This window comes from Psychroflexus aurantiacus (assembly GCF_010820555.1).
Classification (GTDB): domain Bacteria; phylum Bacteroidota; class Bacteroidia; order Flavobacteriales; family Flavobacteriaceae; genus Psychroflexus; species Psychroflexus aurantiacus.
Map to the genome: position 1 here is coordinate 283556 of NZ_JAAIKD010000001.1, position 57671 is coordinate 341226.

54 protein-coding genes (2 of these 54 running past the window's edge) are annotated in these 57671 nt (G+C 41.4%); 22 read left to right on the top strand and 32 right to left on the bottom strand.

All coding sequences use genetic code 11. From position 1 onward, the window contains the following. The 5 genes from G3567_RS01215 to tnpA form a co-directional block, all read left to right on the top strand. Positions 1-814 carry the 3' portion of a hypothetical protein gene (locus tag G3567_RS01215; protein ID WP_164003350.1) on the top strand. It extends 233 nt beyond the left edge of the window, so only the last 814 of its 1047 coding nucleotides appear in the window; the start codon falls outside the window, past its left edge; it ends in the stop codon at positions 812-814. A gap of 1 nt (position 815) precedes the next feature. Then, complete coding sequence (locus G3567_RS01220; protein WP_164003352.1) at positions 816-2231, top strand: MBOAT family O-acyltransferase; 1416 nt, start codon at positions 816-818, stop codon at positions 2229-2231. A gap of 95 nt (positions 2232-2326) precedes the next feature. After that, entirely contained in the window at positions 2327-2662 is a 336-nt protein-coding gene (locus tag G3567_RS01225) for a hypothetical protein (RefSeq protein WP_164003354.1), read from the top strand. Between the two features lie 111 nt (positions 2663-2773). Continuing rightward, positions 2774-2908, top strand: coding sequence for a hypothetical protein (locus G3567_RS13530; RefSeq protein WP_262887104.1), 135 nt, complete (start codon positions 2774-2776; stop codon positions 2906-2908). 294 nt (positions 2909-3202) lie between these two features. After that, positions 3203-3664, top strand: coding sequence for an IS200/IS605 family transposase (tnpA, locus tag G3567_RS01230; protein WP_164003356.1), 462 nt, complete (start codon positions 3203-3205; stop codon positions 3662-3664). 448 nt (positions 3665-4112) lie between these two features. On the opposite strand, the gene G3567_RS01235 is transcribed toward tnpA, so the two are convergent. The 3 genes from G3567_RS01235 to G3567_RS01245 are packed head-to-tail and all read right to left on the bottom strand — an operon-like array spanning position 4113 to position 5313. Further along, positions 4113-4322 carry a helix-turn-helix domain-containing protein gene (locus G3567_RS01235; RefSeq protein WP_164003358.1) on the bottom strand — a complete coding sequence of 70 codons (210 nt, stop codon included), beginning with the start codon at positions 4320-4322 and terminating at the stop codon, positions 4113-4115. A 2-nt stretch (positions 4323-4324) separates the two neighbouring features. Continuing rightward, positions 4325-4825, bottom strand: coding sequence for a hypothetical protein (locus G3567_RS01240; protein WP_164003360.1), 501 nt, complete (start codon positions 4823-4825; stop codon positions 4325-4327). A gap of 11 nt (positions 4826-4836) precedes the next feature. Then, entirely contained in the window at positions 4837-5313 is a 477-nt protein-coding gene (locus G3567_RS01245; RefSeq protein WP_164003362.1) for a DUF2975 domain-containing protein, read from the bottom strand. Between the two features lie 248 nt (positions 5314-5561). Between G3567_RS01245 and G3567_RS01250 the strand changes: the two genes are divergently transcribed. Then, the gene (locus G3567_RS01250) at positions 5562-5981 is read left to right on the top strand and encodes a CBS domain-containing protein (protein WP_164003363.1); all 420 of its coding nucleotides are present in this window, start codon (positions 5562-5564) and stop codon (positions 5979-5981) included. A 290-nt stretch (positions 5982-6271) separates the two neighbouring features. On the opposite strand, the gene dnaE is transcribed toward G3567_RS01250, so the two are convergent. From dnaE to G3567_RS01325, 15 genes are all read right to left on the bottom strand, one after another. Then, the gene (dnaE, locus tag G3567_RS01255) at positions 6272-10636 is read right to left on the bottom strand and encodes a DNA polymerase III subunit alpha (protein WP_164003365.1); all 4365 of its coding nucleotides are present in this window, start codon (positions 10634-10636) and stop codon (positions 6272-6274) included. A 281-nt stretch (positions 10637-10917) separates the two neighbouring features. After that, entirely contained in the window at positions 10918-12000 is a 1083-nt protein-coding gene (locus tag G3567_RS01260) for a bifunctional 3-deoxy-7-phosphoheptulonate synthase/chorismate mutase type II (protein WP_164003367.1), read from the bottom strand. Further along, entirely contained in the window at positions 11990-12859 is an 870-nt protein-coding gene (locus tag G3567_RS01265; protein ID WP_164003369.1) for a prephenate dehydrogenase, read from the bottom strand. The genes G3567_RS01260 and G3567_RS01265 overlap by 11 nt, the downstream gene beginning before the upstream one ends. Continuing rightward, positions 12856-14016 carry a pyridoxal phosphate-dependent aminotransferase gene (locus G3567_RS01270; protein ID WP_164003371.1) on the bottom strand — a complete coding sequence of 387 codons (1161 nt, stop codon included), beginning with the start codon at positions 14014-14016 and terminating at the stop codon, positions 12856-12858. The genes G3567_RS01265 and G3567_RS01270 overlap by 4 nt, the downstream gene beginning before the upstream one ends. Further along, positions 14013-14837 (bottom strand): prephenate dehydratase, encoded by an 825-nt coding sequence (locus tag G3567_RS01275; RefSeq protein ID WP_164003373.1) that lies wholly within the window; start codon positions 14835-14837, stop codon positions 14013-14015. Before G3567_RS01275 ends, G3567_RS01270 begins: the two co-directional genes overlap by 4 nt. Positions 14838-15035: 198 nt before the next feature. Then, positions 15036-16382, bottom strand: a complete 1347-nt coding sequence (locus G3567_RS01280) for a M24 family metallopeptidase (RefSeq protein ID WP_164003375.1) — start codon at positions 16380-16382, stop codon at positions 15036-15038. Between the two features lie 102 nt (positions 16383-16484). After that, entirely contained in the window at positions 16485-17717 is a 1233-nt protein-coding gene (clpX, locus tag G3567_RS01285) for an ATP-dependent Clp protease ATP-binding subunit ClpX (RefSeq protein ID WP_164003377.1), read from the bottom strand. Between the two features lie 3 nt (positions 17718-17720). Continuing rightward, complete coding sequence (locus tag G3567_RS01290) at positions 17721-18395, bottom strand: ATP-dependent Clp protease proteolytic subunit (RefSeq protein WP_164003378.1); 675 nt, start codon at positions 18393-18395, stop codon at positions 17721-17723. A 101-nt stretch (positions 18396-18496) separates the two neighbouring features. After that, positions 18497-19819, bottom strand: coding sequence for a trigger factor (gene tig / locus G3567_RS01295; protein WP_164003381.1), 1323 nt, complete (start codon positions 19817-19819; stop codon positions 18497-18499). A gap of 108 nt (positions 19820-19927) precedes the next feature. Continuing rightward, positions 19928-20503: a CPBP family intramembrane glutamic endopeptidase gene (locus G3567_RS01300; RefSeq protein ID WP_164003382.1), complete on the bottom strand. Its 576-nt coding sequence runs from the start codon at positions 20501-20503 to the stop codon at positions 19928-19930. 16 nt (positions 20504-20519) lie between these two features. Next, positions 20520-20867, bottom strand: coding sequence for a phage holin family protein (locus G3567_RS01305; protein WP_164003384.1), 348 nt, complete (start codon positions 20865-20867; stop codon positions 20520-20522). An 88-nt stretch (positions 20868-20955) separates the two neighbouring features. After that, complete coding sequence (locus tag G3567_RS01310) at positions 20956-22515, bottom strand: SGNH/GDSL hydrolase family protein (protein ID WP_164003385.1); 1560 nt, start codon at positions 22513-22515, stop codon at positions 20956-20958. 9 nt (positions 22516-22524) lie between these two features. Continuing rightward, positions 22525-23781, bottom strand: a complete 1257-nt coding sequence (locus tag G3567_RS01315; RefSeq protein ID WP_164003387.1) for an OmpP1/FadL family transporter — start codon at positions 23779-23781, stop codon at positions 22525-22527. Between the two features lie 302 nt (positions 23782-24083). Next, positions 24084-25751 carry a G-D-S-L family lipolytic protein gene (locus G3567_RS01320; protein WP_317164151.1) on the bottom strand — a complete coding sequence of 556 codons (1668 nt, stop codon included), beginning with the start codon at positions 25749-25751 and terminating at the stop codon, positions 24084-24086. A 15-nt stretch (positions 25752-25766) separates the two neighbouring features. Then, complete coding sequence (locus tag G3567_RS01325) at positions 25767-28565, bottom strand: TonB-dependent receptor (RefSeq protein ID WP_164003389.1); 2799 nt, start codon at positions 28563-28565, stop codon at positions 25767-25769. Between the two features lie 517 nt (positions 28566-29082). Between G3567_RS01325 and G3567_RS01330 the strand changes: the two genes are divergently transcribed. Continuing rightward, positions 29083-31440 carry a penicillin acylase family protein gene (locus G3567_RS01330; RefSeq protein ID WP_164003391.1) on the top strand — a complete coding sequence of 786 codons (2358 nt, stop codon included), beginning with the start codon at positions 29083-29085 and terminating at the stop codon, positions 31438-31440. A gap of 144 nt (positions 31441-31584) precedes the next feature. Here the strand turns inward: G3567_RS01330 and G3567_RS01335 are convergent, their stop codons facing one another. Together G3567_RS01335 and G3567_RS01340 are read right to left on the bottom strand one after the other, a co-directional pair. Further along, positions 31585-32352, bottom strand: a complete 768-nt coding sequence (locus G3567_RS01335; RefSeq protein WP_164003393.1) for an alpha/beta fold hydrolase — start codon at positions 32350-32352, stop codon at positions 31585-31587. A 71-nt stretch (positions 32353-32423) separates the two neighbouring features. Next, on the bottom strand, positions 32424-33137 hold the full coding sequence (locus G3567_RS01340) for a pyridoxine 5'-phosphate synthase (RefSeq protein WP_164003395.1): 714 nt from the start codon (positions 33135-33137) through the stop codon (positions 32424-32426). Between the two features lie 78 nt (positions 33138-33215). Between G3567_RS01340 and G3567_RS01345 the strand changes: the two genes are divergently transcribed. The 8 genes from G3567_RS01345 (at position 33216) to murI (ending at position 41132) form a co-directional block, all read left to right on the top strand. Beyond that, positions 33216-33872, top strand: coding sequence for a CBS domain-containing protein (locus tag G3567_RS01345; RefSeq protein WP_164003397.1), 657 nt, complete (start codon positions 33216-33218; stop codon positions 33870-33872). A gap of 6 nt (positions 33873-33878) precedes the next feature. After that, positions 33879-34766: an NAD kinase gene (locus G3567_RS01350; protein WP_164003399.1), complete on the top strand. Its 888-nt coding sequence runs from the start codon at positions 33879-33881 to the stop codon at positions 34764-34766. A 96-nt stretch (positions 34767-34862) separates the two neighbouring features. Further along, on the top strand, positions 34863-35573 hold the full coding sequence (gene porG, locus G3567_RS01355; protein ID WP_164003400.1) for a type IX secretion system protein PorG: 711 nt from the start codon (positions 34863-34865) through the stop codon (positions 35571-35573). Between the two features lie 3 nt (positions 35574-35576). Continuing rightward, complete coding sequence (locus tag G3567_RS01360; protein ID WP_164003402.1) at positions 35577-36314, top strand: isoprenyl transferase; 738 nt, start codon at positions 35577-35579, stop codon at positions 36312-36314. Continuing rightward, positions 36250-38910, top strand: a complete 2661-nt coding sequence (locus tag G3567_RS01365; protein WP_164003404.1) for a BamA/OMP85 family outer membrane protein — start codon at positions 36250-36252, stop codon at positions 38908-38910. The genes G3567_RS01360 and G3567_RS01365 overlap by 65 nt, the downstream gene beginning before the upstream one ends. A gap of 30 nt (positions 38911-38940) precedes the next feature. Further along, the gene (locus G3567_RS01370; RefSeq protein ID WP_164003405.1) at positions 38941-39744 is read left to right on the top strand and encodes an OmpH family outer membrane protein; all 804 of its coding nucleotides are present in this window, start codon (positions 38941-38943) and stop codon (positions 39742-39744) included. Positions 39745-39772: 28 nt separating this feature from the next. Further along, positions 39773-40282: an OmpH family outer membrane protein gene (locus tag G3567_RS01375; protein WP_164003407.1), complete on the top strand. Its 510-nt coding sequence runs from the start codon at positions 39773-39775 to the stop codon at positions 40280-40282. A gap of 61 nt (positions 40283-40343) precedes the next feature. Beyond that, positions 40344-41132: a glutamate racemase gene (gene murI, locus G3567_RS01380; protein ID WP_164003409.1), complete on the top strand. Its 789-nt coding sequence runs from the start codon at positions 40344-40346 to the stop codon at positions 41130-41132. Here the strand turns inward: murI and G3567_RS01385 are convergent. Continuing rightward, positions 41129-42124 (bottom strand): PorP/SprF family type IX secretion system membrane protein, encoded by a 996-nt coding sequence (locus G3567_RS01385; RefSeq protein ID WP_164003766.1) that lies wholly within the window; start codon positions 42122-42124, stop codon positions 41129-41131. The genes murI and G3567_RS01385 overlap by 4 nt on opposite strands. A 223-nt stretch (positions 42125-42347) precedes the next feature. Here G3567_RS01385 and G3567_RS01390 point away from each other — a divergent pair, with 223 nt between their 5' ends. Beyond that, positions 42348-43259: a NifU family protein gene (locus G3567_RS01390; protein ID WP_164003411.1), complete on the top strand. Its 912-nt coding sequence runs from the start codon at positions 42348-42350 to the stop codon at positions 43257-43259. Between the two features lie 75 nt (positions 43260-43334). Here G3567_RS01390 and lpxB read toward each other — a convergent pair whose 3' ends face one another. After that, on the bottom strand, positions 43335-44489 hold the full coding sequence (gene lpxB, locus G3567_RS01395) for a lipid-A-disaccharide synthase (protein ID WP_164003413.1): 1155 nt from the start codon (positions 44487-44489) through the stop codon (positions 43335-43337). Positions 44490-44623: 134 nt separating this feature from the next. Between lpxB and G3567_RS01400 the strand changes: the two genes are divergently transcribed. The 5 genes from G3567_RS01400 (at position 44624) to G3567_RS01420 (ending at position 48696) form a co-directional block, all read left to right on the top strand. Continuing rightward, positions 44624-45490, top strand: coding sequence for a YicC/YloC family endoribonuclease (locus tag G3567_RS01400; RefSeq protein ID WP_164003415.1), 867 nt, complete (start codon positions 44624-44626; stop codon positions 45488-45490). Between the two features lie 2 nt (positions 45491-45492). Next, complete coding sequence (gene gmk, locus G3567_RS01405; protein ID WP_164003417.1) at positions 45493-46071, top strand: guanylate kinase; 579 nt, start codon at positions 45493-45495, stop codon at positions 46069-46071. Further along, positions 46068-46649, top strand: coding sequence for a nicotinate (nicotinamide) nucleotide adenylyltransferase (gene nadD / locus G3567_RS01410; RefSeq protein WP_164003418.1), 582 nt, complete (start codon positions 46068-46070; stop codon positions 46647-46649). The genes gmk and nadD overlap by 4 nt, the downstream gene beginning before the upstream one ends. 127 nt (positions 46650-46776) lie before the next feature. Next, positions 46777-47784, top strand: a complete 1008-nt coding sequence (locus G3567_RS01415; RefSeq protein ID WP_164003419.1) for an NAD(P)H-dependent glycerol-3-phosphate dehydrogenase — start codon at positions 46777-46779, stop codon at positions 47782-47784. 12 nt (positions 47785-47796) lie between these two features. Then, positions 47797-48696 (top strand): EamA family transporter, encoded by a 900-nt coding sequence (locus G3567_RS01420; RefSeq protein ID WP_164003420.1) that lies wholly within the window; start codon positions 47797-47799, stop codon positions 48694-48696. Between the two features lie 9 nt (positions 48697-48705). Here the strand turns inward: G3567_RS01420 and G3567_RS01425 are convergent, their stop codons facing one another. From G3567_RS01425 to G3567_RS01435, 3 genes are all read right to left on the bottom strand, one after another. After that, on the bottom strand, positions 48706-49107 hold the full coding sequence (locus G3567_RS01425; protein WP_164003421.1) for a hypothetical protein: 402 nt from the start codon (positions 49105-49107) through the stop codon (positions 48706-48708). A gap of 6 nt (positions 49108-49113) precedes the next feature. Next, positions 49114-50136 carry a phenylalanine--tRNA ligase subunit alpha gene (gene pheS, locus G3567_RS01430; RefSeq protein ID WP_164003422.1) on the bottom strand — a complete coding sequence of 341 codons (1023 nt, stop codon included), beginning with the start codon at positions 50134-50136 and terminating at the stop codon, positions 49114-49116. An 81-nt stretch (positions 50137-50217) separates the two neighbouring features. Continuing rightward, complete coding sequence (locus G3567_RS01435; protein WP_164003423.1) at positions 50218-50571, bottom strand: hypothetical protein; 354 nt, start codon at positions 50569-50571, stop codon at positions 50218-50220. A gap of 45 nt (positions 50572-50616) precedes the next feature. Here G3567_RS01435 and G3567_RS01440 point away from each other — a divergent pair, with 45 nt between their 5' ends. Further along, positions 50617-51138 carry a CvpA family protein gene (locus tag G3567_RS01440; RefSeq protein WP_164003424.1) on the top strand — a complete coding sequence of 174 codons (522 nt, stop codon included), beginning with the start codon at positions 50617-50619 and terminating at the stop codon, positions 51136-51138. 50 nt (positions 51139-51188) lie between these two features. Here G3567_RS01440 and G3567_RS01445 read toward each other — a convergent pair whose 3' ends face one another. From G3567_RS01445 to G3567_RS01475, 7 genes are all read right to left on the bottom strand, one after another. Further along, positions 51189-51815, bottom strand: a complete 627-nt coding sequence (locus G3567_RS01445; protein WP_164003426.1) for a carbonic anhydrase family protein — start codon at positions 51813-51815, stop codon at positions 51189-51191. Between the two features lie 2 nt (positions 51816-51817). Further along, entirely contained in the window at positions 51818-53392 is a 1575-nt protein-coding gene (locus G3567_RS01450) for a SulP family inorganic anion transporter (protein WP_164003428.1), read from the bottom strand. Positions 53393-53461: 69 nt separating this feature from the next. Next, the gene (locus tag G3567_RS01455) at positions 53462-53755 is read right to left on the bottom strand and encodes a hypothetical protein (protein WP_164003429.1); all 294 of its coding nucleotides are present in this window, start codon (positions 53753-53755) and stop codon (positions 53462-53464) included. A 49-nt stretch (positions 53756-53804) separates the two neighbouring features. Further along, the gene (locus G3567_RS01460) at positions 53805-54554 is read right to left on the bottom strand and encodes a tetratricopeptide repeat protein (RefSeq protein WP_164003431.1); all 750 of its coding nucleotides are present in this window, start codon (positions 54552-54554) and stop codon (positions 53805-53807) included. Positions 54555-54645: 91 nt separating this feature from the next. Then, a complete protein-coding gene (locus G3567_RS01465; protein WP_205521156.1) occupies positions 54646-56403 on the bottom strand; it encodes a BatD family protein in 1758 nt (585 codons plus the stop codon). A gap of 1 nt (position 56404) precedes the next feature. Next, positions 56405-57277, bottom strand: a complete 873-nt coding sequence (locus G3567_RS01470; protein ID WP_235923424.1) for a tetratricopeptide repeat protein — start codon at positions 57275-57277, stop codon at positions 56405-56407. After that, positions 57252-57671, bottom strand: the 3' end of a protein-coding gene (locus G3567_RS01475) for a VWA domain-containing protein (protein ID WP_164003435.1). The gene runs 627 nt beyond the window's last position; the window shows 420 of its 1047 coding nt (coding positions 628-1047); its start codon lies beyond the right edge, outside the window; it ends in the stop codon at positions 57252-57254. Before G3567_RS01475 ends, G3567_RS01470 begins: the two co-directional genes overlap by 26 nt.

Consider the following 57671-nt stretch of genomic DNA (forward strand, 5'->3'; position numbering starts at 1 on the left):
AATTATACCCATACAACTGGCGAATGCAGGGAGTACACCCCTGCCAACCTTTCACGATATTGTTGAAAACACAGATTTTAAAGGAATAGTGCTTGTTGGGGTAACGCCGCCTTTATTTTTTTCAACAACGGTTGAGCAGGCACCACCGTGGACACGAGCTTCATCCCGTTCAGAGTTTTATGCAAACCAAACTTATGCCCAGGACTTAAATTATATCCTCTCCATACCCCTGCAAAACAACTTTGCTTTTGTCAGCAACGATGATGAGAGCTGGTTTGATGACATCAACCTTAAAGCTATTTTGAACACTATAGAGCTACCAGATCGAATAGGTAAGCCAAAAGAACCCCCGTTTAGAAGATTTCAGGATATCGATAGCCATAGAAATGTGCGCATGAAAGAAAGAATGCTTACCGACACCGCCTTTGCCAATTCCATTAAGGCGGTTTGGAAAAGCATGCTTACCTCTGAACCTAAACCCCCTCCGCCCGATAAAAAAGGAACCATAGATTATTTTTTAACCGACCTGAAGAAATTCCAGGCCAGAGGCGGCCAGGTTATTTTGTTGAGAAGTCCTTCTCATGGATTTTTTAAAGATCTGGAAAGCATGGGCATGCCTCGCGAAGAATTTTGGGACCGGTTAGTGTCCGAAGCACAGGTTCCGGCCTATCATTATGAGGACTATGAGGGCTTAAATGCTTTCGAAACCATAGAATGGTCGCATTTATCCGCTCCTGATGCTGATGAATTTACAGAAAACTTGGTCCGGATTCTTTTAAAAGACGGGCACATCACTAACCTTAAAACCAACTAACATGCTGTTTAATTCACTGAGTTTTATCGTGTTTTTGGTAATTGTTCTGGCTTTATATTATTCCAAACTATTCCGCTGGACCAACAAGAAAAGAATGCTGCTGCTGGCCAGTTATGTGTTTTACGGCTTATGGAATCCGCCCTTGGTGTTACTGCTTTGGATTTCAACCCTGGTCGACTGGACCGCTGGAAATAAACTGGCTGTAGAAAGCAATCCGCGTAAACGCAAATTGTGGCTGCTCCTCAGTTTAGCAGTCAATCTCGGTTTTCTGGCGTTCTTTAAATACCGGGATTTTCTTTTAGATAGTTTTACCAGCGTAGTCCATACCTATGGTTATGGCTATGAGGCACAACCCATGGATATCATTTTGCCCATGGGGATTTCGTTTTACACCTTTCAAACCATGTCTTACACCATAGACATCTATAACAAAAAAATAAATCCTGCCCGAAGCTTCCTGGATTTTGCTTTATACGTTACCTTTTTCCCTCAGCTCGTAGCCGGACCGATTGTAAGGGCTCAGGATTTAATCACCCAGTTTTATGAAGAAAAAAAGGCCACTGTAAAGCAGTTTTTATGGGGTACGTTTTTACTGAGCATCGGATTGTTTCAGAAAATTGTTCTGGCCGATACCTTGCTGGCCGATACTTCAGATAAGGTCTTCGGATCTCAAGCTATTCTTCATAGCCTGGATGCCTGGACCGGAACCCTGGCCTTTTCCGGACAAATATTTTTTGATTTTGCGGGCTATTCCACCTGTGCCATAGGGATTGCACTGATGCTGGGGATTATTTTACCGGACAACTTCAGGTATCCTTATGCGTCGATTGGATTTTCAGACTTCTGGAGGCGCTGGCACATCACCTTATCCACCTGGCTCAGGGATTACCTATACATTCCTTTAGGCGGCAATCGCCATGGAATTACCAGAATGTATGCGGCCCTGATGATTACCATGTTGCTGGGCGGTTTATGGCACGGCGCTGCCTGGACCTTTGTAGTCTGGGGTGGTTTACATGGCCTGTATCTGATTATAGAACGTATACTGCGGTCTAAAATTCACATTAAACTCACCGCCTTCAACGGAATTCTCCTGGCCTTAATCACCTATATCCTGGTCAATTTTACCTGGGTGTTTTTTAGAGCAAGAGAATTTTCTGTGGCCAAAAACATGTTGTCATCCATGCTCTTTGTGAATGAGGAAGGCGAAAAAATTATAGAAACCTTTGATGTGCTTAAAGTCTTTGTATTGATCAGCTTATTGTTCATTTCACACTGGCTGATGCGCAGGACCTCCCTCAAAGAAGTTTCCTTAAACCTGTCCCCTGTCACTTTAGGCATAGTCTGGGCGATCATGCTATTTTTGATTGTGATCTGTCAAGGCAACAGTGAACAGTTTATTTATTTTCAGTTTTAAGAGCTTTTAGGTTGAAGACTTAAAAGAGAATGCGAAAAAACCATGTTATGAAGAACCTATAAATTGCTAAATTGTAACATTAAATATGTTGAATCATGAAAAACAATCACAAAAACTGGACAAAAGAAGAGCTGAAAATCTACATCCTGCTGGCATGTGCCAAGGCAGATGACGAGATATCCCCTGAGGAAATCGAGGTGATAAAGTTAAAAACTCCCCCTGAACTTTTTGACAAAATCTATGATGAATTCAAAGAGGATAAAAAGAAAAAGCACTTGAAAAAAATTGAAAGCGCCATCAGATTTCACCGTTATGGATCTATCGAACTTATGGAGCTAAGGAATGACATTTACAAAGTCTACATGGCAGATAACCTATTTTGTAAAAAAGAAAAATACCTGGATAATATTCTGAATAACATCATTTACTGAGGTTTTAATACGCTCCCCGTATTCTCCAGAATTAATTGAAAATCCTGTCAGTATCCATTGTATTTTAAACATTAACCTGCTTAAAACCAGCATGAACTCTTTCATAAATCTTTGCCTATTGAAAAAGAAACCATAAACCAAGAGCTTCATCATACATCCAAAACCTTTAAGGAGGAATATTTACACGTATTGAAAGAATTTAGCATTGAATTTGATGAACGCTATGTTTTTAAATCTGTACTGTAATATATGTTGTACCTAAAGGCACAAAAAACATATTTACACTATAAAACGCTACCAGGATAACGTCCCTAACGGGACAAAACAACATAAAACTAATGCTAAAATTCTTCCTCAACCTCCGAAAAAAACTCATCGAAAAAAACAAAGTTCGCAACTACTTCCTTTACGCCACTGGCAAAATTTTTCTGGTGGGGATTGGGATTCTTAAAAACAGTCCCGTTAGGGACAGGATATGGGTAGCTAAAAATAATCAAGAAACACAACGTGCCTTTAGGCACGAGATATAAATACGCAATTATGGCGAACACCTTTACACAAATACATATCCAAAGCATTTTTGCGGTACAGGACAGAAAAAGCCTCATTAAAAATGAATGGAGGGATGAATTGTACAAATATATCACAGGCATTATCCAAAACCACAATCATAAGGTATTGCAGATAAACGGAATGCCAGATCATATTCACATTCTCTTTGGGATGCGCCCCACACAATCGCTTTCCGATTTAATGAAGCAAGTAAAACAAGATTCATCAAAATGGATAAATAACAAAAAACTTGTGATTGGTAAATTTTCATGGCAGTCTGGTTTTGGTGCATTTTCATATTCCAAATCGGAATTGCCAAAAGTGATCAATTACATCAAAAACCAAGAGCTTCATCATACATCCAAAACCTTTCAAGAGGAATATTTACAAATATTGAAAGAATTTAGCATTGAATTTGATGAACGCTATATTTTAAAATCTGTCCTGTAAGGTATGTTGTACCCAAAGGCACAAAAAACATATTTACACAATAAAATGCTACCAGGATAACGTCCCTAACGGGACAAGACAACATAAAACTAATGCTAAAATTCTTCCGCAACCTCCGAAAAAAGCTCATCGAACAAAACAAAGTTCGCAACTACTTCCTTTACGCCACTGGTGAAATCATCCTGGTGGGGATTGGGGTTTTTTAAATACTGCTCCCTTAAGGACAGGATATGGGTAGCTAAAAAGAATCAAGAAACACAACGTGCCTTTAGGTACGAGATATGAACAGGCAATTTTAGCAAACACCTTTCACAAATACATATCCAAAGCATTTTTGCAATGCAGGACAGACAAAGCCTCATTAAAAAGGAATGGGATATGATTTTAAAATCTATTTAGTTCGGTTAAAGGTAAAGTGAGGGGTTTTTAAATCAATTCAAGAAAATATTTAACCCTCAGCTTCATAACGTATCAGGTCTCCGGGCTGACATTCCAAGACCTCGCAAATACGTTCCAGTGTGGAAAAGCGAATCGCTTTAGCTTTCCCTGTTTTCAGAATAGACAGATTGGCTTTTGTGATTCCGATAGCATTCGCCAGATCGACCGACTGCATGTCGCGCTCCTCAAGCATCTGATCCAAATTAATTTTGATAGGCATATCTAAATCGTTAAGTCGTGTTCCTGTTTCGCCTGTATGGATAAATGAAGCATTTTACTTAAACGTATAAGACTAAGTCCAACAACTACTAAGAGCAGATAAATCACAGAATTGCTCTGAAAAAAATGAGGTATTACCTCAAAATGATAGGTTAAAAAGATTTTTTTAATCATTAGACAAATTCCTGTCACAACCAAAAACTGACCGCTGCACTTAAGGTGTCTGGCAAGACTAAAAGACTTGAACTCGCCATTCACAACAAACACCCTGGCAACTTTTCGTAAATGATAGGCAACGAAAACAAAGGCGACTGAGAAAATAATTTCATTGATGCCTCCAATAAAAAGCGCTGTTGAAAATTCATTTTTAGGTTTGTAAATAGAGTTAGAAAGGCTAATGTCAAAGCCGTTTATCAATAACACAATAAGTGTTGCTATAGCATTCATGACAACCAAAAAAAACAAAATATCAAAAATGAGTTTAAAGCTTGATTTTTTAAACATTGGAATAAAATTTAAATAGTGAGTTTATGATCGATTTCCAGTTCTCTGCCGCGATCGATAATTTTGGCCAGTAATAGAAGAATCAGACCTAAAGCCAGATGACTCACAAAGGCATATTCTAAGTCAAACACATAACTGAGTTCAAGTCTGTTTTGCTCAAAGGCTTTCAGCATAAATTTCAGAATAGGAATACCTATCGCATAAGTGATGAGGACATAAGCCAGGAATCGTATGGATAACGCATTGGATTTAGCGAAGTAATCGCCCTGTTTACAACGCTTTATCACAGGTACAATTCGATTGAGGGAAATAAAAGCAAACACCCAGAATATAAAAACAGGAAGAAACACCAGTGCAGATTCTAGGTTTGAAGCCCTTATCCGTTCCGCCCCGGTGATAAATAAAACGGTAGGAATAACAATACAGGCACTTAAGACCAAACGCAGAACCTGAACTCCGAGATAAAGTGTGTGTAAAATCGTTTTCATCAGTTATTGTTTTACAATAACAAACATAGTGATTGTTATCGTAAAACGATAATAAAATTTAGCTGTTTGTTATTTATAAACTTAATCCCATCATGCATGATAAATTTGACTCATGCGTCTTTAATGCAATCTGATTGGCATTCACTAAGCAAATCCCCAAACTGGTAAATTTCCGGAAATCATGACTTCCGTCATGGGATAAAAGGGCTGCCTCAGGTATCTTTATAGTGATTTAAAATTCAGGAGCCATGAAAACGACACCAATTCAGAAATTGATGACCAGAAACCTGGTGAAGCTCAACTTACAAGATTCACTTACGAAAGCAGAGTCTCTATTCAAAAGCAATAATATTCGCCATTTACCCGTGGTAAGTGGCAATAAAATCGTGGGTATGCTGAGTTATACCGACTTGTTGCGTATTTCCTTTGCCGATTCTGCAAACGATGACGGCGACACCATAGAGACCACGGTTTACGATATGTTTACTCTGGAACAGGTCATGTCCAAGCAGATCTACTTTGTTAAGGCTTCCGATTCTATCGAAGACGCGGCTGAAATCTTTATCAACCAAAACTTCCACGCCCTTCCCGTCGTGGAAAACGACAAGCTGGTAGGCATCGTCACGACGACAGATATGATTCGGTATTATAATACGAAGTGTAAGTAAGGACCATCTTAATAGTGGAATGTCCTTCCGATCCTGAAGCGTCGGGAAAGCCATTTTGCTTCGGCGAGCCTGCCTGCGTTTCCTTGGCAAAGGCAGGGAATTTTTTTGTCCTTGTTCTTAGTGAAGTGACTGAGTAGCGTTTAGCTATAATACCGTGAACTTTGACGAAGACGAAGACTTATTTTTCTGTAGACTGTGGACAATCGACTGTAGACCGTCTCCACTACACCATCACTTCACCACACCGCCATTTCACTTTTTGTCTTTGTCTTAGTCTTAGTCTTGAGAAATCAATTCAGCTTAAAACTGATGTTATTCTGATTCAATTCTGAAATCAATTCTGAACATATCTTCACCTTTTTTGACTTGCTGGGCATATGAATTTTGATTTTATTTTTCATTTCATACACCACAAAATTCAAAATATGGTCTCCGGCATAGTTGGAGAATAAATCCTGCATCGCCAGAACCTGGGATTCTGTCAGGTCGGCCACATTCATCTGAATGGTAAGTTTTTTAGCGTTTTCTTTCAGCACATCCTGCAGTTGTTTAAACCCTAAAAACCCAATACGCGTCCGTCCGGGCTCACCCGTTTTTCTATCGATAAACTGGGTGGCTTTTAACTTCACGTGCACAAAGTTATCCTGAATTAAAAAGTGTCTGTACTTCAGGTACTCTTCGCTGAAAATCCAAAATTCATGACTTTCGTTATAGTCCTCAAGCACAAAGGTGGCATAGCCTTTCCCCGTTTTGGTGACTCTGTGATTCACATCGGTGACCACGCCAGCCAGGCTGATTTCCTTGTTTAAATGCTCTTCAATATGTGCGATTTGTCTAAGATTGGAATTGCAAAACGAATTGATTTCCAATTCAAAATCATCCAATGGATGGCCAGATAAAAACAGGCCAACCACTTCTTTTTCGGCTTTCAGCGTTCGCATGGTATGCCAGGGCTCACAGGGTGGCACCTCGGGCTCCGGGATTTGCACATCGCTGGATTCCCCAAACAAACTCACCTGAGCGGAGTTTTTGTTTTCCTGATACCTGGCCGCGTACTTGATGACTTTTTCCAAAAACGTCAGTTCCCCGTCCGTCACCTGGAAATACTGGGCACGATGCACTTCGCCCAGACTATCGAATGCGCCGGCATAAGCCAGACTTTCGAAAGCTTTTTTATTGGCTGCCCGCAAATCGATGCGCTTAGCCAGATCGAAAATCGACAAATAGTGACCGTCTTTTTTACGGTGCTCCACGATGGTATTGACGGCTCCTCCGCCCACACCTTTGATGGCACCCATCCCAAAACGAACGGCATTGTCTTTGTTGACAGAGAATTTATAATAAGATTCATTGACGTCCGGACCCAGAACGGGTAAGTCCATGCGTTTGCATTCTTCCATGAAGAAGGTGACTTTTTTGATGTCGCTCATGTTATTGGAAAGTACCGCCGCCATGTATTCGGCGGGATAATGCGCTTTCAGATAGGCGGTTTGGTAAGCGATAAAAGCATAACAGGTGGAGTGCGATTTGTTGAAGGCATAACTGGCAAAGGCTTCCCAGTCCTTCCATATTTTCTCTAGCTTCTCTTCATCATGACCATTGTCTTTGGCCTGGTTGATGAATTTAGGTTTGAGTTTGGCCAGAACATCTTTCAGCTTTTTACCCATGGCTTTACGCAGGATATCCGCTTCACCTTTGGTGAAACTGGCCAGCTTTTGCGATAACAGCATCACCTGCTCCTGGTAAACTGTAATTCCGTAAGTTTCCTCAAGATATTCCTTCATTTCCGGCAAATCGTAAGCAATCTCCTCGTCTCCGTGTTTCCGCTTAATGAAACTCGGGATATACTCCATCGGTCCGGGTCTATAAAGCGCATTCATGGCAATCAGATCTTCAAAAACCGTAGGCTTCAGATCCTTCATGTGCTTCTGCATGCCTGGAGATTCATACTGGAAAATCCCAACCGTTTCGCCACGCTGGAAAAGTTCGTAGGTCTTTGCATCGTCCAGCGGAAAGGCATCAGGATCCAGCTCAAGTCCGTGTCTTGCTTTTACGATATCGACGGTATCTTTAATCAGCGTCAGCGTCTTTAAGCCCAGGAAGTCCATTTTCAGCAGACCTGCATCTTCCACTACTGAGTTGTCAAACTGAGTGACATACAAATTGGAATCTTTGGCGACGGAAACCGGAACAAACTTGGTGATATCGTCAGGGGTGATAATGACCCCACAGGCGTGAATTCCTGTATTCCTGACCGAACCTTCCAGGATTCTGGCCTGATTAACCGTCTCCGCTTCCGGCGAATCCTGTTCTGAAAGGCTCACCAGTTCCAGGACCTTATCGACTTCTTCAGCTCTGAATTTTTTCCGGATTTCTTTTTCGTCCATACTGAAAATCTTGCCCAGCTTGGACATGTCCGGAATCAGCTTCGCAATGCGGTCGGCTTCGTAAAGCGGCAAGTCCAGTACCCTAGCCGTGTCCCGAATCGCAGACTTGGCCGCCATGGTACCGTAGGTAATGATTTGAGCCACCTGATTTTCACCGTATTTATCGATGACATAATCCATGACTTTACTTCGGCCTTCGTCGTCAAAGTCGATGTCGATATCGGGCATGCTCACCCGCTCCGGATTCAAGAAACGCTCAAAAAGCAGATCGTATTTAATCGGATCAATATTGGTGATTTTTAGGCAATAGGCCACGGCACTTCCCGCTGCAGAACCTCGGCCCGGCCCCACCGAAACTCCCATTTTTCGGGCTTCCCGAATGAAATCTTCAACAATCAGGAAATACCCTGGATAACCCGTGTTGGCAATCACCGACAGTTCAAATTCCAGTCGTTCTTTGATATCCTCACTGAGGTCGCCATAACGTTCTTTAGCGCCTTGAAAGGTGATATGTTTTAAATAGGCATTTTCTCCGCGCTTGCCCCCATCTTCTTTATCCTGGGCATCCAGGAATTGTTCAGGAATTTCAAAAGCCGGTAGTAATACTTCTCTGGCCAGCTCAAAAGCTTCGACTTTTTCGGCGATTGTTTCAGAATTGGAAATCGCTTCAGGCAAATCTTTAAACAGGGATTTCATCTCTTCAGCCGACTTGAAGTAATACTGATCGTTGGGCAGTCCATACCGATAGCCTCGGCCTCGGCCTATGGGTGTGGCCTGCTTTTCACCGTCTTTTACACAGAGTAAAATATCGTGGGCATTGGCATCTTTCTGTTCGGCATAGTAGGTATTGTTGGTTGCCACCAGATTGACCTCATGCTTTTGAGCCAGGCGAATCAAGGCTTCATTGGCACGGTCTTCATCTTCCTGCTGGTGACGCATGATTTCCACATAGAAATCATCTCCAAAGGTTTCTTTCCACCACAGCAGCGACTCTTCCGCCTGATTTTCACCTAGATTCAAAATTTTACTGGCGATTTCACCGTAAAGACTTCCGGAAAGCACAATCAGGTCGTCTTTATAAGCTTCGATCACTTTTTTATCGATCCGGGGAACATAGTAAAAGCCTTTGGTAAATCCGATGGAGGACATTTTAGCTAAATTGTGATAGCCTTTTTTATTTTTAGCTAAAATCACCATCTGGTATCCATTGTCTTTGTGGGATTTGTCCAGGTGATCTTCACAGACAAAAAACTCGCAGCCAATAATCGGCTTGATAGGCTGGGAGGACGCCTCCTCACCTTCAGAAGCCACCGAAGCATTGTGCTTTTTGACGGCATTTACAAAGTGAAACGCCCCCATCATATTGGCATGGTCTGTAATCGCCACCGCCGGCATATTGTGTCTGGAAGCAGCCGCCACCAAATCGGGAACTGCTGTGGTTGACTGTAATACCGAAAACTGGGTATGGTTATGCAAGTGCACAAAACTGGACTCCTGGAGCTGCTCTAAATTTTCATCAAGTTCAGCTTTGGAGGGCTTTTGTTCATCGAATTTAGCCTCCTCTTTTTGCTTGAGTTTTGCTGAGGCTTTCTTAAGGTTGACATGGTTAAGCCCCACCTTAGCGATAGGCTGAGGGTGTTTGGTTTTAAATTCCAGCAAATAACCGGGTTGAGCCTGAAGCTCTTTTTCAGTATAATTTCCAATGCGGATCAGCTCCAAAAAACATCGGGTCGTCGCTTCCACATCGGCAGTGGCATTGTGGGCTTCGCCAAAAGCCTCTCCAAACAAATGTTCGTGTAATTCGGTAAGTGTCGGCAGCTTGAATTTTCCTCCACGCCCCCCGGTAATTTTACATAGTGCTGCTGTCTTTTCGGTACAGGTATCCAAAACCGGCATGCCAGGCATAGGCGTCTCAAGCTGCGCTCTGTAAAACTCGGCCCCCATCACATTCAAATCAAAGCCCACGTTTTGTCCCACCACAAATTTGGACTTGAGCACAGCCTCATTGAACTCTCCCAAAACAAAGTCCAAGGACTCGCCCTTTTCCTGAGCCAAAGCCGTAGAAATACCATGAATTCGCTCCGCATCATAAGGAATATCAAAGCCATCCGGACGCACCAGATAATCCTTGGCTTCCACCAGATTCCCCCACGCATCGTGAACCTGCCAGGCAATTTGTATCGCTCTTGGCCAGTTATCAGTATCTGTTACAGGAGCGTTCCAGCGCTTGGGTAAGCCGGTGGTTTCGGTATCGAAGATGATGTACATGAAGCAAAATTTTGGACTATAAAATTAGCAAAAACCAGAAGTTAAATGTGGATTTATTCTGATTTTATGACTGCTAAATTTTAAGTTTTAAGAGACTCAGCTTAAGCGCTGAAAGTTATAGTCATGCTGCCGTCTCGGGTTTTCGGTTCCTCTGAAAATTTCAGAACCCATTATTTCGAGAGCTCAGGGCTAAGGGCCCTGAGCTCATAGATTAGGGCGTAGCCTGAATTCATCATGCCATAAACAACCCCCCCGATGGCTTGGCCATCGGGGAGTTTTGATTACTCACTGATAATTTTATGCTGATGGCCTATGGATTCTTCGTGGATGGCTTTAAGGATTTTGGTGATGAATGCTTCACTTAAATTGTGTTCTGCCCCCGCTTCTATCATCGTATCCAAGATAAAATTCCAGCGTTTGGCCTGAAGAATGGCGACATTGTTTTTCTTTTTAAGCCTCCCGATGTCATCGGCGATTTTCATACGCTTGCCCAGCAAATCGATCAATTGGTGATCCACCACATCAATTTTGGTTCTCAGGGTCTGGAGTTTGTTTTGAAAAGCGGTAGCTTCCGTAAACTCCTTTCTCATTTTCAAATCGATGGTCATCTGGTCCAGGGCCTGAGGCGTAATTTGCTGTTTGGCATCACTCCACGCATTATCAGGGTCGAAATGCGTCTCGACCATAATGCCATCAAAATTAAGGTCCAGTCCTGTCTGGCAGATGTCAAAAATAATATCCCGACGCCCAGCGATGTGCGAAGGGTCTAAAATGATGGGTAAATCTGGAAATTCAGACTGGAGATCAATGGCGATTTGCCATTCCGGATTGTTTCTGTATTTGGTTTTTTCGTAAGTTGAAAACCCCCTGTGAATCACACCCAAATTCTTAATATTGGCATCGTGAAGCCGTTCTACAGCGCCCAGCCAAAGTGCCAAATCTGGATTCACCGGATTTTTAACCAGGACAATTTTATCTGTTCCTTCCAAAGCATCTGCAATGTCCTGAACAATAAAAGGGCTCACCGTGCTTCTCGCCCCAATCCAGAGCACATCAATATCGGCTTTAAGCGCCATTTCCACGTGTGTTTTATTTGCAACTTCGGTAGCTAACTTAAGCCCGGTTTCTTTTTTGGCGGTTTTTAACCATTCCAAACCTATGGATCCAACGCCTTCAAAGTTTCCAGGGCGCGTCCTGGGCTTCCAGATGCCTGCCCGCATTACACTGGTGTCGGTATCCTTAAGTTGTTGTGCAATTTTTACAACCTGCTCTTCCGTTTCTGCGCTACATGGACCAGCGATTACTAACGGGTGATCCAGGTTGAAGGCCTCCAGCCATTGTCTGTGTGTTTTGTTAATTTCCATTTTCTTCTTTTTTTAATATTCCGTTCAGAATGGGTTTAAGTTCATTGGCATTGACCAATTCCTGTTGTATTTGTGAATAATCCTGACTTTCTAATTGCTTTTGAAATGTTTTCAAATTTTGAATATAGCCCTCCAACGCCTGAATGATCTCACTTTGGTTTTCTTTGAAAATCGCAGTCCAGGTCACCGGGTTGGACTTGGCCAACCTCACTGTGGAAGCGAATCCACTGCCCGCCAAATCAAAAATAGTCTTGTCGTTTTGCTCGACTTCCAGCACGGTTTTCCCCAGCATAAAAGAACTGATATGTGACAGGTGGGATACATAAGCCAAATGCTTGTCATGGGCTTTGGAGTCCATATATTTGAGGCTCATTTCCAGAGGGGCAATCAGGCTTTTAGCCAGTTCAACAAGCGCTGACTGTGTAGCTTCCACATCGCAAAAAATCATGGTTTTGTGTTCGAAAAGCGAACTGAACGCCGCTTCAGGACCAGAAAACTCAGTTCCTGCAATGGGATGCGCTGCCAAAAATTGATCGCGTTTAGGATGGTCGGCAATTGCAGTGCAAAGCTCTCCTTTTGTAGACCCCATATCCATCACCAGTGCTTTGGGATGAACCTTATCCAGGACCTCCTGAATCACAGTACTGGCTTTATCCACAGGAATACTCACCACCACTACATCCATGCTGAGCAAATCGGTATCCTTCAGCACCTTATCGATGATATTCAATTCCAGAGCCTTTTCCAGATGCTTGGGATTTTTATCCATCCCATAGCGTTTGATTTCAGGAAAATTCTTTTTCAAGGATAGGGCAAAAGAGCCTCCTATTAATCCAAGGCCTATACATGCTATATTCATACGGCTTTGGGTTTTAAAATTCGGTGTTTACATACTTCCAGTTCATCTTCAGACACGCAAAGCGAAAACCTAACGTAATTGGCGCCGTTATCCCCAAATACAGTTCCAGGCGTCACAAAAATGCCCTTGCCATACAAGAGTTCATCGGCGAGTTCTTCCGCAGAAAGGGTGGAGTTGATTTTAGCCCAGACAAAGAGGCCTACGGCATTTTTATTAACAGTCAGATGCAAAGCCTCACATATATCCCAAACCAGTGCTCTGCGGCTTTTGTAGATATCGTTCTGCCTGGCAAACCAGCTTAAATCCAGGTTTAAAGCCTTGGCTGCTGCCTTCTGAATAGGAAAAAACATGCCGCTATCCATATTGCTCTTTACTTTTAAAACCGCTAAAATAAATTCAGAATTACCCATCAAAAATCCAACTCGAAAACCGGCCAGATTGAAGGATTTACTCAGTGAATTGAGTTCTAAACAGACGTCGTGAGCACCTTTCAGTTGAAAAATGGAAAATTTCTCATCGGTAAGCACCATGCTGTAAGGATTATCATTTACCAAAAGAATGGAGTTGGCTTTGGCAAAGCGAATCAAGTCCTGAAGTTTTTCTCTATCGGCCGTTTCGCCGGTGGGCATGTTGGGGTAGTTAATCCACATCAGTTTCACACGGGATAAATCCATGTTCTGAAGGGCCTCTACATCGGGATGCCAGGAATTTTCTTCCATCAGGTCGTAAGAAATCAGCTTCGCATTCAGGAGCTTGGTAGCCGCCTGGTAGGTGGGGTAACCTGGATTGGGTACCAGAACCTCATCACCTTCATTCAGAAAGGCCATGGAAATGAGCGCAATCCCTTCTTTCGAACCCATCAGTGGCAACACCTGCGAATCCGGATTCACATCGACTTTATAATGCGTTTGGTAAAAATTGCACATGGCTTCCCGCAACTCGTCAATTCCCTTGTAGGCCTGGTATTGATAGGCGCCAGGAGCCTGCATGGCTTTCATCAGTTCTTCTGTCACGTCTTGAGGCGGAGCCAGGTCCGGGCTTCCAATCCCCAAATTGATGATGGGTTTGCCTTGTTTTTTGAGCTGAGCCACTTCCCTCAATTTTTTACTGAAGTAGTATTCTTTGGTTTCCTGAAGTCGGCTGGATACTGAAATCATGATTTTCCATTTTTGTATTGACCTACACAGGTCGGATTGATACTGATTTTAGAGAGTTCTGAAAAGGCATTTTGAAACTGCATGGGATTCGAAAAACTTACATCCACAATAAAGGCATATCGCCAGATATCATAGGGGATAGGAATACTTTGAATTTTTGATAAGTTCAGGTCATGTGCTGCCATGGCATTTAAGACTTTAGCCAGACTCCCCTGCTCGTGAGCCATTTCAAACTGAATGGTTGCCTTATTGACCTCCAGACCTGTAGGGCTTTGTTTTTCTACCACTACAAAGCGGGTTTCGTTTAAACTGTTGTTCTGAACATCTTCTGCAATGGTAGTGAGTTGAAAAAGCTCAGCTGAACCTTTTGGTACCAAGGCACCAACCCCCGTCAACTGATGTTCAGCTATAATTTTTGCCGGCAGAGCGGTATCCACATCTTCAATCAGATGGATATGAAGGTATTTGCTGAAAAAATTACTGCATTGATGCAGCGCCATCTGATGGGATTTTACCTGAACCAAATCGGCTAAACCCTGACCGGGAAGCGCTACCAAATTATGACTGATGTTGAGGTAATGTTCTGCGGTGACCTGTAGTTTATGGTCCAGAATGAGGCGGTAGTTGGGAAGAATACTCCCTGCAATAGAATTTTCTATCGCCATCACTGCTTTTTCACATACCCCAGTCATAACAGCATGCACAAGCTCCTGAAACGTATTGCATTCGAGAGCCTCGACCTCGGTTTCATCAAAAAGCTCAGTCAGTGCTTTGTAATGATTGGATCCTTTTATTCCCTGTATGGCTATCTTTTTTTTCATAAACTAAAAAAGCCTCGTAAAAACGAGGCTTTGAATATTTTGATACTGAATTTAATTCATATCAACCCCGTTTCGCTGAATCAGCAAAATAAAAGTTGAAATAAAAATAAAAACGTGTTGACATTTCTAATAGGATATGCGGCTAAATTAAAATTAATTTTGATTAAACAAGCCGAAACCTAAATAAAATTCAATTTTTTATTCATTTAAGTAAGATTTCTGTCTTGGAATAGTTAAAAATTCCTTCTGTCTTCCGTTTAAATACACCACCTTATCCCCGTCGAAATGCGCTCCCTCTTCCAGCATGACGCGAATTGGCTTTTGCCATTCCTCGAGATAAACTTCAGCATTGAGTTCGATCGCATAGACCGTGTTTGGATATAACTGATAATCTCCGGATCCGGGAACCTGTCCCTGATTATCCCACATGCCTATAGTGGGTCCGGCAGCGTGACCATGATAGCCCATAGGATGGGTATAGATGGTCCCGTTGATTCCCTCGGCTTGCATTTGCGTTCTGGCCGCTTTCAAAATGTCGTTCCCTGTGCGCCCGGTTTTAAAATTGGCCGTTAAGATATCCTGCAAACGATTCCCCACGCTTAAGGCCTCAACCAGATACGGTGGCACTTCTTTTTCGTCTGCTTTTAAAACATAAGCCAGTTGCTGAGTATCTGTGTTCAGCCTCAGATAGGTAATGCCGAAGTCGATGTGCAGCACATCCCCGGGTCTGATGACTTCCGGCTTGGGATTGTTATCGAAGGTTCTCAGGTGTTCTTTGCTTTCGGCAGTGGATCTCTGAATATCCACCGTGGGATGAAACCAGGTTTCCAGACCTAATTCCTCTATTCTGTCTCTGTACCACCATACCACATCGGTGGTGCTGGTTACACCCGGAGTGATTATGGCCTCAGACAGGCCCTGCTGAATGATATCGTGAGCAATCCCCTGAATGTGTTTGTAAGTTGCCAGTTCTGAAGCTGTCCTGGTTTCCAGCCATCCTACAGCCAGGCCTTCTGCAGAAGTCAGTTTCTTATGAAATGACTTGGGTAAATTTTCTAAAAGCAACTCGTATTCCGTATGGTTGAGCCCGTCGGCATGACCAAAATCTTCAGAGATGTCAATGCCTATTTTTTCAGGATTGCGCTCTTTGATCAATTCCACCAGGCGCTTCCATTGGTTAGGCTGCTCTTCCGGATTCCAGGCTTTTTTGAACTGAGTACCAACGTCGTACCTGGCCACCGCAAGCTTCTCTACTTCAGGGCCGGGACCTGGCTTGTACATCAGCAGTATGGTTCTTCGCCGTGCAGCCAGCCAGGTGCTTGGCAAAAGCGTCTTGATGACGGGATCTTCATTATACTCTCTGGAAATCACCAGCCACATGTCGATGCCTGAGCGTTCCATCAGTTCCGGCAAGACGGTTTCCAGGCGTTCCTCAAGCCATTGATCGATGACTTCAGATTGACTTTTTTGAGGCAGGACCGCAAAATCCTGGGCGAATAAAGAACACGTCATAAGAAAGGCGATGAGCTGAAAAGTAGGTTTCATGGAACTGAATTTAATATGGATTTTAAAAATAGGGATTTATTATATAAAAAAACCTCATCAAAACGAATTGATGAGGCTATATATTTTCAGAACAGCACGTGTCTAACTCACTGCCTTTAATTTTCTAAGGCTTGTTTTTTCCAGGGCCTTTTCAGCATAGGATTTAGTAACCTTCAGCTCTGTTTCATTGCCCTCGGGCATGTCGAACATGGCATCTGTGAGAATGGCTTCACAAAGCGAACGCAGTCCTCTGGCACCAAGTTTATATTCCAGGGCTTTTTCAACAATGAAATCCAATGCACCATCTGTAATTTGAAAATCGATATTATCCATTTCAAATAACTTCTGATATTGCTTGATGATCGCATTTTTAGGCTCGGTCAAAATCAGTCTTAAGGTCTCTTTATCTAAGGGATCCATATAAGTTAGTACAGGCAAACGCCCAATAATTTCAGGAATAAGTCCGTAATCCTTTAAATCTTTGGGGATGATGTACTGCAGAATATTTTCCTTATCCACACTTTCTCCAAGTTTAGAGGCCCCATAACCAACCGCCTGCATATTCAAACGTTTGGAGATGTTTTTTTCAATCCCGTCGAAGGCACCGCCGGCGATAAACAATATATTTTCTGTATTGACTTCAATAAATTTTTGATCCGGATGCTTCCGTCCTCCTTTAGGCGGAACATTGACTGTCGTTCCTTCCAAAAGTTTAAGCAAAGCCTGCTGCACCCCTTCTCCACTTACATCTCTGGTAATGGAAGGGTTATCACTCTTCCTGGCAATTTTATCTATTTCATCAATAAAAACAATCCCGTGTTCAGCCTTTTCGACATTATAATCTGCAGCGGCTAAAAGCTTGGTCAAAATCGTCTCCACATCTTCACCAACATAACCTGCTTCAGTAAGCACTGTGGCATCCACAATGGCTAGAGGCACATTCAGCATCTTGGCAATGGTTTTCGCTACTAAGGTTTTACCTGTACCGGTTTGACCTGCCATGACGATATTACTTTTTTGAATTTCAATATCATCGTTGGATTTTGGCTGTAATAAGCGCTTGTAATGGTTATACACAGCAACAGACATGACCTTTTTGGTCTGGTCTTGACCAATCACGTATTGATCCAAAAAGTCTTTGATAGCTTTAGGTTTTCTCAGCTTCAATTCTGAAGTAAGTTCCTCGGTACTATCCTGCTTGGATTCTTCTAAAACAATTCCGTGAGCCTGTTCAATACATCGGTCGCAAATATGTGCATCCAATCCTGCAATGAGCAAGTTGGTCTCTGCTTTTTTACGTCCGCAAAACGAACATTCTAACTCTTCTTTGGCCATAATTTACTCTCTTGTCAATATTTCATCTATCATTCCGTAGTCTTTAGCAGCATCTGCTTTCATCCAGAAATCTCTATCGCCGTCTTCATAAACCGTATCGTAGGATTTTCCGGAATGCTTGGAAATGATTTTGTAAAGTTCTTCTTTCAAAAGAACGATTTGTTTTGCTGTAATTTCAATATCATCTGCCTGTCCCTGGGCTCCACCCATAGGCTGGTGTATCATCACTCTGGAGTGTGGCAGACCACTGCGTTTTCCTGACGTTCCCGCACAAAGCAGCACAGCTCCCATAGAAGCGGCAATACCGGTATTGATAGTGGCCACATCAGGTTTGATAAACTGCATGGTATCGTATATCCCCAAACCAGCGTATACACTTCCTCCAGGAGAATTGATGTAAATCTGAATGTCTTTAGAAGAATCTGTGCTTTCTAAAAACAGGAGTTGTGCTTGGATGATATTGGCCACCTGATCATTGATAGGCGTTCCTAAAAAAATGATTCGGTCCATCATCAGTCTGGAAAATACATCCATAGCTACAGCGTTCATCTGGCGCTCTTCGATGATATTGGGAGTCATCGCCGTAGGAATCATGCTGGTGATGACCTTATCGTAGTAATTGGCATTGACACCATGATCTTTGGTGGCAAACTTTTTAAATTCTTTATCCATATTCATAGTAACCTCAATTTTAAGACGAATATAGCCTGAAGCTAAACCTTAGCCTTGTTCTTTTACTAAATGTTAACTTCAAGCGATATATTTAAATTTGTGTCGATCTATTTATAAATCGTGTCGACGAACTCCTTATAGGTGACGTCTTTTTCTTCAACCTTCATTTTCTCCTTATACAGCTGAAGTAATTTCTTAACCATAACTTCTTCAGAAAACTGTCTCACCTGCTCCTGGTTGGACATTAAATTCTGAATGATTCCATCCATTTGATCTTCCGGGAAATCCATCTGACCAAATTGTCTCATCTGCATTCTTATTTTTTCTTTAGCTACCTCTTTGACGTCTTCAACTTCTACCTTGATGTCGTTCTCTTTCGCTATTTTAGCTTCTATAAGCTGGTATTTGATCCCTTTTTCGCTTTTGCCGTATTCTGCAATAGCTTCTTCCGGAGTCATGGGTTTTTCACCTTGGGTCTGTAACCACTTCTTAAGAAATTCTGCAGGTAATTCCATATCAGCCTTTTCAATAAGATGCTCTGTCACATCATTGAAAAACTGCTGGTCTCCCTGCTGTTTGAAGGTGTCTTTGGACTGCTCAGCAATTTTCGCCTTGGCTTCTTTTTCTGAAGTCACTTCGCCTTTTTCAAAAGCTTTATCAAATAATTCCTGATTCAGTTCAGCTAAAACCTGTTCGTTTATTTCTTTAATGGTAAAGCTTAGCTCTACTTTTAAGCCTTCGGCTTTTTCTTCTTGAACACCTAAATGTCTGGCTAAAGTTTCGTCATCTTTAAAAAGCTTATTTGACTTTAAAGTCACCTGGTCACCTACTTTAGCGCCTAATAATTCTTTCTTGTTGGTTTTCCCATCGATATCATCTACTTTGAAGGTCGCTTCATTTTCAATGCCTTCTTCTTCATTATGGAATGTCCCCACCACAGTAAAACCTTCTTTGACTTCTTCCTGCGTAACCAGTTTTCCATACTGACGCTGAATGGTTTTAAGCTGATTATCAATCATTTCATCATCTGCAGAAATATTATAGTAAGTCACTGGTCCTGCAGCATCAAGCGTCACCTCAAATTTCGGAGCCAGCCCAAGTTCAAACTCAAATACAAGATCATCAGCTTCCCAGTCAAGGTTATCCTGAACTTTAGGAAGTGGATTCCCCAAAATATCAAGATTTTCTTCTGTCAGATACTTCGTAAGTGAATCTTCAAGTATCTTATTCACTTCATCAACCCTTACAGCCTGGCCGTACTGCTTTTTGATCATTCCCATAGGAACCATCCCCTTTCTAAAACCGGGGATGTTTGCAGTTTTACGATAGTCTTTGAGTATTTTTTCTACTTTAGGACTGTAATCGTTTTTTTCGATGTTGATTTTGACTACAGAATTCAGTTGATCTTTGTCTTCTCTCGTTATATTCATTCTAAAGGATTATTTTTTTTAAGAGTGCAAAATTACAATTTATTTCACTGCTTACCAAGTTTTTATGAATAGCCAGGGCGCTCAAAACGCTAAATTAATCTAAAGAAATCAATAGGATTCAGAAACTAAAGACTCAGAATCCTTTCTTATTTTAAGGAACATAATCACATCAAAAATAAAATGAGCTGCCATGGCTGCATAAATGTCGAAGTAAACCACGAGGTAACCAAATCCGGCTGAAATGAAAATCAGGAAAATGCCATAGATGGATTTTCTCCAGTCTCTGGAGGTGATATACCCGTGTAAAATCACAAAAATAATGGCCGTTAACCACAGTCCCAGCAGGGGCTGTAATGCACCCCGAAATAAGATTTCTTCCCCTACTCCTGCACAAAAGGAGTAAAACAGGATATCGGCCCAGTCCAGCTCCAGTCCTTTAAAGAAATTGGCATAAAAGGTGCTGGTTTCCTTCAGTGCTGGCAGTTTCAAAAGTAAAATTCCTATAAAAGCCCCAAAAGCTCCAAATCCTAAGCCGGCAGGAATAGACTCCAGTAGGTTCCCCTGGACAAACATTTCAAAATACTTCACTTCTTCAGAAAAAGACAAGATGAAATATGCGATTGCACTAAAACCAAAAAGTGTAAATACGGACAAGGCAAACATTGCCGATTTTGTCAATTTCATAAAAAGGAATTATGCTTTATCTTCCAGGCCGTTCTGCCACTGCAAAAATAAGGGACTGTAAAAAGGAAAGCAGAATACTGAACAGCAGTGCCCACCAGAATCCATCTACGCTGAACCCTCCGATAAGACCATCGGCCATTAAAATAATCAAGGCATTGATGACGAGCAGAAACAAACCGAAGGTGAGGACGGTGACGGGAAGGGTAAGAATAAGTAAAATAGGTTTTACAAAAATATTAAGCAAGGCCAGGAGTGCTGCCACAACGATGGCCGTGAAAAAATCGGTGACATAAACACCTCCCAGGATATTGGATAATACAAGGACAATAACTCCTGTAAGTATAATCTGCAGTAGGGTTTTCATGAGGTTAGGTTTAAAATTGGTATCTAAAATAGAAAAAACTGCTTCAACTTTGGAGGCTGAAGCAGTTTTTAAACAAAAATTAGTGTTTTTAGTTAACGTTGTCACTTAAGTATATGGTCCCATACGTACCCAATTTAACTTCCGGCAAGTTGGAGCCATAGGTTAAGTTAATCGCTCTCAAAGTCTCATTGGCCACTAAAGCATAACCCCGAGGGGTGAGGTGAACACCGTCTAGTGAAAATCCGCCACCAGAAATATAATCTGAAGTCACAACCCCTCCCGGAAAGCTTATGCCTTGACCAACGTCTTGCAATAAGCCGTCTGCATCTACAAAAGCCAAACCATTAGCTTGAGCCAAAGCTTGTATTGTTGCATTGTAAGAAACTCTTGCTGTTGAAATAGCCTGTAATTCACTTGCATCTAAAGCGTCTTGATCATCAATTCCACTTACCGCATCCAATACCAGCTGAGCTTGCTCGGGTGTAGGTGTTCCGCCTTGTTGCAGAAGGCCTAAAACCTGCATAACTTCCGCAGTAAGTACCACTGAACCGTAGCCCTGAGCCAAAGCCGGCTGGTCAATGGTGAGCAGTAATAACTCATCTTCCTGCATTTGTCTAAATCCAAGAGGGTTGGTTTGAGAAGCCGGAACATCTATGATAAACCGGTTTGGTCCTTCATTAAAGGTAATCGCATATTGCGCTGCAATAGCCTGAGCCTGAGCTTCCGGAACTCCTTCTTGCATGAGTGCCTGGGTAAAAATACCGGCGACGGCCTGAAAAAAACCTGTTAAATTAGCTGCTGTCTGAGCATCCAGGACCAAAGCATTGTTAGGAACAGTTGTGAAAAAAGGAATATCGGTAAGGTTTGGAATATTGTAAACCACTCCACCTGAAGCGGAAGCTGTAAGTTCCTCTATCAGTTGACTGTAAGCCCCCGCAAACACGTTAGGGTCTGTAATATCATTGGAAGCATAGGTTGTAGGGTCTACGTTTCCTGTTTGATCAACACCAGTACCTCCGCTTGTTGCATAGCCCAGGATATCATTATTACCGATCCAGAGCGAAAAGAACGAAGGATTTTGAGCTAAGGCATCTTCAATTACCCTGGCATTTTCTGAAGACGAAAATCTGGTAAAATAAGGATTAGCCTGCCCGGTAGCAACTCCTGCCACACTGCCATAGCCTGGAGCCAGTAAATGATAGCTTTTCGCGCCAGGAACCCCCATATTATTGAAAGGACCCGTCAGTTTATTCGTGATTTCCGTTTCAGGTTCACCTGCAATAGGAGCAGGAGGAATCACCGGCTGTCCATTATTTGACGACAGGACCAGTCTGTTGTTGGCAATCTGATTACCATTCAAGGTCAAGCCTCCAAGATTGTCTGCCATCAACGGCTGATTGAATTCTCCACCTCCTACAAGGGCAAACTGTCCTGCTAGGATATTAGGATAAGAATTCTGTTGTCCCTGGATATATAAAGCATTATCAGAATAACCCGCGGTAAGGGAGTTACCCAAAGCCACATAATTAGAGAAATCTGCTTCTCCGGCCGTGTACAGCTCGCCATCTTCAATAGATTCAACAAATTCAGGCTCACAGGCGATGAGTCCAAAAGCTAAAAACGGTAAATATTTTATATAGTTTTTCATTGTCTTAAATTATAATTTATAGGTTACTCCAATCCCCGGCAAAAATGCACTGGATTTATAAGTCCCTGCAAAAGGCACATTTTGGCCATTTTCTGTGTAAAAATCATAAGAGGCATCAATCTCCTTAAATCTCAGGTACAGGAAAGAGGCATCGATAACAAATTTTTCTGAAACCTGGAGGGAAAGGCCTGCCGTGTACCCATTGGCATCGTTTCTTGGTGTTTCTGGCGCAAAATACTGAGCCCTTACGGGTGATTCATCAAAATAATATCCAGCCCTTAACTTCAGGTTATCTGTAGCTAAAAATTGAGCACCAAATCTGTAAGATGACACATTCTTGTAATTCCTTGGATTTATTGAAGCAGGAATATCAGGGTTCGCAAAATCAATATCCAGGGAATTATAAACCTCCCAGTAAACTCTTTGATAATCGAATGCAAACAACCATTTCTCATTCATTTCATAGGCAAAACCAAGGGTTAACTCTGCAGGCATAGGAAGTGTAGCTGTAAAGGCTGTGGTTCCGTTTTGCGGAGTCAGTGTAGAATTTGGAAAATCGGAAAATGTAGCTTCACCCCCTTCAGAATTCAGGAGGATTTCAGATCTATAGTTGAATCCTATTCTCAATTCTTCAACAGGTGTAAACATAAAACTCGCGCTCCATCCTGTATTGGTTACTCCGGAATCATCTATGGTAATATTGGATCTGTCGCCTTCTTCGTCTGTAAGGGTCCGGTTTGCATTTCTATTGAAATTCACATTTCCGGTAACAAAGATAGGTCCACCACCAATACTGAAATGCTCCGATAATTTTACAGAAACCAAAGGCTGGATATAAATAGCAGCAAGTTCAATATCATTGACCAGGTGAGAGCCTGCCCAGTTTTTTCCCCATTCTACAGAACTTCCAAAAGGAGTAGAAACCGATAAGCCTAAACTCAACCATTCATTAACTTTATAAGCCGCATGAACATAAAAGGGAGTTCCAGGATCCTGCTGTGTTTCTGCAAACTGGCCTGTGGAGGTGTTTTGCCATTTCACATCAGAAAAAACACCTGTCACCCCGGCTGAAACGGTAAGCCTGTCTTCCAGATATACCAAACCCGACGGGTTAAAAAAGGCAGTTTCTGCAGAGTTTACTACACCTACACCGGCATGACCCATAGCCAAAGCTCTTTGTCCCTGCGCTCCTACGCGATAACCTCCTGCATAAGCTACTGTTGAAGCCAGCATAAGGAGCAATCCTGAAATTAAAACGTTCTTCATTTTTGAATTTTATTTTTAAAGTATTCTAAGTTTTGCGAGCAAATCTATCAATTTTCAATAAGCCTAGCCTGGATTACAGCATTCTTTTTGAATAAAACGCATTTTTGTTTCTAAAGCACTGGTAACTAACTTAATGATAAAAGAGAATAAAATTAATAAATTTCACTTCGATAATTTGATAAAAAACAACGAGGCTAAGGCCCTCCTAATTTTTATCATCTATAAAAGAAAACCTGATTTTGAAATCGAAGCAAAAAAAAAAGCCTCCATTTCTGGAGGCTTTTAGAAGGTATCAAACTATTTTAATTGATCAGGGCAGGTGAATAGTTTGTATTGTATATGGATACATCTACAAGATTTCCTGAAGCTTCGAAATTGGAACCATAAGTCGCATCTATGGCTTTCAGCATTTCATTAGCGATTAAGGCATAGCCTCTGGAGGTTGGATGAACGCCGTCAAGCGAAAAAGCGCCCCCGGTAACCAAATTGGAAGTCAGAATAAGATCATTGCTCTCTATACCAGAGGTTGCCAGCTGGTCCAGCAAGGCATTGGCATCCAGCAGTGCAAACCCATTTGAGCTGGCCACTGCAGAGATAACCTGATTAAACTGTGCTGTAGCCGTGGCGATATCCTCTTGCTCTTCCGGCAGTAATACCCATTTATCGGCCAGAGGAAGTGAAATGCCTTCCACCGAAAATTGACCGGCAATTTGCTGAGAAAGCCCCTGAGACATTAAAAAAGCCACACGGTCTGTATTGACAGTACCTATAATCGAGCTACTTGGCAGAACCAGCAACTCTTCAGCGGTAGCCTGTCTGGCCTGACCATAGGTAGCACCTAATAAATTAGCCACCAAAGGCGCAGCCTGAGCCGGCAAACCAAAGCTCTGAACCAGAGCAATAAACTCAGGATTAGGTGCTAAAGCTCCGGCAATCTGAGCTGAAACATCAGTAAGCGTTTCGTCATTTATAACCACAGGATTGGCTGCTTCCGTAGAAAATTCAATCACACGATTCGTCTCTCCCAAAGCGACAAACACTTGATTTATACCTCCAAAAATAGCGTTAAGGGTTGGAATTTGACTCGCAAATTCCTGATTAGACGGATCTAAGGGATCGTGAGGTACCGTAGTGAAATGTGGGATAGCGGTCACATTGGGTATGTTTGCCATAATTCCCTGTACGTTTGGAATATTTGCCGTTAAAAGGGCTGCAATAGCTCCATAGGATTGTTGAAAACCAACACCGGGAGGACCATCCATAGGAGTGATAGGATTGGACCCGTCACCTCCGGAAAGCGCATAGCCTAGAACATCATTATTGCCAATCCATAGGGATATGAAACTCGGTTGCTGAGCGATGGCATCAGCTACTACTGAAGTTTGTGGCGAACTTGCCATTCTCACAAAATAAGGATTAGCGGAAGGGGGATTGGTAAAAACTCCATTCGCATTTCCATAGCCTGGAGCGAGTAAATGAAAGCTTTTTGCTCCCGGTACACCCAGGTTATTGAAAGGACCTGTCGGATTATTACTCAGTATATCGGTTGTTGGCTGAATAGGACCTACAACACTGGATAAAGGAACCGGACCCGAACCTCCGAAGACCAGTCTGGGATTAAATCCCGGAAGCTGATTTCCTCCTGCCAAAAGTCCGCCTATATTGTCATTCATAAGTGGCTGAGTAAATGTGCCGCCATCGGCTAAGGTAGAAAACCGCTCAGCCAGTATCGCAGGCATTGAGTTTTCCTGTGCGATTTTATATAGTGCACTATCCATAAAGCCAGCCGTTAGCGAGTTTCCTAAAGCCACATATAATGAGAAATTTGCAGAACCCTGCGTGAATTCTTCTTTGGGTTCTGGTTCTTCCTGGGCATTCCTGTTTCTCAAGTCTTCAAGGGCTTCATTTTCACAAGCCATAAAACCTACGGCTAAAAATGAAAGAACGATATATTTGAAATATTTCATCATTGTATGTTTTAGTTGTTAAAAATTATTGATGGTTAGAGACAAGTAGTAGATAGAACCTATAAATCCAGTTCCAAAGGCTGTGAAATATTCGTCTTGTAATAAATTTGAGGCACCCAACTTAAGGGTAGACTTATACTTTGGTATGTTATAATTCACCTGTGCATCGAAAACATTGAAGGCAGGCACTTCACCATCACCAAAATTAGCTTCCCAGAAATAGTTATCACTCCATCTCCAGGAGAGGTTAAATCCAAAGTTTTCTAACAAGTCGGTTTTACCAAAAGAAGCTTTCACCTTATGCTCTGGTGTATTAAAGTTTGTTCTGACATTTGGATTAGCGCTGACGTCAAAATCCAGCTTGGCATAGGTATAGTTTGCACTCAAATCAAAGCCATTGAAAACTTTAGTCGAAAGTCCTATAGCGGCGCCATAGGATCTCACTTCCTGATCTGTGTTGGTATAGGTCTGGTAGACCTGAAAATCGCCGTTAGCAACAGCCGCCACCGCCAAAGGTATGTTGGTACCCGGAACAGTTTGTGTTAATTCTACATCCCCATAAAATGGAGCAATCACATTTTCATTGGCCAGAAAATCCTGGTAGATGTTATAATATGCTGAAGCATCGATAACGAAGCCTTGGGCTTTTCCACGGTAACCCACCTCAAAAGAAGAAACCTGCTCTGGTTGTGCCAGGTTAGGATTGCCAATTTCTAAATCGGCAGGATTGCCGGACTGTGAAAAATCATTACTAACTGAACTTGCTGTAAATGAATTGTTGTAGGCGCCAGTTCCATTGATTGAAACTGAAGGTGACCCAAGTACCGAGGCACCAAATAAACTCAATGACCCATCAGCAACACTGTAATCCTTGGAGTAGCGCTCAGGATTATCAGAAGCTCCCCCAATCAAAACAGCACGACCAACGTCCAGTCCTATGTAAAGATTTTGTGTTGTAGGATTTCTAAATCCTGTTTGAAAAGACGCTCTGATGTTGTGATCCTCAGCAATGGTAAAACCAGCTGATAGTCTAGGTGAAAAGAACCCATCAAATAATTCTGATTTGTCAAAACGCAAAGAACCTGTAAGTTTCATTTTTACAAGATCTGAAATTTCTACATCTTTCTGAACCTGGGTGTAGACACCAAATTCAGAATAAATGATTGGTCCATCGTTGTCTGTATAGATAGTGCCGTCAGAATTGAGGTTATAGGATCTAAAGGAGCCTCCAACCTGAACTTCTGCAAAGTCCCACAGGTGGCTGAAATTATAATTTGCATCTGAATGGTAAAATTTGGAATTGTCCTGAAAAAGCGAACCTTCGCTTAAATCCGGATTCTGAACGACCTGATTGAATACATTCTGAAATTCAGGAGTTCCAGGCAATAAACGACCCGTATCCGCTACAGCCCTGGCTGCATCGTGTTTTTGTTCGTCGGTTAAGCCCTGTGGGTTTCCGGACAGTTCAATTCCGGCAAAGGTTTCAATGTATTCGCCAAACCAGTCGGCATCACTTTTCCAGGACCTGTTAATATTAATTCCCGTAAATACCATATCATAAGAATCTCCTGCATCATCTTCATTCACATAAGCTCTTACAAAAAAGTTGTCGTTTTTGATTTCAATCTTATGTTGCTGTAAGAAAAAGTTTTTGATGTTATACCGGTTAGCACCCTGATAAATAGTATTACCACTCCCCACTTTTCCTACATACTGTATTTCAAAATCATCTCCCCAGGGTCTGTAGTACAAGCCCCAGTCTGCTTTAAAACTTTCAGCGTTATAATTGGTCAAAGCCATTTCATCATAACCTGTTCTACTTACATTAACATCGGGGATAATCCCTAAACCAGAAGCCGTTCTAATGTTGGTGGAGACTTCATCTCCATAAACATTGATACCGTCATAATCGGTATCATCTCTCGTGAGTCCTCGATTCAGTTTATCGGAGCGATTATTGGCAGCCCAGTCTGTCCCTTTGAGATAGCCTACATTGAATTTGGCAGCAAATTTATCGCTAAACTTATGGGCGACGCTCAATCCCACGTCGGTATAAGGATTATCACCAGCTGCGTCCTGAGACGTCATTCCCTGTTTAACATAACCACGAATTCCCGGGAAATCGAACGGGTTTTTACTTCTCATAAAAAGAATCCCATTAAAAGCATTGGCTCCATAAAGACCAGAAGCAGCGCCTGGTAAAATTTCTATGCTTTGTACATCGGTTTCTACCATACCAATAAGGTTACCTAAGGGAAAGTTAAGGGCTGGAGCTGAATTGTCCATACCATCCACCAGCTGCATGAACCTGGCGTTTGCAAAATCTGCAAAACCCCTGGCGTTAATAGACTTAAACGTCAAACTGTTAGTATTGATATCAATTCCTTTTAAATTCTCAAGTCCGCCATAGAAGTCGACAGAAGCCGTGGTCTTTACCTCTTTGATTCCAAAACGCTCAACGGTTACTGGAGATTCAAAAACACGCTCAGGGGTTCTAGAGGCTGAGATAACCACTTCATCCAAAGCACTGCCCGCACTCATTTGTATATCTATAACCTGATTGTCCTTGGTTACTTGAACTGTAACGTTTTCGAAACCTGTAAAAGAAACGACCACATCAAATGGTGGATTTAGATCTGTGGTAAGCGTAAACTTACCTTCAAAATCGGAAGTGGTTCCCCGGGTTGATCCTTCGATAAATATATTTGCACCCGGCAAAGGAATTCCAGAGTCATCTGTAATGGTTCCTTTTATAGTGGTTTGCGAATAACAGAACGCACATAAAAGAAATACAAAAAAGTTTAAAGCTGTTTTCATGTTAAAGGATTTGTGATTTTTTTCTAGAACGCAATCTAATAATTTAATAATAAATTAAGAGAATAAAAATTGAAAAACAATTCGCACATGGTTTTTTTTAACAATCATGTATTTTAAGTCTAGCCTTCTCGCCTGCAGACTATTCATTTTAGGGCATTGAGCTTTCTCTACAGGAAGCTATTATTGAACATAATACCATAAAAATGAGCACACTACAAGCCGATCTAATTAAAGAATATTTTTTTAGCTTAGCCACTCATGACGAGAGCAAAACTATTCTGTAATTCATTTTTGAGTTTTCAAAAAATAAAAACATTAATATTTTAATAAATATAAATTTAAATTTATTCTTTTTGCTGTAAATCTTTAACATTTTAATTATCCTCTAAAATCATGAAGGCTTAAGCAATCTGTTTTTGCGGATTTTTGAAAGGCTTTACTTCCCCAAAATATCTTCTATGGTTTTTTATAACTTTACAAGCCTTTCTACACCATTTTAACATTTAAAGACCAAAAAATGAAAAAGTATATCCTTTCTACCCTCATTGTTTTAGTCCTGCTGCTCATAGGAGGAAGCATTTATTTTTCAAGCCTGAATACCTTTAAAAGAACAGGCGTTTTTAAAATTTCTAAAAACGACTTTCCGATCCAAATTCATAGAGATGAACATGGCATTGCCTATATCATTGCTGAAACTAAAGCGGATGTTTTTCGCGGACAAGGTTTTGTTATGGCTCAGGATCGATTGTTCCAAATTGAATTTTATCGAGCGCTTATCAAAGGAGAAGGCGCGAGTCTGGTGGGGAATTCTATGCTACAGTCAGATATCAAAATGCGGGTACTTGATTTGGTGGGGAATGCCAAAAGGCATTACCAATACCTCGACCAAGAGACGAAGCAGACCTTAGCCTGGTATTGCGAAGGCTTTAACGACTACTTAAAGGCAGGGCGAGATGAATTCCCTCTGGAATTGAGTTTGCTGGATATTGAGCCCAGCCCCTTAACCCCTGAAGAGATTCTCTCTGTCACCCATTTTGTAGGCCTGTTTCACAGTCAAAATATGGAAGATGAAATTTTGAGTTTAAATCTTGCGTCACGAACCGATTTAGCTTCAAAACTTTTACCGCTTTCTATAAGTTTGGACAGGACAAAAGCTTTAGACTTCAGTACAGATTCAACTTTAATCAATTCTTTCAACAACAAGACAGCTTTTCAGCAGGCTAGAGACCCGTTTATGGCTAATCCTAAATTAGGGTCGAACAATTGGGCGGTTTCCGGAGAAAAATCAGCCTCCGGAAAACCGATTTTAGCTAACGATCCGCATGTAGATTCAAGACTGCTGCCTGGCATGTTTTATCCAGTAGGTCTATTTTGCCCAGAATTTAAAGCTGTGGGCATTGCCACTCCGGGTATTCCCGGCCTGCTTTCCGGCCGAAATGAATTCGTCTCCTTTGGAGTAACCAATGCCTATGGCGATAGTCAGGATTTATTCATTGAACGAACCGATGGTGATTTCTATATGCTTAAGGATGAAAAAACAGCCTTTACTACACGCACAGAAACCATACAGGTAAAAGACAGTGCAAGCGTAGAACTTGAGATTCGATCTACCCAAAACGGACCGGTGATTTCTGATTTTGCTGCATTCAATATTTTAACGGACGATGTGGTGAGCCTAAGATGGTCTCTGGCAGAAACCAAAAGCAGTTCCATTGGTTTTGAAAGTTTACTGGAAACCAAAAATGCCTTTGAATTTAAAGAAGCGCTTAAGGGCATGGACAATATGTTTTTTAATTATGCTATTGCTGATGTGGAAGGCAATATCATGCATCAGGCTACAGGATTAGTCCCCATCAGAAAAAAGGGAAAGGGAAAAATTCCTTCGGAAGCAAATCAGGGAGATACCTGGTCTGGATTTATTCCCAAGGACAGCCTACCCCATATGGTGAACCCTGAAAGAGGCTGGATTGGGACGGCTAACCATGACACCCGACCAGATGATTATCCCTATTACTATTCTAGTCATTTCTCCCCTTATTATCGGTACCAGAGAATAAAAGAAGCACTTTCAAAACGCAAACTATTCACTGCTAAAGATTTTTGGGAATTAATCTTAGACGTCAAAAACAAACAAGCCGAACTACTTACGCCTCTATTTATCTCCGCCTTAAAACAGGACAAATCCACCAGAAAACTTGCTTCACTATTGGAAGAATGGGATTATAACGAAGGCATTGATTCCGTAGGAGCTGCAGTGTATAATGTCCTGTATAACCAGCTTTTATACCTTGTGATGAATGATGAGTTGCCGGATGATCTGGAAAACATGTACTGGGAAAACGTCTATTACTGGAACCAGCGAGTAGATGATTTCATTTTAAGTCAGCATGAGTTTATTGATAATAAAAACACTGCTGAAGTAGAAACAAGAACAGAGTTAATCCTCCAGGCTGGTTTTAAAACGAGAGCCCTTTTAAGCGAACGTTTGGGTGAAAACCAGGATGACTGGACCTGGGGCAGGATCCACAGCATACATTTTGTAAGCCCGCTTCGCCCGGAAGGTTTTGGAAGCGATTTACTGGGAGCTGAGTTATGGCCTAAAGCAGGATCCAATCAAACCCTGAACAGAGGAGCATTCGTTAAAACTAAAGATTTTGAATTTGAAACCAGCTGGTTTAGTTCGTTTAGAATGGTGGCGGATATGAATGATGATGAAAAAATAATGGGAATTCTTGCCGGAGGGAGTTCGGCAAGGGTATTTCATCCCTATTATAAATCTCAGTTGGAAACGTGGAAATCTGAAGAGTGGATTCCGTATTGGATTTCCAGGAAAAAAGTCCTGGAGCATTCCAGATTCCAGTTGACTTTAGACTAGTTATTTTTGTATTTTAACAGGGTCAGCCTGCTTTCCTGGGCAGAAAAACATCAACGTGTGCTAGGTTCCACAACCTTTATAAAATATTCGGCGGCCTTTTTTAGTCTTAAAACTAGATTAAAACAGGGCTTTAGCGACGCCAATCTAGGATTTCAAATGGTCTAAGCTAAGTTCAAAAAAGGCATCTCTTTGTTCAGCATGCACCCAATGCCCTGCGTTTTCAATGCCTCGAATTTCGAAATCAGGGAAATGCCTTGAGATATCTGCTTTGTCACTTTCCTGAATATAGTTTGATTTTTCTCCTTTTATAAATAAGGTCTTCCCGGTATAGGAGGCATTTTGAGGTAAACCTTTGCCTACCTCTTCAATGTTTTGTTTCAATGCACTTAGGTTGAGCCTCAGGTTGAGTTCCTCCTGAGTTTTCCAGTAGAGGTTTTTTAATAAAAACTGCCGCACCCCTTTTTCTGAAATGTATTCTGCTAAAAGCTCATCGGCATCGGTCCTCGACGTGAGTTTCGCTTCTGAAATCCTGGTCAGGCCCTCCAGAATTTGCTGATGATGTGGTGCGTAATATTTGGGAGCAATGTCTACGATGATGAGTTTATCCACGCGGTTCGGGAATAAGGTAGCAAATCTCATAGCGGTTTTACCCCCCATGGAATGCCCTATAATGGACACTGACTCCAGATCTTTTTCCTTCAGGTATTCCTTTAAATCTTCAGCCAGAAGATCATAACTAAAGGCGTCATCATGGGGACTTCGCCCATGATTCCTCTGGTCAACAAGATGCACCTCAAAGCCTTCTTTGGCATAAGCATTTGCCAGGGTTTTCCAGTTATCTCCCATGCCCAAAAATCCATGAAGAATAATAAGCGGTTGTCCCTTTCCTTTTAGTTTAGAATGTAATTTCATGTGTATGTCTTATAATTCTTAAATGCTTTCATCGGCCTGCACAAAACAGTGGTGATTTTTGTCGATTTCCTCTAGCTTAATTTTTTGAAATAGGAGTTCACAACAGACCCCAGGCCTTCGTAGAGGGCTTCAGAAATTAATGCATGACCAATGGATACTTCATCCAAAAACGGAAGTTTCTTAGCGAAAAACTCAATGTTATCCAGCGATAAATCGTGACCCGCATTGATGCCTAAGCCAAGTTGCCTGGCTTCTTCTGCACAAATGATGTAAGGCTGAATCGCTTTTATTTTGTCTTCAGTATACCCTTGCGCATAAGACTCGGTATACAACTCGATTCTATCTGCTCCAACTTCAGCAGCCCCCTGTATCATTTCTACTTGGGGATCTACAAAGACGGAAGTTCTAATGCCATGCGCTTTAAACTTGGCAATAACTTCAGTCAAAAAATCTTTGTGTTTAAGGGTGTCCCAGCCTGCATTGGAAGTGAGTACATCTTCTGCATCCGGGACTAAAGTAACCTGAGCGGGTTTTGCCTCCAGGACCAGGTCTATGAATTTCTGATTGGGATTGCCTTCAATATTAAATTCGGTGGTCACCACTTTGGTCAGGTCTCTGACATCAGCATACCGAATGTGACGCTCATCTGGTCTTGGATGAACGGTGATACCCTGAGCGCCAAAAGATTCCAGTCGCTTTGCGGCTTCCACTACATTTGGTGTGTTTCCTCCTCTTGCGTTTCTTAAAGTCGCTATTTTATTTATGTTAACACTTAGTCTTATCATTGTTAGTTTTTAAACAAAAATACAATCCTAAGCGGGACTTTGCTTGGATTTTATGTAATTTGCAACAAAAGATCACTTATGATTTGGCAAAATTTTATAGACCAAACTTTACAGCCTGTAAACGTATCCGATACGATTTCAGAACTAAAAACGGCCTTCGAAGCTTCACCGTTTAATCATTTGCCCGTCTTCAAAAAAGGTGTTTTCAAAGGCAGTATTCATGTTGGTGATTTAATCGATCTGGAGCCTACGTCAAAGCTTTCAGAACACAAATACCTCATCGAAGTGTTCTATGTAGAAATCCATAAAACAAACGTGGATCTCATCCATGAATTTGCCAACCATCAAACCAATTTGCTTCCCATATTGGATCATGACAAAAAATACATGGGAGTGATGAAGCTGGAAGACGTCCTGGATTTATTCGGCGAAAGTCCCTTTGTGGCCAACGAGGGCGAAGTGATGATTTTACGAAAGGACAGGACAAAGTTTGCCTTTAGCGAAGTGGCGCAACTTATCGAGACCCTGAACGCAAGGGTTTCCGGCATGTACATCAGTCAGCTTACACAGGATGTGGTTGAAGTCACCGTGAAGGTAGAGCACCAGGGCATCAACGAAATTCTGCAAACCTTCAGGCGGTATGATTATCAGATCGCCAGTGAACATCCCGAAGACCTGTTTGCTGAAGACCTTAAAGAACATTCAGATTACCTCAATAAGTACCTAGATATTTAAAGCATTATGACAAATCGTATTGCCATATTTGGTCAATCCTTTTATCCTGAAACTGAAAAATACCTGGCTCAGCTTCTTGACGTTTTAAAAGCCAACGCTGTTGAAGTCATCTTCGAAAAAGATTATTTCAACTTGCTTAAAAAAGAGGAGTCCGTTGAAAATTTACAGGATTATACCACTTTTGAAACCTTAGATGAAACCGTAGATTTATTTTTCACCATCGGCGGTGATGGAACTATTTTATCTGCCGTCAAGTTTGTAAAAAAATTGAAAATTCCTATTATCGGAATCAATACGGGCCGACTTGGATTTCTAGCGACAATTCATAAAGACGAAATCAAGAAAAGCATCGAAGACATTCTGAACGGTCACTACAAAGTATCTGAACGCTCTCTGCTGGAAGTTAAACTGGACGGTGAAGATTTTTCATTAGATGAATTTTCTTATGCCCTCAATGATGTTGCCATCAGCCGAAAGGAAACTACCTCCATGATTACTATTGAAACCTGGCTGGATGAAGAGTTTTTGAATTCCTACTGGTCAGATGGTATAATCATATCCACACCTACGGGCTCCACGGGATATTCTTTGAGTTGCGGCGGCCCCATTGTTACTCCTCAAACCAAAAGTTTTATCATTACCCCTATTGCTCCTCATAATCTAAACGCAAGACCTCTTGTTATCCCGGATGATTTGGAAATTAAGTTGAAAATTTCGGGACGAGAAGATCAATACCTTATCTCTCTGGATTCCAGACTGGCCAGTCTGGATAAAAACACGATCGTGAGGGTTAAAAAAGCGGATTTCAATATCAAACTGATCTGGCTTCAAAACGACAGTTTCATCACAACCTTAAGAAAGAAGCTGTTATGGGGTCAAGATAAACGCAATTGAGACAATAAAATCAGCTTAACTGTGTTTTTAAATGACAAGAATTCAAAATTCAACCCTTCAAAGCCTTTGAAAATAGCTTCAACTCTTTAAAATTATATGAGATATAGCCTAATCGTCTTCTTTTTCTGCATGGGAATTCATTTCGCGCCGGCTCAAACCTATGAAATAGGTTTGATATTGGGGGGAACAAATTTTGTCGGGGATGTAGGTTCTCAGTCCTTTTTAAATCCAAAAGATTATCTGAGTCAGGACAAAATATCTTACGGAGGAATTTTTAAATGGAACAGAAGTCCAAGGCACGCCTTCCGGTTTACCGTTATGAAGGTAAACACCTTCGGAAGCGATTTGAGATCCGATGAACCCAGAAAAAGGACTCGGGCTTATGCCTTCGAAACGGATATTACCGAGCTTTCTTTAGGTCTCGAATTCAATTTTCTGGACTGGGATTTACATGCCTTAAAACGTCCGCTAGTCACACCCTACCTATACACAGGCCCTACTTATTTTTTCACAAATGAATTTTATGTAGAAAACAATGACGTTGTAGAAGGGAATTCGACTTCCAATTTTGCTATCCCCATGGTAATTGGTGTCAAAGGCATTTTAAACAGACATTGGATATTGGCTGCAGAATTTGGTGCCAGATACACTTTTACAGATAATTTGGACGGAAGTGCCCCTGAAGAAATAAACAGTCAAACAAATTATCCTACCTTTGGAAACTTTAATATGAACGATTGGTATATTTTTTCAGGAATAACGCTTACATACACTTTTGGTCGTAAGCCGTGCTACTTCAATTTTTAGTAAATGGATTTTAAGTCGAACATCATAACCGAGAAATTGCCTGAGCATATTGCCATCATCATGGATGGGAATGGACGCTGGGCAAAAAAGAAAGGCTTAATGCGGGTGAAAGGTCACGAAAAAGGGACCAAGGCCGTAAGAGAAACTGTTGAAGGTTGTGCAGAGCTTGGGGTTAAACATCTGACGCTGTACGCGTTTTCTACCGAAAACTGGAACAGACCCAAAATGGAAGTTCAAATGCTTATGAAACTTCTTGTCTCCTCTTTAAAAGAAGAAATCAAAACTTTACAGGACAACAAGATAAAGCTTCAAGCCATTGGATGCATTGAAAATCTGCCTTCCAAAGCAAGAAAGGAACTCCAGGAGGTCATTGAGAAAACCGCTCATCACGATCACATGACTCTAACACTTGCCCTGAGTTATGGTTCCCGGGAGGAGCTGATCCAAACCGTAAAAAAAATAAGTGAAAAAGTAAAAAATAACATAATAGATTCAGAAACTATTGATGAATCTACAATAAATAAGCATCTTTACACCCAAAATTTGCCAGATGTAGATTTGATGATACGCACCAGCGGAGAGCAGCGAATCAGCAACTTTTTACTTTGGCAAATGGCCTATGCTGAACTGTATTTTACAGATATTCTCTGGCCGGATTTCAGAAAAGAAAACCTTTTTGAAGCAATTTACGAATACCAAAAAAGAGAAAGAAGATTTGGAAAAACAAGTGAACAACTTTAAGTATAGCTTATTGTTTGCTAGAGCAAGTAGAGGTATAACTTATCTAGCCCTTATATTATTTAGTGCGTGGGCAAGCGCTCAGGATTCCCCTTTAGAGGCAGCTGGCAAAAAATACACTTTAGGAGAAATAGAAGTCATAGGATCCACCAGTTATAACGAACAAACGGTTATCGCCTTTACCGGACTTAAAACGGGGGATGAACTTTATATTCCTGGTGACAAAATAAGCAAGGTTTTAAAAAAGCTTTGGGATCTTGGTTTGTTTAGTGACATTAATTTCTACCTTAAAAACGTAGAGGGTGACGTGGCAGACCTTCAGCTTGAAATTGTTGAAGTTCCTAAACTTAACGAAGTCAAAGTCAGGGGTATCAAGAAGCGAAAACGAGAAGATATCATAAAAGATAACGAGCTTCAGAAAAATACCAAGGTTACTGAAAACTTTTTGATAAACCTTCGAAATACCATTGAAGACCAATACAGAGAAAAGGGTTATCTCAATGCTAAAACTACCATTACCACCTCTCCTGTCGAAATAGACTCGACCTCTACCGACAACCTGGTAAACATGACTCTTAATATTGAGCCTGGAGATAAAGTAAAAATAAGCTCTATCAATATAGAAGGAAACGAAGAGTTTTCTGACTGGAGTGTGAAGCGGATGATGAAAAATACCAAAGAGAAATTTTTGCTGAGGTTTTGGAAGCGTTCCAAGTTTATCGAAGAAGATTACGAAGCCGATAAGGAGAGAATCGTTAAAAAATTCAAAGAAAAGGGCTACAGGGATGCACGAATCATAAGCGACTCTATGATCGTAAATTCCGATACCGATATCGAAGTGAATATTGAAGTCAAGGAAGGAGATCGTTATTATTTTGGAAACATCGATTTTCTTGGAAATGCAGCTTATACAGATGCCCAGCTTCAACAGTTGATGGGGATTCGTAAGGGAGACCCTTATAACGGAACCATTTTACAGAATAAAATTGCCAATGCCGAAAAGCCGGATGCAGACGATTTGACTAATCTGTATCAAAATAGCGGTTATTTATTTTCAAACATAACTCCCGTAGAAACCAGAATTTACAATGATACCATCGATCTGGAAATCCGTATCAACGAGGGTAAAATTGCTTATTTCAATGAAATCACGGTCACCGGAAATGACAAGACCAATGACAATGTTATTTTTAGAAATTTAAGGACACGGCCTGGCCAGCAATACAGCAAACAGGACGTTATGAATACCATTCGGGAACTGGGACAGCTCGGGTTTTTCAATGCTGAAAACCTGGAGCCAAAGTTCGAAAATGTGGATCCACAGTCCGGGACTCTGGACCTGCATTATATTGTTGAGGAGCAGGGCAGCAGCCAGATAGAACTGCAAGGTGGTTACGGTGGCGGTGGCTTCATCGGAACCCTGGGGTTGAGGTTTAATAACTTTGCCATTAAGGACATTTTCAATAAGGAAGCCTACAAACCTGTTCCTATGGGAGACGGGCAATCGCTTTCCTTAAGAGCTCAGGCGAGTATCGCATTTCAAAATTACAGCTTATCTTTTGTAGAGCCCTGGCTGGGAGGTAAAAAACCTGTACAGCTATCTGTGTCGCTTTCACAAACCATTCAGTTTTTGTTTAACCCCTTAACCAGGCGTGCAGACAACGACCGAAGTTTTACTATCTCTGGTATTAATGTAGGTTTTGCCAAGCGTTTGAGAGAACCCGATCAAAACTTTACCTTATCTACTGCCGTTGGCTATCAAAATTTCCAATTGAATAATTACAACATAGGTTTGTTTAATTTTCCTAACGGATTTTCAAACAACCTATCTTTTACTGTAGGCTTGAACAGAAATAATACCTTCACCAATCCGATCTTCCCTACCGGAGGTTCAGAATTCGATTTTTCTGTAAAATTCACCCTGCCTTACTCTGCCTTCAATGATGTAGATTACGGACAGTTAAGGGCAGAGCGAAATGAAGCTTTGGCGAATAACAATCAGGATGCCTTAGCTGAAATTGATCAGCAAAGATTTAACTGGCTTGAGTTTTACAAAGTGAAATTCAGCGGAGACTGGTATAATAATCTGTTCGACAAATTGGTTTTAAGAACACGATTTGAATATGGATTTTTAGGGGCCTATAACAGCGACAGAGGTATTCCTCCATTTGAACGCTTTTTCTTAGGAGGAGATGGTTTAGCAGGTTTTGCGCTGGATGGCCGTGAGATTGTGGCCCTAAGGGGTTATCCTAACCAGTCTATCCTTCCAAGATCCAGAACCGTTGGAGGAGAAGAGAGTTTTAACGATGGTGCCTCCATATACCACAAGTATACTATGGAATTGAGATATCCAATCACCTTAAAACCCACAGCTTCCATCTATGGCCTTGCCTTTGTAGAGGGTGGAGCTACTTTCGACGAGTTTAAAAACTTTACACCTTTTGAGATGAGTCGATCAGCTGGTGCTGGTTTGCGAATTTTTATGCCGGCATTTGGTTTACTGGGAATTGATTTTGGATATGGATTTGATCCTATTCCTGGAAGCAATACCGGAGCAAACGGATGGGAAACTCACTTTATCATAGGGCAGCAATTTTAAACGTGGCACGGTTTTTAATTATAATAATGTATGAAGCTATTTAAATACTTATTTATTCTTTCCTTTTTCTCCTGTTCCGTATTCGGACAAGCAGGTATAAAGATAGCTTATGTAGATATGGATTATATCCTGGAGAAGATCCCGGAGTATGAAGTAGCTTCCAACCAGCTGAATTTAAAAGCCCAGGAGTGGAGAACTGAGATTGAAAGTAAGCAAAATGAAATTGACAAGCTAAAGGCGGAACTGGAAAACGAAAGGCCTCTTCTTACAACCGACCTCATCCAGGACATGGAAGATGAGATACGTTATCTGGAAAATCAATTGCTGGAATACCGCAATAAACGCTTTGGGGTTTCGGGCGATTTTATCGTTCAAAAACGACAACTGATTCAGCCTATACAAGATATGGTGTTTAATGCCATCCAGGAAATAGGGAAGACAAGAGATTACGATTTTATTTTTGAAAATTCAGCAGATGCTTTACTTTTGTTTTCTGCCAGAAGACATGATATCAGTGAAGTCATCTTGAAATTAATCAAAAGAAGTTCAAGAGGGGAAGAGACTGACTCAGCCACTGTCATTGAGGAAATGGGAGATTACAAGTCTGTTGAGAAAGCTGAAGCCGACCAAAACAAGATGGTAGAACAGGCGCTAAAGGAGCAAGAACGGAAGAATGAGAGAGAAGCCCTGATAGACGAACGGGAAAGAAAAAGAGATTCGCTTAGAGTCGCAAGGCAAAAAGAATTTGAAGCACGTAGAGCAAAAATTTTAAAAGAAAGAGAAGAACGACAAAGAGAAAGAGACTCTATAAAAAACGCAAGAGAAAATAATTAAATCAAAATCACTAAATTAAACTTAAGAAATGAAAAATTTAAAAACAATTGTAATAGGCCTGGTACTGTCTTTGGGATTGATGGCAACCACTAACGCTCAATCTAAAATTGCTCATATCAACTCTCAGGAGTTTGTAAGAAGCTTACCAAGCTACCAAGCGGCAATGACAGAGGTAGATCAGCGTGAAAAAACTTATCGAAAAGAAATTGACGATTTATTAAAAGAAGCTCAAAAAACGAATGAGCGTTACCAAAGAGAAGCGCAAACCAAAACAGAAGAAGAAAATCAGAAAAGAGCGATGGAGCTTCAGGAAATGCAGCAATCTATCATGGAGTATAGACAAACGGCTTCTGAAGACCTTCAGAAAAAACAAGAGGAATTGATGAGACCTGTTTTGGAAAAAGCAAGACAAGTCATTCAGGATGTAGCAAGATCTAAAGGCTTTGACTATGTTCTTGACTCCTCTCTGGGTGCCGGCGTATTGATGGCTGACGGTTACAACCTGATGGACGATGCTAAAGCAGCTATAGGAGAGTAATACAAATTGCTTCTTATTTCATACAAAAAGACCATCTTTGTGATGGTCTTTTTTTTGTAGTATGTCTCAGCAACCTATTGTCTTATTCGATTCCGGCGTTGGAGGAACTTCCATTTTGAAAGAAATTGTGGAGCGTTTACCTCATGAAGATTTCATCTATCTCGCCGATAGTAAAAATGCCCCTTACGGGGAGAGGACTCCTCAGGAAATCCTTGATTTAAGTATAAAAAATACAGACTTTGCTTTAGGCCTGGACGCCAAATTAATTGTCGTGGCCTGCAACACCGCAACGACCAATGCCATCTCCTACCTGAGAACACATTATAAGCTTCCGTTTATAGGTATAGAACCTGCCATTAAGCCCGCGGCATTACATTCAGAAGTGAAACGCATTGGCGTGCTTGCCACCAAAGGAACGCTGAGCAGCGCCTTGTTTAAACAAACCTCTGAGGTATTTGCACAGGGCGTGAATGTTGTAGAAGTGACGGGGAAAGGTATTGTGGAAGCTGTGGAAGGGGGCTGGACTTCAGACCAGCATTTTATGGAACACTTGAAAACACAGGTCCAGGCTTTTATTGAAGAAGATATAGATTACCTCGTTTTGGGCTGCACCCATTACCCTTACATCATTCCCCAACTGAAACAACTGCTCCCGGAACATGTGAAAATCATAGATTCCGGCAGGGCTGTCGCAAAACAAACGGAAGCCGTTTTGGAAGAAAATAAGCTTAGAAACTCATCCTTAAAACCGGGTAAAGTTGAACTCTACACCAATGCAGACAATGTTTTTCATCTGAAACACCTAATCAAAGCCATCCCAAACGCCAGGGTGCTAAGAAAAGTATTTTAATAATTCACCGCAGGGCAGATACACTCGTAGCGTTTTCGGGTTTCTCCGAAATCGTAACCCAGTGTAATTTGATGAAACCCGCTGGTGGAAATCACTTCAGAAAAGGCCTGGTGAGAATAGGTGTAAGCGACCATAAACCGGTTATAGTTGAAGCCCAGAAAAGGGCTTATATACTGTAACCTGTCTGATTGAGCTGCCGTCACCGAATCTTGAAAATCTATACCATCCAAAGCCCTTCGGTAAGAAATCCCCCCCCAAAGCTGTCCAACATTTAGCTGATAATAGGATTTGAAATTAAAATCCATACTGGACTGATTCACAGCTTCGCTATGTTGGAAAAAGAGAGAAGGCTCAAAAATCCAACGCGATTCCAGGGAGGCTATGGTGTAGCCTACAGAGGCTAAATACTGTCTTTGGTTACTGGGTTCAAACACTTCAGAAAACACCTGCCGCTGCTGGGGGAGCAGGTTTTTGAAGGTGACATGCGCAAAGAAATCCAGAAAAAAGTAAGAAATCCCAATATCGGCATTGAAAAAAGTTTCGGAACGCTGTAAGCCATCGATGGCCGGATCCGGGTTTCTAATCGTGTTGAGCCCGGTTTGATCCAGGCGATCCTGGATTACACCAGCGCTTAAACCAAAAGAAAGCTGATTGATATCTGCTGTGGATCTGGAAAACAAAAGGTGATACGCAAATGTCGCTTTTGCGCCTTGCTGAGTAAATCGTCCATTGGAATCGTTGTAGAGAATTCCTCCTAAACCCACTTTGTCATTGACTCTGCCATTTATACTTAGGGTTTGCAGACTTGGAGCATCTTTGACATCAAACCACTGCTGCCGGGCAGTAAGTCTAACTTTATTGAAGTTGGAAGCCCCGGCCATAGAGGGGTGAACCAGGTAGTAGTTATCGGTTAAGTAGTCTGAATAAATCGGTAAACTCAGGTTTTGAGAGTAAATATGGTTTGTAGTCAATAGCGCGTAAAGCATGACCATTGCCAAGACTATCTTTTGAAAATTAAAGCTGAAGGGAATCAAAAAAAGTGTGTAAAGGTTTAATACAAATTCAAAGATACATTTTATTGCGCATTCAAATCCATTTCGCTGGGAATCAAGAGAATTTTAAGAGATATAGAAGCTTGACCTACAATTACTAATAGAAACTCAAATCCGAGATTTCTAGACTTTTGTTTTGTAATTTTGCAAAAAAAAGCGGATCATGTCGAATTATACTGTAGAAATAAAATCAACCAATAAGCCTTCCATTCTGAAATTTGAATTCAACGAATTTCTGACCAAACAGAAAGGCTACGAATATCATAATATTGAAGAAGCTGCCAGCTCACCAATAGCTACACCCCTGTTCTATTTGCCTTTTGTAAAAACGGTTTATATCTCTCAAAACTTTATTGCCGTTGAAAAATTCAATATTGTAGCCTGGGAAGATGTGCAGGAGGAGGTGGCAGAACAACTTCTGAAACACCTCAATGAAGGAGGCAAAATCGTAAATGAAGACGAAGAAAAATCAAGCAAAAAGGTACCCGTCACCGTTTATGCTGAAAGCACTCCCAACCCTTCTGTGATGAAGTTTGTCGCCAATAAAAAGCTGGTCCTGGAGTCTGCAGAATTCAAAACGATCGATGATGCCGACCGGTCTCCTTTAGCTCAGAAGCTGTTTCATTTTCCTTTCGTCAAGGAAGTCTTTATGGATGAAAATTATATCTCCATCAACAAGTACGATATGGCCGAGTGGGATATGATTACCAATGAACTCCGCAGTTTCATTAAAGATTATATCGAAGAAGGGGGTAGCATTTTAAAGACAGGAAGCGTTTCAAAAGCTAAAACGGATGAAGCTGCCTCTCCAAAAATTGATACCTCCAATCTGGATGACATCTCCAAAGAAATTGTTCAGATTCTGGAAGAGTACGTAAAACCTGCGGTTGCCAGCGACGGCGGAAATATCGTTTTCAAATCCTATAACACAGAGTCCAAAGATGTGGAAGTGATTCTGCAGGGCGCCTGCAGCGGTTGTCCGTCCTCCACCATCACCTTAAAAAACGGTATCGAAACCATGCTTAAGGAAATGCTTCAGGGCAAAATCAATAATGTGGTCGCCTATAACGGCTAAATTTATCCTCTCCCAGATTTATTCCATAAATCTGACCTCTCCAAAGGAGAGGTGAAGGGGAAACTCCTTAATAGTTTACTGGGTATTGTGTTGATGAAACGTATTCACTATCAATTCGGCGGTGCGCTGACTTGCTCCCACACCCCCTAGTTTGGTTTTTAAATCTTTATACTCCATCAAAAGTTGATCTCTTTTATCCGAATCCAGAATTTTATCCAGCTCCTGTTTTAGCTGTTTGGAATTAAATTCATTTTGAATCAATTCCTTCACCACTTCACGATTCATAATCAGGTTCACCAGGGAGATATAATCCAGCTTCACAATCTGTTTGGCAATCAGATAAGAAATTACATTGCCTTTATAACAAACCACTTCCGGCACTTCAAACAGGGCCGTTTCCAAAGTAGCCGTTCCCGAGGTTACCAGTGCCGCATGAGATTTGCTTAGCAGATTATAGGTGTCATTCTGGATTAATTTCACCTGTGAGCCCGCCTCTCCGTCAATTACAGGCGAGTTTGATATAATTGACTCATAAAATCCTTCGTCCTGGCTTGGTGCTCCTGCAATCACAAATTGATAGGCCGGATAATCGCGAACCACTGAAAGCATGACCGATAGCATGACCGCTATTTCCTGTTTTCGGCTTCCAGGCAACAAAGCGATGATGGGTTTGTCGTTTAGCGCATGCTTCTTCCTGAAATCTTCAAAACAAATTTCCTGACGCTTTTCGATCTGATCCAGCAAGGGATGTCCTACAAAGTGGACCTTGAAATCGTGTTTGTCTTCGTAAAATTCTTTCTCAAAAGGCAAGATCACATACATGTGATCCACATCGCGTTTGATCGCCTGTATCCGATTTTCTTTCCAGGCCCAGATTTGCGGGGAGACATAATAATGCGTCGCCATACCCTGTTGCTTGGCCCATTTGGCTATCCGCATATTAAATCCGGGGTAATCTACAAAAATGAGGGCATCGGGCTGAAACTGAGCAATATCCGCTTTACAGGCCTTGATGTTTTTCAAAATGGTCCGGAGGTTAGTAATCACTTCCCAAAACCCCATAAAGGCGAGTTCGCGGTAATGTTTTACCAGGGTTCCCCCCGCTTTTTCCATCAAATCACCTCCCCAAAACCGAAAATCAGCCAAGCTGTCTTTTTCCTGCAAAGCCAGCATCAGGTTGGAGGCGTGAAGATCTCCGGAAGCTTCTCCAGCAATGATATAATATTTCATCGATTTAATTTACCACTATCAATACACGAAATTACGATAAATAAAGCAGTGGACCTCAAGCTAAGCGACAACTTCATTCTTGAATTCCTGTGGGATTTGCTACATTTGTCAAATCTTTTTAAGACAACGCATTTATGATTCAATCCATGACCGGTTACGGCAAAAGCCAGCTAGAAGTTGGCGGCAAAAGCTTTACCGTAGAGATAAAATCTCTCAACAGTAAAAACTTAGACGCCAATGTGAGAATTCCTTCAGAGTTTAGAGAGCTGGAACTTCCCATCAGAAACAAACTATCGCAAAGCCTGAGCCGAGGGAAAGTAGATTTTTCACTTCAGGTTGAAAAGCATGAAGAAGAAAGCTCTGCCAAAATCAATACGAAGGTGGTTGAAAGTTACTTAAAGCAACTTCAGCAGTTCCCCTCTTCCCTGGTTGGAGACGACAACCGCTTACTTCAGATTGCCATGTCTATGCCCAATGCCCTGAGTTCAGAAAAAAATGAACTGGAAAAGGAAGATTCAGAAACGGTGTACCGGGTTTTGGATTTGGCTTTGGAGCAAATCAACACCTTCAGAACAGATGAGGGACAGGTCTTAAAAGCAGATTTTGAACTCCGCATTCAAAACCTTACCGACTTACTTTCAGAAGTAAAATCCATAGATCCTGAGCGGATAGAGCATGTCAAAACAAGACTGAGAAAAGGCATCGAGGATTTGAAAGAGAACATAGACGAAAACCGATTTGAGCAGGAACTGATTTATTACATCGAAAAATACGACATCACCGAAGAGAAAACGAGACTGGATAACCACCTGTCTTATTTTATAAAAGCACTGAACTCCCCGGATTCCAACGGCAAAAAACTCAATTTTATTTGTCAGGAAATCGGCAGGGAAATCAATACCATAGGAAGCAAGTCCAACTTCGCCGCTATGCAAAAAGTAGTGGTGCAGATGAAGGATGAACTTGAGAAAATTAAAGAACAACTGCTTAACGTACTCTAAGTATGAACGATCAAAAACAGGGAAAACTCATCGTGTTTTCTGCGCCTTCAGGATCAGGAAAAACAACGATAGTAAGACATCTTTTAGCGCAGGAAGACCTCAACCTGGAGTTTTCTATTTCAGCGACTTCCAGAGCGCCAAGAGAAAATGAAGTGGATGGTGAAGATTATTATTTTATGGATTTGAAGGAATTCAAGTCACACATCAAAAATGAAGATTTCCTGGAATGGGAAGAGGTATACCGAGACAATTTTTACGGCACCTTGAAATCTGAAGTCGAGCGCATCTGGGCCATGGGGAAACACGTGGTTTTTGACATTGATGTGGTGGGCGGCCTGGACATCAAGAGAATTTACCCGGAGCGCACCCTTGCCGTATTCGTGGAACCCCCAAGCATTGAAGAACTTAAAATAAGGCTCAAAAAACGCAAAACCGAATCTGAAGATCGCATTGCCATGCGCGTTGCCAAGGCTTCCATCGAAATGGCAACCGCTCCGCAATTCGATCATATCATTGTGAACGAAGATCTGGACACTGCGCTTGAAGAAGCCTACCAACTGGTCAAAGCCTTTATCAAATGAAAAAAGTAGGGCTTTATTTCGGGACTTTCAATCCGTTTCACATCGGGCATTTGGTCATTGCCAATCATTTGGCAGAACATACCGAATTGGACGAAATCTGGCTAGTCATCACGCCGCAAAGTCCTTTCAAAAAGAAAAAAAATCTTTTGGAAAATCATCACAGATTTGAGATGGTATACCGAGCTACAGAATTTTACGAAAAGCTCAAACCCAGCGATGTCGAATTCAAATTACCACAGCCCAATTATACCTCCAAAACCTTAGCAGAGCTCAAAGACACCTATCCTGATATCGATTTTGCACTGATCCTAGGGGAAGATAATTTGGTGAATTTTCACAAGTGGAAAAACTTCGAACGCATCCTGGAACATCACGACTTGTATGTGTGTCCCAGACAGACCAATATTGAAATTCCAGAACAGTTTCAAAACAATCCCAAAATTCATACAACTGATACCCCGGTCATGGAGATTTCATCGACGCTGATCAGGAAAATGATCAAATCCGGAAAAAATGTCCAGCCCCTGCTCCAGCACAGAGTCTGGGAATATATTGACGAAATGAATTTTTACCGATAAGCCAAGCCGGAGATTCTGCTTAAATCTTTGTTAATCTGAGCTAAAAACCACTCATATTTATCAAGTTTTGAAGTGAACATCCATATCAAAAAGACGACAGAAACGAATTCTTAAAAGCTAAAAACACATGACAAATCCTAATCCAAATTTTGGAGTTATCGGCAGCGGAAGCTGGGCGACAGCCATTGTAAAAATGCTTTGCGAGAATGTCCCGGAAGTGAATTGGTACATCAGAAAACAGGACGTCATAGACTATATTGAAAAAGAACACCACAATCCCAATTACCTCAGTGCCGTTGAATTTGATCCCGGTCAAATCAAATTATCCAGCAATATCAACAAGGTCATCCAGGAATCTGATATTCTTATCTTCGTGGTGCCTTCCGCTTTCCTAAAGAAAGAACTCGATAAAATCACGGTCGATTTTACAGACAAAATCATCTTCAGTGCTATCAAAGGAATCGTGCCCGAATCTCAGCTTTTGGTAGGAGAACATTTCAACAAGGAATACAACATCCCTTTCGATAACATAGGCGTCATTACAGGCCCCTGTCATGCAGAAGAAGTAGCCCTGGAACGTTTGTCCTATCTCACGATCGCCTGTGCCAATGAAGGTCATGCCAATACGCTTGCTCAATACCTGAGTAGCGAGTACATCAAATGCAATGTCTCTGAAGACATCATCGGGACCGAATATGCTGCTGTGCTTAAAAATATTTATGCCATTGCCGCGGGAATTGCTCATGGCCTGGGTTATGGCGATAACTTCCAAAGCGTCCTGATGAGCAATGCCATACGGGAAATGAAGCGTTTTATCAAAACATGCTATGCGATGAAACGCAACATTAACGACTCAGCCTATTTAGGAGATTTACTGGTAACAGGCTATTCTGTCTTTAGTCGAAATCGCTATTTTGGAAATATGATCGGGAAAGGCTACACGGTTAAAAGTGCGCAAATGGAAATGAGCATGGTAGCAGAAGGCTATTATGCCACAAATTCTGCCTACGAGATCAGTAAGTCTTTTGGAAATAAAAAGGCAAAAACGCCTATTATCAATGCGGTTTATAAAGTCTTATACGAAGGAAAAAATCCTAAAAAAGTCTTCGAGAAATTAGCGGATAAGCTTAACTAATTAATTTTTTAGATGAATTCAATTTTGAAAGGTGGCATTTTAGTCGCCCTGGGCGCTTCTTGCTATGGTTTACTTACCACTTTTGTGAAACTGGCCTATGAAGAGCATTATACGGTGTATGAAGTTACTTTTTCTCAAATCCTCATTGGTTTTGTAGCCCTGGTCATTTTAAATTTGTTTCTAAAAAAGAGAAAACCACCCATCACAGATCCAAAATTGAGGCGAAAAACGATCTTCTACCTCATCCTCGCCGGAACTTCTTTGGGCTTTACCAGCATCTTTTATTATCTGGCCATTCAATACATCACGGTTTCTGTAGGTATTGTTTTACTCATGCAAAGCGTATGGATAGGTGTAGTTCTGGACAGCGTCATCAACAAAATAAAACCCACTAAAATCAAAATCATTTCGGTCATTCTGATTCTGGCAGGAACCGTGCTCGCCGCCGATTTATTGATCCAGGAGCAGCAGGTAGAACTCGCTGGTATAGGCTATGGGATTTTGGCAGCTTTGTCTTACACCATCACGATTATGACCTCCAATAGCGTTGGGACGCAATACCATCCCATTACCAGAAGCAAGTGGATGATGCTTGGCGGACTTATCGTCGTTTCTGTGATTACTCTACCTGAACTTATCGGCTCTATGGATTTTAGAATTTTCGTGTTTTGGGGCCCCGTTTTAGCCCTATTCGGAACTATTCTGCCGCCTTTATTTTTTACGGCGGGCATGCCCAAAATAAACGTCGGACTTGGCGCTATCATCTCTTCCATAGAACTTCCGGTAGCGGTTTTGATGGGGTATTTTGTCCTTGATGAAGATCAAAACCTCTACAAGTGGTTAGGAATATTGCTGATTCTGTCCTCGATCGTCCTGATGAACCTAAGGAAAGTTAAGAAAGAGCCCTTGTGAGTTATAAGCTTATTGCGCTATGATGCCTTTTGAAGACAGCAAAGGCAAAGCTCCAACGGCTTTGGGTTTCAAGCTGTGTTTTGGAAACTCGAAGTCTTTGTGCATCAGTTTTCCGTTGAGAAAGTAAGTCACCTGGAAGATATTATCCACTTCCAGCACATCCTCGTGTAAAAACTCCAGTTTGGCAAAGGATTTTGCCGGTAAGACTTCCAGTTTCTTTCGTAAGACCGAAGTTGTTTTTGTTTGGCTTTCGCCCTTAGACACCACCAAAACCGTTTCCAGGGCTTTAGAATTAGCATTGACGAGATAAATAGTCCATTCGTCTACTTTGAAGGCGACATTGTGCTCAAAAGCAGCAACCACGTAAACATGTTCAACTTCAGGAATCTGTGTATCGATGTCCTTTTTCATAGGCGCTTATAAAGACGATTTGAACTGTTCTAAAAAGCGAACGTCATTTTCGTAAAACATGCGAATGTCTCCAATTTGATACAACAGCATCGCGATACGCTCTATCCCCATTCCAAAAGCAAAACCGCTGTATTCTTTGGGATCGATATTACAGTTGATTAACACATTGGGATCTACCATACCACAGCCCATAATTTCCAGCCAGCCTGTACCTTTGGTGATTCTGTAATCTGTTTCGGTCTCTAAGCCCCAATAGATATCCACCTCGGCACTCGGCTCTGTAAAGGGAAAATAAGAGGGTCTTAGTCTGATTTTTGACTTCCCGAACAACTCTTTGGTGAAGTAAATCAGGGTTTGTTTCAGGTCTTTGAAGGACACGTTTTTATCGATATACAAACCTTCCACCTGATGAAAAATACAGTGGGATCTTGCCGAGATATCTTCATTTCGGAAGACTCTGCCGGGTGAAATCGTTCGGATGGGAGGTGTGTTGTTTTCCATATAACGCACCTGAACACTAGAGGTATGCGTTCTCAACAAGATGTCTTTGGGATCGGTTTGGATAAAAAAAGTATCCTGCATATCTCTTGCCGGATGGTATTCCGGTAAATTCAAAGCCGTAAAGTTATGCCAGTCATCTTCGATTTCCGGGCCTTCCGATACATTAAAACCAATGTTGGAAAAGATTTCTGTAATTCTGTTCTTCACTAAAGAAATAGGATGCCTGGCTCCTATTTGCATAGGTTCCCCGGGTCTGGTAAGATCACCATAAATACCCTCATCTTCTGTTTTGGAAGCGATTTCCAGCTTGAGTCGATCTACTTTTTCCTGAGCAGAAATCTTTAGCTGATTGATGGTTTTACCAAATTCCTTTTTCTGTTCATTGGGTACATTTTTGAATTCGGCAAAAAACTGATTCAGAATTCCTTTTTTTCCTAAATACTGTATTCTAAACTGCTCAACCTCTTCAGCTTTATCGGCTGTAAAACGTTCAACCTCATCTATATATCCCTTTATCTTATCTATCATGGCATTTGGTAAAATGAATTGGCAAATTTAGAAAAAATAGACTGTTTCCTGCTTAGAAAATCCATTATTTAATATAACTGCTTACTCGATGTACTCCCGCTTTAAAAAGTAACTCACCAGAGCTTCTTTCATCAGGACGGTTTGCTCACCGGCTTTGAGGGCGGGAAGCTTGGAGGTGTTTGTAAAATGCGGCCAGCCTTCTTCATCTATAAAGTCAAATTCATAAAATCCGTAAGGCTCCAAAAGGGTGCAAATCGCGATATGCATCAAATTGATTTTTTCGTCTTTTTTAAATTTAGCCTGTGGCTTCCCGAGTTCCTGAACGCCCACCATATAAATGATGGCATCCAGGTCCATTTGTTCACCATCCGCAAATTGGTCGGACAACTTCTTTTGTAGGCTTTCCCAGCGTGTTTTTAATAACTCGTCTCTCATACGACAAAGGTACTCGCTTTAATCGAAATGATTATATTTGACCATATGAATGTAATAGATATTATTCTCGGTGTTTTACTCCTGCTTGGGTTTATAAGAGGGTTTCAAAAGGGATTCATCATTGAACTGGCGGGAATTGTCGCTTTACTCGCAGGTATTTTTGGCGGCTTAGAATATGGCTATATCGCTGAAGCTTATCTGGGAAACTGGACCAGCTGGTCGCCCTCAGGTATTGAAATCACGAGTTTTTTTATCGTATTTATAGGCATTATCATCCTGGTTTCAATCCTGGCAAAAATCCTTACGACCATTGTCCACAGCATTGCCCTGGGATTGATCAACAGGATTTTTGGCGCTGTATTTGGCGTCATCAAAACAGCGCTTTTCATTTTTATCTTACTGCTTGTTTTCGATTATATCAACGGGGACGGGAGATTGGTTTCAGAAGCAAAACTGGACGAATCTGTGGTAGTCACTACCATACGTGAATTGAGTTCCACTTTGCTCCCCTCTTTAGAAGAGCTACTGGATGAAAGTGATCTGCTGAACGGAAACGAAGACGTCTAAAAAACCCTCAAAACACGGTTGAGGAGTAAACCACCCCTATTAAATCGGTTTTAAGTCAGCAATACAACTTCCCCTGTATGCAGGGAATACACGCCTCCCACTATTTTAATTTCTCCATATTCTTCCATTCTTCTTAAGATTGGGCTTTTTTCTCTAATCCTGTCCATAGTTAATTCAACATTTTTTTCAACCACTTTATGCACAAAATCTTTGTTGGAAGAATCTCTTTTACCGGGCGTCTGTACCGCTTGCACCGCTGGTTTGATATTGCCTAATAAATGCGTGATATTACCCAGTTCCACGCCGTCACAGGCTGCACTTACCGCTCCACAGCTTTCGTGACCAAGCACAAAAACGAGCTTACTACCGGCCACTTTACAGGCATATTCCATGCTTCCAAGTATATCTGTATTTTCAAAATTACCAGCAACTCTGGCTACAAAAATATCCCCTATACCCTGATCGAGAACTGTTTCTACCGGCACCCTGCTATCTACACAGGATAAAACAATGGCTTTGGGGTACTGTCCTCCAGTTGCACTCACCTTCATCGCATTATAATCTCTGGAATGAAAATCATCAGACGTAAATCGTTTGTTTCCTTCAATCAGGCCTTTAAGAACCTCGGCTGGGGTTAAGGCTTCCTGTTCTTGTTTAGTTATGATCTTCTTAAACATAATTAATCGTTTTTTGAATTGATATTAAAAAATTTATCAAAGGTGTCGGGGTTTTCAAAGGCTCCAAGTTCAGAAATGATGGTGATATTGATATTTCTATTTTTTGATTTGATAGAAAAGTCATCCAGAATTTCCAAAACATCGTAATCCAAATATTTAGTTTTTCGGATATCTATCACAAGGTTCGTGTTTTCGGAAATATCATTGAAGGTTTTTAAAATGGCTCCTTTATTAAAGAAGGTAACTTCTTCAGCCAGGGTCATATGAATAATATCGTTTTTATCTTCTCCTTCCGTTCTTTTGATGTGTAAGAAGTGTGAATTTCGAAAAGAGTTGTACAGAACTGTAAGCAAACCCGAAGCAAGTCCAAGTCCAATACCGATAAGTAAGTCACCAAACACAATTCCAACGACCGTGATTATAAACGGGACAAACTGAGCTTTACCTAACCTGTATGATTTTATGAAAAGGGAAGGCTTTGCCAGTTTGTATCCAACGATCAACAGAACCCCTGCCAGAACAGCCAAAGGAATAAGATTGAGTAAATCCGGGATAAAAACCACTGCAAGCAGTAACCATAAGCCATGTAATATGGCTGACATTTTTGTTCGTCCGCCCGATTGAATATTTGCAGAACTTCTCACAATCACCTGAGTTACCGGCAAACCTCCGATGAAACCTGAAACCACATTCCCGGTTCCCTGAGCAAGTAACTCTCGGTTGGTGGGTGTCACCCTTTTCCTTGGGTCGAGCTTATCTGTCGCTTCCACACTCAATAAAGTTTCTAAACTGGCTACTATCGCTATGGTCATTCCCACCACCCATACCTGACTAGAGGCAAGGATTGAAAAATCCGGAAAGGTGAACTGACCAATAAAATCAGAAAAATTGTCCGGTACCGGTACGTTTACCAAATTTGAATCTGATATTCCCAGCAAACTTGTATCATCGACAAACAGCTTATACAGCACCCCTACAACAACTGCAACTAAAGGTCCTGGAATAATTTTGAAAATGGCATGCTTTTTCTGAAGAACATTAGACCAAAGCACCATGATAGCAATACTGAGAATGGTAATGCTTAAGGTCCCCAGGGAAAGCTGGTCCCAACCCAGAATTATATTATCGATCAAGACCCGTAAATTATAATCAAAAAACCGATAATCATCATGCAATCCAAAGGCCACCGAAAACTGTTTGAGAAAAATAATGATCCCTATACCGGCCAGCATTCCTTTAATGACGGAACTAGGAAAATAATAGCCTATAACTCCGGCTTTGAGAAGCCCCAAAAGGATCTGAAAAACGCCACCGATGACAACTGCTACGAGAAAGTATTCGTATTTACCAAGGCTTGCAATAGCCCCAAGAACGATAACGGCGAGTCCGGCCGCCGGACCACTAACACCTACTGAAGAACCGCTAAGCGAACCCACCACAACTCCTCCTACGATTCCCGCAATAAGTCCTGAAAAAAGAGGTGCGCCACTGGCTAAAGCAATACCTAAACACAAAGGTAAAGCCACAAAAAAGACAACCACACTAGCTGGAATGTCTTTGTTTAAATGTTTAAACATGAAAATAAGTTAACTGTGCTTTTTTACAAAAGCACATTGATTTGTGAATAAATTGAAAATGTATACCTGTTAAGATTCAATTTTAAAATCGGGAGGGGGAGATACTATTTTTGGAGATACACTTTTGTAATTGGAGACATAGCGTACAAAAGATTCGGAATAATACGAGTCTAAAGAATGGATTGTTTTACCCGATTCATCGAAGAGGTATTCGCCAAAGGAGACGTTATTTTTTTCTGAATTTTCCTCTTCATTAAGACTTATAAAAAATGAAATATCTCCGTTCCCCTGAAAAGTAAGCAGGGTAGGAGTTACCAAAAGATTGATAAACGAAAAAATAAGTATAAATAATTTTAATCTCATATATTAAACAAATATATGGATTAATAATAAAGCAGGCTTCGGATTCCCCTTATAATTCCTTAAAAGCTGTCGTTTTTACCCAGCCCTTAGAACCATCGGAAAGTTCAATTTCTGTATAGTCTCTAAAGCTTGAGCCCAGCTTTACTTTTGTACCTGCGTTGAGTTCGAAATTCACATCACTCCTTGGATTTGGTTCTCCATACACAGGCAATTGATTTTCAAAAATAATCGCATAAGAGCGCTCGTTCTGAAGTTGACTCTGAAAGCGTCCTAAGAGTAAACTTCCAAGGGCAAAGGCTAAAAATATGAGCGCTAAAGAAAAGTTTTTACGTTTGCCTTTTGCGTTTGCTGATCTAAAGTAGAAGACCATCCAAACGCCGAATAAGATTGAAAAAACAAGGCTGACCCAGGCCCAGGTATTTAATTTCAGTGTGTGTGTTACAGTGTACATGAAAGCACTGAACTGCGACTCAGGCCCCTCTGCTACCTTGTCTACGGTTTGTGTTCTGGCAATCTCAAGATTTTCTTTTATTTCCGGATCGGCAGGGTCATACTGCAGGGCTTTTTCATAATGGTAAATCGCATTGGCCAGCTTATTCTGTTTGAAATAAGCGTTCCCCAGATTGAAATAAACTTCAGAGGACACCAAACCTTCTTTCAGAATACTGTTATAAAGCTGAATTGCTTCTTCAAATTGATCATCTGCATATGCAGAATTAGCCTTTTCAAAAGTTTCTTCAGCCTGAGAAAACCCAAGCGAAGTGAATAAAAAAACCAGTAAATACGTATAGAATTTCATGTGTTCATTTTTTTAGGTCACACCCGACTGAATAAGACAGAAGGGGGATCCAAGCTTTGACGATTAAAATAAGCATACGGGTTGTTGCATATTAAACTTCTTTATCAATTTCAGAAATAACCCTGGCCGCTTCCTTATAATCCTTCTGCATATCTTCTGTTACTGTTGGTGTATACCTGGCCAGCTCACAGCTTTCCAAAATCTTGAGGAAATTCTCAGTTGTTCCCTGTGAAACTCCTTTTTGGGTTAGTAAAGCCTGTATTTTATCTTTCTGCATGTCCAGGGTCTGTATTTTCAACCTGGCTTTCATATAATTATGCAAAGCCCTTTCTAAAGACTCATAAAAGGTTTTGGAATCCCCTATATTTCTTTTGGCTTCAGATAAATAGCGCTTAGCTAACTTGCTGGCTCTTTTTTGCTGCAACTGATTTTCATCGGTACCTCTGTTTTTTACTTTCCCGAAAATCAACATCAGGGGAATACTCAAAAAGGGAATAAAAAACAAAGTCCAGTAGAGAGGAGACTGAAAAAACTGGGTCTGATTTTTTGCTCTCAGGTTGGCAGATAACTTAATGTAATTAAAATTATTTTTGGAGGAAATGAGGTTTCGGGGCGTATCTGTATCGGTTCCTGAAATGACACTGGTTTCTTCCTGGCGCTGCGGATTGGGTGTTACGCTTATTTTTATAGGTTCAGACTGAAGCGTTTCGTAAACCTTGGTCCTGGGATTGAAATACGAAAAGGTGGTGGGTTGTATAACATACTCCCCTTTAAATTCAGGGATCACCGTATATTTTTCGGTGATACTACCACGCATCCCCAGGCTGGAAGTCCTCACATTTTCACTGCGTTCAGGCTCATAGACTTCAAAGGATGAGGGCGTCTGAATTTTTGGCAGATTAAAAAGTTTCAAATTCCCTTTCCCACTGACTTCTGAACTTAATTCAAAGGAGGTTTGAGCTACAACTGTCTGTTCGCTGGCTTTGAGTTGAAAGTCGAATTCACCGACTGCTCCAGAAAACCCTTCGGGTTTCCCTTCCTCTGGTAAAGGGTTTACATCGATGGTTTTGGTGCTGGCAGAAAAGTTTTTTTCCACCACATCGTACATACGTCTGCCAAAGAAATCCCTCCTGTCGGTAGGCACTTCCACAGAAACGGCAAGAGATAACGGCTCTATTTTGAGTTCCCCTGTTTTTTGCGGGTATAATACGGTTTTACGAAGCTCGACATAGCGGTAAGGCTGCCCGGCGAACTCGCCTTCTTTCAGCTCGAGTTGATCGATATCGATGTTTTGACTCCAGAATCCTTCAAACTTTGGATTGTCCAGAGGTCTCCAGTTCCTGATGTTTACGGTAGAACTGAAAAACAGCTTATAGACCACATAAATCCCTTCGTTGAGGTAGGGGTTGGAATCGCTGACTTCGGCGATGAGATGTATGCCGTCTTCAGCCTCTGCCACAGCCCTGGACTGATTAGGCGTATCCACAGCGGCCGTCACTTCTATCTGGATAGGCGAAGTTTTATACACCTGCCCATCTACTGTAATCTCGGCCTGGCCAATGGTGAATGTTCCCCGTTTTACAGGTTGAAAAAAATAGGTATAGGTTTTTTGAAAGGTACTCTTCCCATTTACCCAGGATTGAGAAATGGACTGGTTGGGACCCCCTATTTTCGTAAATCCGTTAAAACTCGGTGGAATAAAATTATCACCGTTGGCATCTACCTTAAACTCGACCTTTAGGCGCTCGTTGATGCCGAGCTTGGATCTGCTGGCTTCTGCTGTAAAACTGACCTGTGCAATAGAAGACCAGCCGAGTACCAAAAGCAATAGAAATACAACTTGTTTCATTTTACCAGTCTTTTCCTGTTTGAGATTTTTGTCCCTTTGCTTTTTGAGCATTGAGCTTTTCCTGAATGTCTTTTTCCTGATTCTCAATAGCTTCCAGCAAGCGCTGAATCTGCTGAGGAGAAATCTGTCCTTTTGTATTTTGAGGCTGCTGTGGCTGCTTTTTATCTTTATCGCCTTCCCCTTCTTTTTCTTTTTCCTGCTTATCCTTATTGCCCTTATCGTCTTTTTGATCCTGTTCATTTTCGTCCTGATCTCCTTTTTCTTTATCCTGCTCCTTGTCCTGATCGCCTTCTTTCTTGTCTTCGTCTTCGCCTTTATCTTTTTTGTCCTTATCCTTGTTTTCGTCTTCTTTTTTATCCTGATTTTTATCCTTGTTGTCGTCTCCGTCCTTGCTGTCGTCGTTTTTTTCGTCTTTCAGCTTGGACTTCGCATAAGCGAGATTATAGCGGGTTTCTTCGTCGGTAGGATCGTTTCTTAAGGCGTTTTTATAAGCCTCTACAGCCATTTGATATTGTTTTTCCTCCATCAAAACATTGCCTAAATTGTGGTAGCTTTTATGCTTTAAGGATTTATCCTCTGTACTTTCTATAGATTCGACGAGACGAAGTCTGGCCGACTCCAGTTCGTTATTTTTGATGTAGAGGTTACCAAAGTTATAGCTAATGTCTGAGTTGTCTTGATCTATGGCTTTGGCTTTCCTGATTTTGGCTTCAGACAGAGGAAAACTAAGGTCTTCAGATTGCGATTCTGCCAGAAGGGCTTTTGCCTTTTTGGGAGCATTGGTAAAATTTTGAGCCTGAGTCATAAAGGCCGTATTTACACTTAGCATCAGCGTTAAAAAAAATAGCTTAAGTCTCATCGTTCTTGCGTTCATTAAATAAATTTAATTGTCTTACCCAGGATGTTTTCCGCTCGAGTAAGAGGATATCAAACAGTACCAAAAATATACCAAACCCCAAAAACCACTGATATTTACTCTTAAAATCTGCAAATTGTTTCGCTTCAAACTCCGTTTTTTCAATTTTTTGCAATTCTTTTAAGATTTCGTCAACAGCCTCAGACGTACTTGAGCCATCCACATAGGTTCCATTTCCAGTTTCTGCAATCTTCCTCAGGGTTTCAGCATCTTTTTTGGTAATGACAGTTTCTCCGGCATCGTTTTTAAGATACGATAGAATTCTTCCGTTCTGTTTTATGGGAATAGGTCCGCCGCGTTCGGTTCCCACGCCAACGGTATATATTCTTATGCCTTCTTCTGCAGCCTGTTC

What these genes read in the sequence shown, in the direction of transcription:
- G3567_RS01245 (WP_164003362.1), bottom strand. Translation starts at nt 5,313, where the DNA reads ATGAAAACGATTTTACACACACTTTATCTCGGAGTTCAGGTTCTGCGT.
- G3567_RS01275 (WP_164003373.1), bottom strand. Translation starts at nt 14,837, where the DNA reads ATGAAAAAAAAGATAGCCATACAGGGAATAAAAGGATCCAATCATTAC.
- G3567_RS01375 (WP_164003407.1), top strand. Translation starts at nt 39,773, where the DNA reads ATGAAAAATTTAAAAACAATTGTAATAGGCCTGGTACTGTCTTTGGGA.
- G3567_RS01360 (WP_164003402.1), top strand. Translation starts at nt 35,577, where the DNA reads ATGGATTTTAAGTCGAACATCATAACCGAGAAATTGCCTGAGCATATT.
- G3567_RS01270 (WP_164003371.1), bottom strand. Translation starts at nt 14,016, where the DNA reads ATGATTTCAGTATCCAGCCGACTTCAGGAAACCAAAGAATACTACTTC.
- G3567_RS01260 (WP_164003367.1), bottom strand. Translation starts at nt 12,000, where the DNA reads ATGGAAATTAACAAAACACACAGACAATGGCTGGAGGCCTTCAACCTG.
- nadD (WP_164003418.1), top strand. Translation starts at nt 46,068, where the DNA reads ATGAAAAAAGTAGGGCTTTATTTCGGGACTTTCAATCCGTTTCACATC.
- G3567_RS01280 (WP_164003375.1), bottom strand. Translation starts at nt 16,382, where the DNA reads ATGAAACCTACTTTTCAGCTCATCGCCTTTCTTATGACGTGTTCTTTA.
- G3567_RS01325 (WP_164003389.1), bottom strand. Translation starts at nt 28,565, where the DNA reads ATGAAAACAGCTTTAAACTTTTTTGTATTTCTTTTATGTGCGTTCTGT.
- tig (WP_164003381.1), bottom strand. Translation starts at nt 19,819, where the DNA reads ATGAATATAACGAGAGAAGACAAAGATCAACTGAATTCTGTAGTCAAA.
- G3567_RS01300 (WP_164003382.1), bottom strand. Translation starts at nt 20,503, where the DNA reads ATGAAATTGACAAAATCGGCAATGTTTGCCTTGTCCGTATTTACACTT.
- pheS (WP_164003422.1), bottom strand. Translation starts at nt 50,136, where the DNA reads ATGATAGATAAGATAAAGGGATATATAGATGAGGTTGAACGTTTTACA.
- G3567_RS01460 (WP_164003431.1), bottom strand. Translation starts at nt 54,554, where the DNA reads ATGAAATTCTATACGTATTTACTGGTTTTTTTATTCACTTCGCTTGGG.
- tnpA (WP_164003356.1), top strand. Translation starts at nt 3,203, where the DNA reads ATGGCGAACACCTTTACACAAATACATATCCAAAGCATTTTTGCGGTA.
- clpX (WP_164003377.1), bottom strand. Translation starts at nt 17,717, where the DNA reads ATGGCCAAAGAAGAGTTAGAATGTTCGTTTTGCGGACGTAAAAAAGCA.
- G3567_RS01445 (WP_164003426.1), bottom strand. Translation starts at nt 51,815, where the DNA reads ATGTTTAAGAAGATCATAACTAAACAAGAACAGGAAGCCTTAACCCCA.
- murI (WP_164003409.1), top strand. Translation starts at nt 40,344, where the DNA reads ATGTCTCAGCAACCTATTGTCTTATTCGATTCCGGCGTTGGAGGAACT.
- G3567_RS01220 (WP_164003352.1), top strand. Translation starts at nt 816, where the DNA reads ATGCTGTTTAATTCACTGAGTTTTATCGTGTTTTTGGTAATTGTTCTG.
- lpxB (WP_164003413.1), bottom strand. Translation starts at nt 44,489, where the DNA reads ATGAAATATTATATCATTGCTGGAGAAGCTTCCGGAGATCTTCACGCC.
- G3567_RS01400 (WP_164003415.1), top strand. Translation starts at nt 44,624, where the DNA reads ATGATTCAATCCATGACCGGTTACGGCAAAAGCCAGCTAGAAGTTGGC.
- G3567_RS01225 (WP_164003354.1), top strand. Translation starts at nt 2,327, where the DNA reads ATGAAAAACAATCACAAAAACTGGACAAAAGAAGAGCTGAAAATCTAC.
- gmk (WP_164003417.1), top strand. Translation starts at nt 45,493, where the DNA reads ATGAACGATCAAAAACAGGGAAAACTCATCGTGTTTTCTGCGCCTTCA.
- G3567_RS01440 (WP_164003424.1), top strand. Translation starts at nt 50,617, where the DNA reads ATGAATGTAATAGATATTATTCTCGGTGTTTTACTCCTGCTTGGGTTT.
- G3567_RS01470 (WP_235923424.1), bottom strand. Translation starts at nt 57,277, where the DNA reads ATGAACGCAAGAACGATGAGACTTAAGCTATTTTTTTTAACGCTGATG.
- G3567_RS01240 (WP_164003360.1), bottom strand. Translation starts at nt 4,825, where the DNA reads ATGTTTAAAAAATCAAGCTTTAAACTCATTTTTGATATTTTGTTTTTT.
- G3567_RS01235 (WP_164003358.1), bottom strand. Translation starts at nt 4,322, where the DNA reads ATGCCTATCAAAATTAATTTGGATCAGATGCTTGAGGAGCGCGACATG.
- G3567_RS01370 (WP_164003405.1), top strand. Translation starts at nt 38,941, where the DNA reads ATGAAGCTATTTAAATACTTATTTATTCTTTCCTTTTTCTCCTGTTCC.
- G3567_RS01450 (WP_164003428.1), bottom strand. Translation starts at nt 53,392, where the DNA reads ATGTTTAAACATTTAAACAAAGACATTCCAGCTAGTGTGGTTGTCTTT.
- G3567_RS01465 (WP_205521156.1), bottom strand. Translation starts at nt 56,403, where the DNA reads ATGAAACAAGTTGTATTTCTATTGCTTTTGGTACTCGGCTGGTCTTCT.
- G3567_RS01315 (WP_164003387.1), bottom strand. Translation starts at nt 23,781, where the DNA reads ATGAAGAACGTTTTAATTTCAGGATTGCTCCTTATGCTGGCTTCAACA.
- G3567_RS01250 (WP_164003363.1), top strand. Translation starts at nt 5,562, where the DNA reads ATGAAAACGACACCAATTCAGAAATTGATGACCAGAAACCTGGTGAAG.
- G3567_RS01290 (WP_164003378.1), bottom strand. Translation starts at nt 18,395, where the DNA reads ATGAATATGGATAAAGAATTTAAAAAGTTTGCCACCAAAGATCATGGT.
- G3567_RS01390 (WP_164003411.1), top strand. Translation starts at nt 42,348, where the DNA reads ATGTCGAATTATACTGTAGAAATAAAATCAACCAATAAGCCTTCCATT.
- G3567_RS01265 (WP_164003369.1), bottom strand. Translation starts at nt 12,859, where the DNA reads ATGAATATAGCATGTATAGGCCTTGGATTAATAGGAGGCTCTTTTGCC.
- G3567_RS01330 (WP_164003391.1), top strand. Translation starts at nt 29,083, where the DNA reads ATGAAAAAGTATATCCTTTCTACCCTCATTGTTTTAGTCCTGCTGCTC.
- G3567_RS01350 (WP_164003399.1), top strand. Translation starts at nt 33,879, where the DNA reads ATGACAAATCGTATTGCCATATTTGGTCAATCCTTTTATCCTGAAACT.
- G3567_RS01420 (WP_164003420.1), top strand. Translation starts at nt 47,797, where the DNA reads ATGAATTCAATTTTGAAAGGTGGCATTTTAGTCGCCCTGGGCGCTTCT.
- G3567_RS01305 (WP_164003384.1), bottom strand. Translation starts at nt 20,867, where the DNA reads ATGAAAACCCTACTGCAGATTATACTTACAGGAGTTATTGTCCTTGTA.
- G3567_RS01340 (WP_164003395.1), bottom strand. Translation starts at nt 33,137, where the DNA reads ATGATAAGACTAAGTGTTAACATAAATAAAATAGCGACTTTAAGAAAC.
- G3567_RS01425 (WP_164003421.1), bottom strand. Translation starts at nt 49,107, where the DNA reads ATGAAAAAGGACATCGATACACAGATTCCTGAAGTTGAACATGTTTAC.
- G3567_RS01320 (WP_317164151.1), bottom strand. Translation starts at nt 25,751, where the DNA reads ATGATGAAATATTTCAAATATATCGTTCTTTCATTTTTAGCCGTAGGT.
- G3567_RS01310 (WP_164003385.1), bottom strand. Translation starts at nt 22,515, where the DNA reads ATGAAAAACTATATAAAATATTTACCGTTTTTAGCTTTTGGACTCATC.
- G3567_RS01435 (WP_164003423.1), bottom strand. Translation starts at nt 50,571, where the DNA reads ATGAGAGACGAGTTATTAAAAACACGCTGGGAAAGCCTACAAAAGAAG.
- G3567_RS01345 (WP_164003397.1), top strand. Translation starts at nt 33,216, where the DNA reads ATGATTTGGCAAAATTTTATAGACCAAACTTTACAGCCTGTAAACGTA.
- G3567_RS01385 (WP_164003766.1), bottom strand. Translation starts at nt 42,124, where the DNA reads ATGGTCATGCTTTACGCGCTATTGACTACAAACCATATTTACTCTCAA.
- dnaE (WP_164003365.1), bottom strand. Translation starts at nt 10,636, where the DNA reads ATGTACATCATCTTCGATACCGAAACCACCGGCTTACCCAAGCGCTGG.
- G3567_RS01415 (WP_164003419.1), top strand. Translation starts at nt 46,777, where the DNA reads ATGACAAATCCTAATCCAAATTTTGGAGTTATCGGCAGCGGAAGCTGG.
- porG (WP_164003400.1), top strand. Translation starts at nt 34,863, where the DNA reads ATGAGATATAGCCTAATCGTCTTCTTTTTCTGCATGGGAATTCATTTC.
- G3567_RS01455 (WP_164003429.1), bottom strand. Translation starts at nt 53,755, where the DNA reads ATGAGATTAAAATTATTTATACTTATTTTTTCGTTTATCAATCTTTTG.
- G3567_RS01335 (WP_164003393.1), bottom strand. Translation starts at nt 32,352, where the DNA reads ATGAAATTACATTCTAAACTAAAAGGAAAGGGACAACCGCTTATTATT.